Genomic DNA, 56,438 nt, shown 5'->3' with positions numbered 1-56,438 from the left:
TGCTGAAGATTAGGGTTTTCACTAGGTAAAGCCTTGCTGGTGGCGGGAATAAGGGTTGCGCGCATGTGAATCCGCATTGCATGCTTGTAGTTTTTCTACTAGACTGGCTTCGTTCGTTCGACGCACTCGACCGTCCCCACGATTCCAACCGCCGGTGTCGTCCGGCATACAGGAGCGCCCAGCATGACGTCGCTGCACCCCACCATGGCGAAAGTCACCGAACGCGTGATCGCCCGCAGCCAATCGACCCGTTCCGCCTATCTGCAGCGCATCGACGGCGCGCAGGGCAAGTTCCCGGCGCGTGGCGCGCTGTCGTGCGCGAACCTCGCGCACGGCTTCGCGGGTCTCGAAGGCAGCGACAAATTCCAGATCAAGGCGATCCGCGAGCCGAACATCGGCATCGTGTCCTCGTACAACGAGATGCTGTCCGCGCACGCGCCGTACAAGGATTTCCCTGACATCATCAAGGCCGCCGCACGCGAGAACGGCGGCGTCGCGCAGTTCGCGGGCGGCGTGCCCGCGATGTGCGACGGCGTCACGCAGGGCAACCCGGGGATGGAGCTGTCGCTGTTCTCGCGCGAGGCGATCGCGATGGGCACGGCGATCGCGCTCACGCACAACATGTTCGACGCGGCGCTCTGCCTCGGCATCTGCGACAAGATCGTGCCGGGCCTGCTGATCGGCGCGCTCCAGTTCGGCCACCTGCCGACCATCTTCGTGCCGGCCGGCCCAATGACGAGCGGTCTGTCGAACGACGACAAGGCGAAGATCCGCCAGCAGTTCGCGACCGGCCAGGTCGGCCGCGACGCACTGCTCGAAGCCGAATCGGCCGCGTATCACGGCCATGGCACCTGCACGTTCTACGGCACCGCGAACAGCAACCAGATGCTGATGGAACTGATGGGCCTGCACCTGCCGGGTTCGGCGTTCGTTCATCCGCACACGCCGCTGCGTACCGCACTGACGGCCGAAGCCGCGCGCCGCGTGCTCGACCTGACGGCCGAGCGCGGCCAGTACACGCCGATCGGCAATGTGATCGACGAGAAGGCGATCGTCAACGGGATCGTCGCGCTGCTCGCGACGGGCGGCTCGACCAACCACACGCTGCACCTCGTCGCGATCGCGCGCGCGGCCGGCATCCTGATCGACTGGAACGATTTCGACGAACTGTCGGCGGTCGTGCCGCTGCTCGCGAAGATCTACCCGAACGGCAAGGCCGACGTGAACCATTTCCACGCGGCCGGCGGCGTCGCGTTCCTGGTGCGCAACCTGCTCGAAGGCGGGCTGCTGCACGAAGACGTGACGACCGTCGCGGGCAAGGGGCTGTCGCACTACACGAAGGAGCCGAAGCTGATCGACGGCAAGCTGACGTGGGTCGACGGCGCGGCCGAGAGTCACGACACGAAGGTGCTGCGCGGCATTCGCGACCCGTTCCAGCCGGACGGCGGCCTGCGCCTGATGCAGGGCCGGCTGGGCCGCGGCGTGATCAAGATTTCGGCGGTCGCGCCCGAGCACCGCAAGGTGACCGCGCCCGCGATCGTGTTCGATTCGCAGGAAGCCGTGCAGGAAGCTTTCGATCGCGGCGAGCTGAAGCGCGATTTCGTCGCGGTCGTGCGCTTCCAGGGCGCGCGCGCCAACGGGATGCCCGAGCTGCACCGTTTGACGCCGCTGCTCGGCGTGCTGCAGGATCAGGGCTTCCACGTCGCGCTCGTGACCGACGGCCGCATGTCCGGTGCGTCGGGCAAGGTGCCGGCCGTGATCCACGTGTCGCCGGAAGCGCTGCTGGCGGGCCCGCTCGGCAAGGTGAAGACGGGCGACACGCTCGTGATCGACGCGGAGGCCGGCATCCTCGACATCGAGGTCGACGACGCCGAGTGGCAGGCTCGCCCGGTCGCGCAGCCGCTGCATCAGGCGGAGAACGAAGTCGGTTTCGGTCGCGAACTGTTCGGCGTGTTCCGCGCGGCGGCCGCGCCGGCCGAGCAGGGCGCATCGGTTTTCGGGGCGCTGGTCGGCGAAGCGGCCGTCCGCGTCTCTGCATGAATTTCAAGGAGCGAATTTGATGAAGACGATTGCTGAAATCGTGAAGCTGGGCCCGGTGATTCCGGTGCTCGCATTCGACTCGGTCGAGCAGGGCGAACACGTGTCGCGCGCGTTGCACGCGGGCGGCGTCAAGGTGCTCGAGATCACGCTGCGTACGCCGGCGGGCCTCGAGGCGATCCAGCGCGCGAGCCAGCTCGCGGACGACATCGTCGTCGGCGTGGGCACGATCACGAAGCCCGAGCACTGCGAGCAGGCGAAGCGCGCGGGGGCGAAGTTCGGCGTGTCGCCGGGCCTGACGAAGGATCTGCACCTCGCGTCGCTCGACGCCGGCCTGCCGCTGCTGCCGGGCGTGATGACGCCGAGCGACATCATTCAGGCGCTCGAATTCGGCTACGAAATCGTCAAGTTCTTCCCCGCGCAGCAGGCCGGCGGCGTGCCGATGCTGCAGGCGTTCCACGGCCCGTTCCCGGCGCTGAAGTTCTGTCCGACGGGCGGCATCACGGTCGACACCGCGCCGAATTTCCTCAAGCTGCCGAACGTCGTGTGCGTCGGCGGTTCGTGGCTCACGCCGAAGGCCGCGCTCGCCGCGCAGGACTGGGCCGAGGTCACGCGTCTCGCGCAAGCCGCAAGCCAGCTTCACCGTTAATACTTGTACGAAATGAAGGTTTGACCCTCGGCAAGCAAGCGCTTAGTGCTTGTTTTACCGAGGGTTTTTGCTGATGGAACCGGTTCTATCCGCGGACCCTAAAGATAAGTAAAATTCAGCGTCCTCACGGGGTGGGTACCCCCCGTGTTTCGGAGACCTGCATAGCCGGGCATACTCGCAACAGCTCGCCCGGTTTCGAACAATTCAAGGAGGAGTGCCACATGGGGGCTGTCCAAGGCAGCATGCTGCTCGTATTCACGCTGATCGCGATCGCCGCGCTGATCCTGATGATCGCGCGCTACAAGATCTACCCGTTCCTGGTGCTGATCATCGTTTCGCTGGGCCTGGGTCTCGTCGTCGGCATGCCGATGGACAAGATCGTCAAGTCGTTCGAAACGGGCACGGGCGGCACGCTCGGCCACATCGCGATCGTCGTCGGTCTCGGCACGATGCTCGGCAAGATGATGGCCGAATCGGGCGGCGCCGAACGGATCGCGACCACGCTGATCGACTGGTTCGGTGAAAAGAACATCCACTGGGCGATGATGTTCGTCGCGATCATCGTCGGTTTGCCGGTGTTCTTCGAAGTCGGCTTCGTGCTGCTGATCCCGATCGCGTTCAACGTCGCGAAGCGCACCGGCAAGTCGCTGCTCGTCGTCGGTCTGCCGATGGTGGCCGGCCTGTCCGTCGTGCACGGGCTGATCCCGCCGCACCCGGCCGCGCTGCTGGCCGTTCAGCAATACGGCGCCGATATCGGCAAGACGATCGCGTTCGGCCTGATCGTCGGTGTGCCGACCGCGATCATCGCCGGTCCGCTGTTCGCGCTGATGATCTCGAAGTTCGTGAAGCTGCCGGAAAACAACCCGCTCGCGGCGCAGTTCGTCGATACGCACACGGACGGTCGCAAGCGCGAACTGCCGAGTTTCGGCATCACGCTGTTCACGATCCTGCTGCCCGTCGTGCTGATGCTCGTCGGCAGCTGGGCCGACCTGGTGTTCGCACCGAAGTCGCTGCCGAACAACCTGCTGCGCTTTGCCGGCAACTCCGACGTCGCGCTGCTGATCGCCGTGCTCGTGAGCTTCTTCACGTTCGGCAAGCTGCAGGGCTTCAACCGCGACCAGATCCAGAAGTTCTGCGGCGAGTGCCTGGCGCCGATCGCCGGCATCACGCTGATCGTCGGTGCGGGCGGCGGCTTCGGCGGCGTCCTGCGCGACAGCGGGATCTCGCAGCAGATCGTCGAGACCGCGAAGCACGCGCACCTGTCGCCGTTGCTGCTCGGCTGGTTCGTCGCGGCGCTGATGCGTCTGGCGACGGGTTCGGCGACGGTCGCGATGACGACGGCCTGCGGCATCGTCGCGCCGATCGCCGCGGCGTCGGGCGCGGCGGTTCGTCCGGAACTGCTCGTGCTCGCGACCGGCTCGGGCTCGCTGATCTTCTCGCACGTGAACGACGGCGGCTTCTGGCTGATCAAGGAATATTTCGGGATGACGGTCGGCCAGACGTTCAAGACCTGGTCGCTGCTTGAAACCATCATCTCGGTGCTCGGTCTGAGCTTTACGCTGTTGCTGAGCGTGGTTTTGTAACAAGGGGTAGTCAATGATTCTGATCGCAATGGGCGTGTCGGGCGCGGGCAAATCGCGAATCGGCGAAATGCTGGCAGAACGCCTGTCGTGCAGCTATACCGACGGCGACGCGTTTCACAGCGCGGCGAACAAGGAAAAGATGCACAACGGCATTCCGCTGACCGACGACGACCGCTGGCCGTGGCTGCGCACGATCCGCGCGGCCATCGAAGAGAAGCAGCGTGCCGGCGAGACCGCCGTGTTCACCTGCTCGTCGCTGAAGCGGTCGTACCGCGACGTGCTGCGCGGCTCCGACACCGACGTGCGGTTCGTGTATCTGAAGGGTTCGTTCGAGGTGTTACACGAGCGCCTGAAGACCCGCACCGGCCATTTCTTCGATCCGTCGCTGCTGAAGAGCCAGCTCGACACGCTCGAGGAACCGGGCCCGGATGAAGCGATCGTGGTCAGCATCGAGCTGACGCCCGAACAGATCGTCGATCAGGTCATGCTGAAGATCGGTATCGCGCAGCAGCACTGAGCGCGGTTCGCGGCAATCGTCATGCAGCAGTGAAAAAGGCGCCCCTCGGGGCGCCTTTTTTCGTTCGCGGTGCGTCGCGCCGCTCAGGTCGCGCGGGCGTGCTGCGCGATGCCGTCGAGCAGCACGTCCAGCATCATGTTGTGCACGGCGGCCGGATCGAGCTGCGCATAGAGCGGGGCGGCCGATTTGACGAGCGGGTGCGCGGTATCGGACAACGCATGCATTTCCGCGAGCTCGACCTCGTTCGCGGGCCGCGTGAGGCCGCCGGCCTCGGCGGCGGCGAGTCCGATCACGCTCGCATACCAGCCCACGCACACGGACGGCAGCGCGGTGCGTGGGATGCCGGCATCGGCCAGTGCACGATGCACGGTCTCGATGTGCGCGAGATCGGCCGGCCCGGTGCTCATGTGACGCTGCAGCAGCGCGAACGCGGCGGGGTGGCGCAGCGCGAGCGCGCGATACTGGCGTGCGAGATCGCGCAGCCGCTCGCGCCACGGCAGCGAAGGATCGACCGGCACGAGCGAGCGCGACAGCGCGTTCGCGATCGCACGGCTCAGGCCCTCTTTCGACTTGAAGTGATAGAGCACGCTCATCGGGTCGCAGCCGACCGACTGCGCGAGCTTGCGCACGCTGAATGCGGCTTCGCCGACCTCTTCGAGCAGCGCGAGCGCCGCCGCGACGATCGCATCCTTGTCGAGGCCGCGCGGGCCTTGAGCGGGTTTGTCTTTCATGGAAGCAGGATGACAGCGACTGTAATCTTGACGAAAGCGTATTCTACGCTGTAGAATTATTTCTGCGGTGTAGAAATTGGGTGTCCCGGCACCTTTCAATGCGTGCTTTCGCACGGTCCGGGATCCTGGCAGGCACGAGCGTGTCTGCCGTCAACACGGGCCATCGCGCCCTTTATCTCGTTGACACCCAAGTGGAACCGGCTGCCCCACCCGCGAAGCCAGGAACGGCTCTTCGACAGGCGGCCCAAGACCATGCAAGTGCAATCATGACTTCCAATCACAAACCCCTGATCCAGGGCGAATCGCGTTTCGACCAGACGCAACTGAACATCGAAAAGGACAACTGGAACTGGTGCGACCCGTCGCGCTACGACGGCGAGCGTCCGGCCAACTGGTACGAGGCGTCGTTGTCGCGCCATGAAAACGGCGCGCCGCTCGCGCACGACACGGTGTGCGACGTGCTGGTGATCGGCGCGGGGCTGCTCGGCGCATCGGCCGCGCTGCATCTCGCAGAAGCCGGTGTCGACACGATTCTCGTCGACAAGCATCACGTCGGCTCCGCGGCGTCGGGCCGCAACGGCGGCCAGCTCACGCCGGGCCTCGCGCGCTGGGAAGCGGCCGACATGATCGACCATCTGTCGCACGACGACGCGAAGCGGCTGTGGCGCTTCGCGTCGGCCGAATCGATGGACCTGATCGACGCGATCGGCGCGCGTTACGCGCTCGACCTCGACCGCAAGCGCGGCCACATCACGGCGGCGGTGCACCCGGGCCACATGAGCGCGCTGCTCGACGGCGCGGATGCACGCCGCCATCTCGGCGACGCCGGCGTGACGCTCGTCGGCCGCCATCAGCTGCACGACGAATACGTGCGCTCGGGGCTGTATCACGGCGCGGCGATCGACGCGACCGGCGGCCAGCTTCATCCGCTCGCGCTGGTGCGCGGCCTCGTGCACGGCTTCCGGCTGAACGGCGGCGCGTTGTACGAGGGCACCGAGGTGCTGGAGCTCGACGAGACGCCGGCGGGCGTCGTCGCGACGACGCCGGGCGGCACGATTACGGCACGCCGTGGCGTCGTGCTCGCGCTGCACAACACGACGTTCCGGCTGCTGGACGACGGCGTCGCCACCACCGTGCCGTTCTTCACGTACGTGAGCGTGACGGCGCCGCTCGACGTCGACGTCGCGACGCTGATGCCGGCCGGCATGCCGGTGTACGACACGCAGTTCCAGATCGACTATTACCGGCCCGTGCGCGGCAACCGCCTGCTGTTCGGCGGGCAGGGCACCGGCACGTGCTGGGCGCAGCCCGACGTCAACGCGTATCTGCTGACGCGGCTGAACACGGTATTTCCGCAGCACGACGGCCGCTTCGCGCTCGACTACTGCTGGAGCGGCGTCAGCGATTTCACGCTGAACGGCGCGACCGACAGCCGCAAGACCGACGGCCGCGTGCCGATGTACATGGTGCAGGGCTGGAGCGGGCATGGCGTCGCGCAGACGGTGCGGATCGGCAAGGCGATCTGCGACGACTTCGTCGGACGCAACGACGATTTCTCGATGCTGACCGGCATCGACCACCGCGAGATTCCGCTCGGCCGGCAACTGTCGCCGATCGCAATTCCGGCCGCGAAAGCGGCGATGAGCGTCATGAGCGCGCTCAATCCGGGGCGGATGATTTCGTTCTGATCGCCGGCGCTCCCGCGTTCCGACCGCGCGCGAGCCGCCAATGAAAAAGCCCGATGCGATTGCTCGCATCGGGCTTTTTTCCGTCCGGCGACGGCGGTGCTTACGCGATCCGCTTCGCGAGTTCGACGGCCTTGCCGATGTACGACGCAGGCGTCATCGCGAGCAGGCGGTCCTTCGCGTCCTGCGGGATCGCCAGCGTGCCGACGAATTCCTGCAGCGCCTCGCGCGTGATGCCCTTGCCGCGCGTCAGTTCCTTCAGCTGCTCGTACGGGTTCTCGATGCCGTAGCGGCGCATCACCGTCTGCACCGGCTCCGCGAGCACTTCCCAGCAGTTGTCGAGGTCTTCGTTCAGGCGCTGCGGGTTCACTTCGAGCTTGTCGAGGCCGCGGATCAGCGAGTCGTACGCGAGCAGCGAATAACCGAGTGCGACGCCCATGTTGCGCAGCACCGTCGAGTCGGTCAGGTCGCGCTGCCAGCGCGACACCGGCAGCTTGTCGGCGAGGTGGCGCAGCGTCGCGTTCGCGAGGCCGAGGTTGCCTTCCGAGTTCTCGAAGTCGATCGGGTTGACCTTGTGCGGCATCGTCGACGAGCCGATTTCACCCGCCTTCGTCTTCTGCTTGAAGTAGCCGACCGAGATGTAGCCCCACACGTCGCGGTCGAGGTCGAGCAGGATCGTGTTCGCGCGCGCGACCGCATCGAACAGCTCGGCCATGTAGTCGTGCGGCTCGATCTGGATCGTGTACGGGTTGAAGGTGAGCTTCAGGCGGTTCTCGATCACGTCGCGCGAGAACGCTTCCCAGTCGAATTCCGGATACGCGGAAAGATGCGCGTTGAAGTTGCCGACCGCGCCGTTCATCTTGCCGAGGATCTCGACCTTCTCGATGCGCGTGATCGCGCGCGCGAGGCGGGCGGCGACGTTCGCGAGTTCCTTGCCGAGCGTCGTCGGGCTGGCCGGCTGGCCATGCGTGCGCGACAGCATCGGCTGCTCGGCAAGCGCGTGCGACAGCGCGACGAGGCGCTGGTGGACCGTGCGCAGCGCCGGCACGATCACGTGCTCGCGCGCGCCGGCGAGCATCATCCCGTGCGACGTGTTGTTGATGTCCTCGGACGTGCACGCGAAGTGGATGAATTCGCTGGCCTTCTCGAGTTCGGCCTGGCCCTTGACCGATTCCTTCAGCCAGTATTCGACGGCCTTCACGTCGTGGTTCGTCACGCGCTCGATTTCCTTGATGCGCGCGGCGTCGTGCGCGGTGAAGCGCTCGGCGAGCTGCAGCAGGAATTGTTCGGAGGCGTCCGAGAAGCGCGGGACTTCCGCGAAGCCGGCGCGCGACAGCGCGATCAGCCAGTGCACCTCGACGGTGACGCGGTGGCGCATGAAGGCGGCTTCGGAGAGCCAGTCGCGCAGCGCTTCGGTCTTGCTGGCGTAGCGGCCGTCGATGGGCGAGAGCGCGGTGAGGGCGAAAAGCGTATCGGGACGAGTGTCGGACATGATCGGGCGTGGCCTTTGGGGCCGGTGCGAACGAGGGGAGGAGAATCCGGCATTTTACCATTGGCGCGGGGCGATTCCGGCCGAACCGGTCCGGCCGCCGCCGCCGTGGGCGATCGGCACGCATGCGGGCGCCCGGGCGGCGCGCAAGCCGTCCGCCGGCCGGCGCCCGGGCCGGTTCGCCGGGCTGCCCGTCGCGCCGCCGGGCCGGCCCGCCCGCCGGTAGAATGCAGGCTTCCTCCCGACCGCCGCCCGTCGCGCCCGCCTGCATGGAACTGAAATGGCTCGAAGACTTCGTCTCGCTCGCGGAAACGCGCAGCTTTAGCCGGTCCGCCGAACTGCGGCACGTGTCGCAGCCCGCGTTCTCGCGGCGCATCCAGGCGCTCGAGGCGTGGCTCGCGACCGAACTGATCGATCGTTCGGTTTATCCGACGCGGCTCACGCAGGCCGGCCAGATCTTCTACGAGCAGGCGCTGACGATGCTGTCGCAGGCGCACGAGGCGCGCACGCTGCTGCGCGGCCACGTCGGCGCGCCGGTGCCGACCATCGAGTTCGCGGTGCCGCATACGCTGTCGCTCACGTATTTTCCGCGCTGGCTGCAGCGGATCGAAGCGAAGATGGGGCAGGTCCACACGCGGCTGCGCGCGCTGAACGTGCACGACGCCGTGCTGTCGCTGGTCGAGGGCGGCTGCGATCTCGTGATGGGCTACCACCACCCGAGCCACCCCGTCGCGCTCGATCCGGCCCGCTACGACATGCTGGTCCTCGGCAGCGAGCCGATCAGCGCATTTTCGGCGCCGGGCCGCGCGGGCCGGCCGCGCTACACGCTGCCGGGCACGGCCGAGGCGCGCGTGCCGTACTTGTCGTATACGCCGAACGCGTATCTCGGCCGGATGACCGAAGTCATCGTCGCGAACGCACCGACGTCGCTGTTTCTCGATCGCGTGTACGAAACCGACATGGCCGAAGGACTGAAGGCGATGGCGCTCGCGGGCCACGGCGTCGCGTTCCTGCCGCACAGCGCCGTCGAGGATGCGGTGGCCAGCGGCCGCCTGATCCGGCTCGACCGGTCCGCGCGCGGTGGCACGCACCCGTTCACGCTGACGATGGAGATCCGCCTGTACTGCGACAAGCTCGCGCTGCAGGGCGACGACCCGCATCAGAAGCTCGTGCGCGCGCTGTGGGAAGTCGTGCGCGACGAGCTGCGCGAAACCGCCGGTTAACCGTGGGCGGTTAACCGCGCCAGCCGAGCGCGCGCCGCCGCCGACGCGCTTGCCGCACCCGTCCGACGCTTGTCCGGCGGGCGTTCCGCGTATTTCCCCGCCGATTTTTCGCCGACGCGATGCACGACCGATCGCGGGCGTTCTTGCGCAAATCGACCGCGGATTTGCGAAAAATCGCGATCATGCAAGAAACGCATAATCGAATAAGCAAACGGCATTGGATAAAAAAAACGGGTTTTTCGACAATGTGCGCAATCCGTTGAACGTTGGAGCGTCCATGTCTTCGCAACTGCAGTCCATCCCGTCCTACCTTCATGCCGACGATCTCGGCCCGTGGGGCAACTACCTTCAGCAGGTCGATCGCGTCGCACCGTACCTCGGTTCGCTGTCGCGCTGGCTGGAAACGCTGAAGCGTCCGAAGCGCATCCTGATCGTCGACGTGCCCATCGAGCTCGACAACGGTACCGTCGCGCACTTCGAGGGCTATCGCGTGCAGCACAACGTGTCGCGCGGTCCGGGCAAGGGCGGCGTGCGCTACCACCAGGACGTGACGCTGTCGGAAGTGATGGCACTGTCGGCATGGATGTCGGTGAAGAACGCGGCCGTGAACGTGCCGTACGGCGGTGCGAAGGGCGGCATCCGCGTCGACCCGCGCAAGCTGTCGCGCGGTGAGCTCGAACGCGTGACGCGTCGCTACACCAGCGAAATCGGCATCATCATCGGCCCGAACACCGACATTCCGGCACCGGACGTCAACACCAACGAACAGGTGATGGCGTGGATGATGGACACGTTCTCGATGAACCAGGGCCAGACGTCGACCGGCGTCGTGACCGGCAAGCCGATCTCGCTCGGCGGTTCGCTCGGCCGCAAGGAAGCGACGGGCCGCGGCGTGTTCGTCGTCGGTTGCGAGGCGGCGAAGAAGAAGGGCCTCGAGATCGAAGGCGCGCGCATCGCGGTGCAGGGCTTCGGCAACGTCGGCGGCATCGCGGCGAAGCTGTTCCAGGAAGCGGGTTCGAAGGTGATCGCGGTGCAGGATCACACGGGCACGATCTACCAGCCGGCCGGCCTCGATTCGAACAAGCTGCTCGACCACGTCGCACGCACGGGCGGCGTCGCGGGCTTCGAAGGCGCCGAACCGATGCCGAACGACGAGTTCTGGACGGTCGAGACCGACATCCTGATCCCGGCGGCACTGGAAAACCAGATCACCGAGAAGAACGCATCGAAGATCCGCACGAAGATCATCGTCGAAGGCGCGAACGGCCCGACGACGACGGCGGCCGACGACATCCTGAGCGCGAACGGCGTGCTCGTGATCCCCGACGTGATCGCGAACGCGGGCGGCGTGACCGTGTCGTACTTCGAGTGGGTGCAGGACTTCTCGAGCTTCTTCTGGACGGAAGACGAGATCAACCACCGTCTCGAGCGCGTGATGCGCGAAGCGTTCGCCGGCGTGTGGGCGGTCGCGGAAGAGCACAAGGTGTCGGTGCGTACGGCGGCGTTCATCGTTGCGTGCAAGCGCATCCTGATGGCGCGCGAAATGCGCGGCCTGTATCCCTGATCGGTCATTTCCGAGTCGATCGGATGACTATGACAAAAGCATGACGCAATCCACTCGATTGTGTGCATGAACCCTCGCGGGCGGTGCCGAATCCGGCACCGCCCGCGTGTGCATTCAGGCCCTGCAGGAGGCGCGCGAAGCCGGGAGGACGGCTTCGTACAGGACGATTCGTAGTACGGTAAACAACCAGTACTTTCAAAAATATTACTTTGATACACTGGCGCGGGTTTTAGCCAAGGAGATGACCAAAATGAAATACCAGAAGGCAGTCCTGATGGTCGCGGCGCTGTGCGCGTTCGCGAGCGGCGCGCATGCACAGGAGACCGGCACGCTGAAGAAGATCAAGGACACGGGCGTGATCGCGCTGGGCCACCGCGAATCGTCGATTCCGTTCTCCTACTATGACCAGAACCAGCAGGTCGTCGGTTATTCGCGCGACTTCCAGATGAAGGTCGTGGACGCGGTGAAGAAGAAGCTGAACCTGCCGAACCTGCAGGTCAAGAACATCCCGGTGACGTCGCAGAACCGCATTCCGCTCGTGCAGAACGGCACGGTGGACATCGAGTGCGGCTCGACGACCAACAACACGGAGCGTCAGCAGCAGGCCGCATTCTCCGACACGATCTTCGTGATCGGCACGCGCCTGATGACGAAGAAGGATTCCGGCGTGAAGGACTTCGCGGACCTGAAGGGCAAGACGGTCGTGACCACCGCCGGCACGACGTCCGAGCGCCTGCTGCGCAAGATGAACAACGACAAGCAGCTGGGCATGAACATCATCAGCGCGAAGGACCACGGCGACTCGTTCAACACGCTCGAGTCGGGCCGCGCGGTCGCGTTCATGATGGACGACGCGCTGCTCGCGGGCGAACGCGCGAAGGCGAAGCAGCCGGGCGAGTGGGTGATCGTCGGCACGCCGCAGTCGGAAGAGGCGTACGGCTGCATGATGCGCAAGGGCGATGCGGACTTCAAGAAGGTCGTCGACGACGCGATCTCGCAAGTCGAGAAATCGGGCGAAGCCGCGAAGATCTACGCGAAGTGGTTCGAGAACCCGATCCCGCCGAAGGGGCTGAACCTGAACTTCCCGCTGTCCGATTCGATGAAGAAGCTGTACGCGAACCCGAACGACAAGGCGCTCGACTGACCACGCAGCCGTTGACGCAGAAATGACGCTACTGAAACGGAAGAGGCCTCGCTTCTTCCGTTTCTTTTTGCTGGAGTCTTGCCTATGTCTTACCACTGGAACTGGGGCATCTTCCTGAGCCCCGTCTCGACCGGCGAGCCGACGACTTACTTCGGATGGCTGATGTCCGGATTCTGGGTGACGATCGAGGTGTCGCTCGTCGCCTGGGTCGTCGCGCTGATCGTCGGTTCGCTGTTCGGCGTGCTGCGCACGGTGCCGAACAAATGGCTGTCCGCGATCGGCACCGTCTACGTGTCGATCTTCCGGAACATCCCGCTGATCGTGCAGTTCTTCGTCTGGTACCTCGTCGTGCCCGAACTGCTGCCCGCGTCGATCGGCACCTGGATCAAGCAGTTGCCGCCCGGCACGCAGTTCTTCACCGCGTCGATCATCTGTCTCGGCCTGTTCACGGGCGCGCGCGTGTGCGAACAGGTTCGCTCGGGGATCAACGCGCTGCCGAAGGGCCAGCGCGCGGCCGGCCTCGCGATGGGCTTCACGCAATGGCAGACGTACCGTTACGTGCTGCTGCCGGTTGCCTACCGGATCATCGTGCCGCCGCTTACGTCCGAGTTCCTGAACATCTTCAAGAACTCGGCGGTCGCGTCGACGATCGGCCTGCTCGACCTGTCCGCGCAGGCCCGACAGCTCGTCGACTACACCGCGCAGACCTACGAGTCGTTCATCGCGGTGACGCTCGCGTACGTGCTCATCAACCTCGTCGTGATGGCGTTCATGCGCTGGATCGAAGGCCGCACGCGGCTGCCCGGCTACATCGGAGGCAAGTGATGCATCAGTTCGACTGGAGTAGTATTCCCGGCGCGATCCCGACGCTGTGGACGGGGGCGATCGTCACGTTCAAGATCACGCTGATCGCGATCGTCATCGGCATCGTCTGGGGCACGCTGCTGGCGCTGCTGCGGCTGTCCGGCGTGAAGCCGCTCGAATGGTTCGCGAAGGCGTACGTGACGGTGTTCCGCTCCATCCCGCTCGTGATGGTGCTGCTGTGGTTCTTTCTGATCGTGCCGCAGGTGCTGCAGGGCGTGCTCGGGCTGTCGCCGACGATCGACATCCGGCTTGCGTCGGCGATGGTCGCGTTCTCGCTGTTCGAAGCCGCGTATTATTCCGAGATCATCCGCGCCGGTATCCAGGCGGTGCCGCGCGGGCAGGTGAACGCCGCGTTCGCGCTCGGCATGAACTACGCGCAGGCCATGCGCCTCGTGATCCTGCCGCAGGCGTTCCGCGCGATGGTGCCGCTGCTGCTCACGCAGGCGATCGTCCTGTTCCAGGACACGTCGCTCGTGTACGTGATCAGCCTCGCGGACTTCTTCCGCACGGCCGCCAACATCGGCGATCGCGACGGCACGACCGTCGAGATGGTCCTGTTCGCGGGTGCATGCTATTTCGTGATTTGCTCGGTGGCGTCTGCCCTCGTCAAAGGTCTCCAGAAAAAGGTCACAAGATGATTTCCATCAAGAACGTTTCGAAGTGGTACGGCCAGTTTCAGGTCCTCGCCGATTGCACGACCGAGGTGAAGAAAGGCGAAGTGGTCGTGGTGTGCGGCCCGTCGGGCTCGGGCAAGTCGACGCTGATCAAGACCGTGAATGGCCTCGAGCCGTTCCAGCAGGGCGAGATCCTCGTGAACGGCCAGTCGGTCGGCGACAAGAAGACGAACCTGTCGAAGCTGCGCTCGAAGGTCGGGATGGTGTTCCAGCATTTCGAGCTGTTTCCGCATCTGTCGATCACCGAAAACCTGACGCTCGCGCAGATCAAGGTGCTCGGCCGCGGCAAGGACGAAGCGACCGAGAAGGGCATGAAGCTGCTCGATCGCGTCGGCCTGAAGGCGCATGCGCACAAGTTTCCGGGCCAGCTGTCGGGCGGCCAGCAGCAGCGGGTCGCGATCGCGCGCGCGCTGTCGATGGACCCGATCGCGATGCTGTTCGACGAACCGACGTCCGCGCTCGATCCGGAAATGATCAACGAAGTGCTCGACGTGATGGTCGAGCTCGCGCAGGAAGGGATGACGATGATGGTCGTCACGCACGAAATGGGCTTCGCGAAGAAGGTCGCCCATCGCGTGATCTTCATGGACAAGGGCGCGATCGTCGAGGACGACCGCAAGGACGATTTCTTCTCGAATCCGAAGTCGGATCGCGCGAAGGACTTCCTCGCGAAGATCCTGCACTGAGCGCTCGTGCGTCGCGCGCTTCGCGCGCGCGGCATGCGCAAACCGCCCGGCCGAACGCCGGGCGGTTTTTTTTCGCCGGTTGCCCGTCGGCCGCCGCCGGCGACGGACGGATTCCGGCAGCGGGCGTCACCAGCTGTAGCGGTAGCCGACCTGCCCGGTGACGCCGCGCCGGTAATCGCCGCCGATGTTGCGCGCATATTTCACGTTCGCGTACAACTCGCCCGACTTGCCGAAGCCCGCGGTCACGCCAAGGCCGAGCTCGTACCACGTGCGGCCCAGGTGCGTCGCGAACGGCGTGCCGCCGACGACGGTCTGGCCCGGCGACAGGAAGTCGTGCAGCACGTCGGCCGTGAAATACGGCGTCGCGGCGCCGCCGCCCGCGTTCGCATCGAGGTTCGGCCGGAAGATGCGTACGCCGACGCGTCCGCGCAACGCACTGGTCGTCGTGCCCGACACGGCCGACACGTTGTCGTTGAACCCGTTCAGCTTCAGGTACTGGTACATCAGCTGCGCCTGCGGCTCGACCGCGATCGGCGTGCCGCCGATCCCGAACGGCTTGCCGACCTCCTGCGACAGTGCGATGCCGAAGCCGTTCTGCGATGCCTCGTTGCCGTAGCTGTCGCGATAGCGGTTGCCGTAGTGCGTGACCTGGCCGACGCTGTCGAAGTAGGTGCCGTCGGACAGGTAGCGCGTCCAGTAGCCGCCGATGCTCTGCGCATGCATCTCGACCGAGCCCGTCGACGTCGACAGGCCCGCCGTGCCGGCGCGTGCCATGTCGCTGAAGCTCGCGTTCGCGACGCCGATGCTCGCCGTCACGCCCGCATGCGTGCTGCCGCCGGCCGGCGCCTGGTCGAGCGTCCAGTCCTTGCCGAACTGCGCGAAGAACGTACGCTCGTCGGCCGCGAAGCGGCCCGCGTTCGCATCGAGGCTCTGTCCGCCCACGCGGCCCCAGACGCCGTCGCGGTTGCCCGGTGCCTGCTTCTCGAGGTTGTAGATGTCGCCGACGCGCTCGTGCAGCTTGCCGAGCGTCGAGAAGCCGTAATCCGCGTTCAGCAGCGGCGTCATCGCATAGCCTGCAACGCCCGGACGGTACGCGAGATTGCCGCCGCCGTCGATGACGTTCGGGCCGACCGGTTCGCCCGGGTCCGTCGGGTCGAGTTGCGAGCGCAGATACCAGCCGTTCGCATCGCTCTGGCCGCCGCGGTAGAGCCGGTATTCGTATGCGCCTGCCTGCACCGGGCCCGCGAGATGGAACGCCGATGCGGAGGTCGTGCCGCCGTTGGTCGTGACGACCACCGGAATACCGTCGCCCGTCGTCTGCGCGCCGGTGCCGGCCGTGTTCGCGACCTTCAGCCCCGTCGTGCCCGTCGCGGCGCCGCCGTTCACGATCAGCCGGTCGGTCGGCGACGCATCGGCGCCGAGATAGGTGTTCAGCGCGATCGTGCCGCCGTTGCCGACATAACTGCCCGTCGTCAGTGTCCGGTAGCTGCCTGCCGCCGTCGGCACGCCGGACGGCGCGGCGAACGCGACCAGACCCGCGTTGTTCAGGCTGCTCAGCACGGAGCTGCCGGTCATGTGCCACGTGCTCGTGCCGTCGACGGTCAGCGCGACCGGGTCGATCTTTCCGGTGAGGGTCGTGCCGTTCGTCAGGAACACGTTACCGGTGCTCGACGCGTCCGACACGATGTCGCCGGCGAGATTCACGGCCGATGCGTTGAAGGTCGCGGTGCTGCCGTTCGCGAGGTCCAGCAGCGTGCCGTTGCCGGCCGTCACGACGGTGCCGTTGCGCACCGCGATGTCGAGCGTGCCGCCGCGCGCGGCGAACGCCGGCCCGGCCACCGACGCGACGCTGCCGCCGTCGACGAGCACGGCGCTGGTCGCGCCGGTCGCGAGCGTGTCGGTGCTCAGCACGCCGGCCGTCGCGCCCTTGAGCGTCGTGCCGGTCAGCGCGAGCACGCCGCCGCCGTCGACCGTCGCGCCGTTGCCGGCCGCGCTCGCGATCGACGAACCCGTGTCGCCGATGCGGCCGCCGTTCCGTGCGACGAGGCCGTCGGCCGCCGTGCCCGCCGTGGACACCTTCGCGCCCGACAGCAGGGCGGTCGCGCCGCTGCCCGCGACGATCGCATGCGCGCCGGCGCCGGTCGTCGCGACGGTCGTACCGTCGGCCGCGAGCGTCGAATCCGCGCCCGTCACGAAGAGGCCGCGCGCGTCGTCGCCGGCGGTGCGCACGACGGTCGCCGCATCGGTCGCGATGCGCGCGCCGACGCCGGTCGACGACAGTCCGTCGGCGCCGTTGCCGGTCGTGCCGATCTGCGTGCCCGACAGCACGATCGTCGTGTTCGCGCCGAGGTTGTCGATGCCCTTGCCGGCGCCGCCCACCGCGATCGACGTTGCGCCGGCCGCGATCCCGCCGCCCGACACGGTCGAGTCGATCAGCACGCCGTCGGCGCTGCCGTTCGCGACGACGGTGCCCGCGCCCGACAGCGCGACCGACGCGCCGGACCCCGTCAGGTGCACGCCGGCGATGCCGTCGTCCGCCTCGATCGTGCCCGCGTTGGCGAGCGTGGCCGACGCGCCCTGCACGAGCGCGCCGGTGCCGTTCGATACGCGGATCGCCGATGCGTTGTTCACCGTGCCGAGCGTGCCGGCCACGACCCCTGTCGAGCCGGCGCCGGTCAGCAGCACCGTATTGCGGTTCTCGAGCGTGCCGAGGTTTTGCGCGACGAAGCCGGTCACGCCGGCCGTCGACGACGCGACCGCCGCGTTGTTGGTCAGCGTCGTCGCCACCGGCGTACCGGCGTTCGCGCCGCTGAGCGCGTGTGCCTGGCCGTCGACGGTGCCCGCGATCGCGCCGGCCGCATTCAGGTCGATGGTCGCGCCCGAGTCGATCGTGCCCTTCGCACCGCCTTCGACCGCGACCGCGATGCCGTTCGCGCCGTTGACGTTGTAGGTGGCGTGGCCGGTGGACAGCGTCGTGCCGGCGCCCGTCGCGAGCACGCCGCGCGCGCGCTGGCCGTTCACGTCGGTCGTCAGCGTGCCGGCCGCCGACGCGCCCGTGTAGGCCGCGCCGCCCGCGATGCGGAACAGCGTCGAATCGTCGGTATCGACGCTCAGATGCTGCGCGGCGACATTGATCTTCGAGCCGGCGCCGTATGCGTAGAAGCCGGTCTGGTTCGTGCCCGACATGAAGGCCGGCACGGCGTTGGCGTTGACGTTGATCGTCGCGCCCGAGCGTGCATGGACGCCGATCGCGCCGTTGCCGGTCAGGTTGAGCGCGCCGTCGACGGTGGCCTTCGCGCGCGGCCCTTCGGCCCACACGCCGTAGTTGCGCGTGTCCGACGCCGGATCGAGCCCGCCGGCCACGTTGATCGTGCCGGTCGACGTCGCGGCCGTCGCGGTCGCACCGGTGCCGACGACCATGATGCCGATGCCGTTCACGCCATTCAGCGTGATCGTGCCCGTGTTGGTCACGGTCGCGGCCGTATTGGCCGCGAGCATGCCGACGTTGGCGAACGGCGTGCCGGGTGCCGCGCCGTTCACGACGATCGAGCCCGCGTTGCGCAGCGTGCCGGACGTCGAGTCGATGCTCGCCATCCCGGCGCCGTTTTGCGTCTGCGAGCCGATCACGATCGAGCCGAGGTTGCTGGCGGTGCCCGATGCGCCGAGCAGGATCCCGTAGGAATGCGCGGACAGCGCGACGTCGTTCGCCGCTGCCCCGGGCCCGTACTGGGCCGCGCGGCCGAGATAGATCGTGCCGCCGGCCGCGTTCGTGAAGGTGCCGCCGGCCGCGAGGCCGCCGATCACCTGGCTGTCGAGCGTCGTCGCGTTGACGCCGACGTTGATCGTGCCGGCGTTCGACGCGTTTGCACCGCTCGTCACGGCCACCGCGTAGTTCTTCAGGTCGGGGCGGTTGCCGTCGAGCGTCCACGCGCCGACGTTCATTACTCCGTTGTTGACGAACGAGGTGCCCGTGCCGCTTGCGTACACGCCGTTGCCCTCGGTGTACGCGTGGAAGCCGAAGTTGTCGGGCGGCGCGCTGCCGCTCGTGTCGAAATTGTCGCCGGACGCGTAGCCGGACGAGATCGTGCCGTTGTTGACGCCGCTCGCGCCGCTCAGCAGGCGCACCAGCGTGAAGTCGCCCGACAGGCGGCCGTCGTTGACGAAGTGCGCGCCGTTTTCCGCGAGGACGGCCGAACTCGACGCGATCGTGCTGGTGCCGCGGAAGTCGATCTGGCCGTCCTTGCCGATCTGCAGCGTCGCGTTCGCGCCGGTGCCGTGCAGGGCCGACAGGTGATCGATCGGCAGCGTGTTCTTGTCGCCGGCGGACACGTTGTTCGCATACTGGAAGGTTTCCTTCGAGAACGTGACGGCCTGGCCGAACGCCGTGTCGTAGGCGGCCTGCGAGCCGAGCGCGCCGCTCTGGACCGAGCGCACCAGGAAGTCGTTGTACGCGGCGAGCGACGCCGCGTCGGTGACGGTCCATGTGCTGCCGTCGAATGCGGTGAAGGTACCCGCGTAGGCCGGGACGTCGAGCTGGAGATTGCCGACGGCACCGCCGCTCGCGAGATAGTCGCCGGTGCCGAGCCAGATCTGGTTGCGCGAATTCCAGTTGACGACGCTTTTTGCCGAGCCGGTGCCGTCCGCGAAGGTCAGGTCGGTCTGCTTCGGCGCGATCGAGATCGCGTTGCCGGCCGCGTCGGGCGCGTTCGCGGGGTTGCCGATCGACACGTTCAGCGTGCCGCCGGTGTTGTCGACGGTGCCGATCCGCAGGTTCACGTACTGGTTGCCGTTCACGTCATGGTAGACGGGCACGTTGGTCGAGCCGGCCGTCGACGCGGCGAACGCGGACGAGTTGTACGTGGCGATCGACGTATGGGTGCCCGTGATCGTGTCGGGCGTGCTGACGCTCTGCGTCTTGCCGCCGAGCGACAGCAGCGGCTGGTTCGGGTTGCCCGACACGATGGACGTATTGCCGATCGGCGTGAGCGTATAGCCGGGGTCGCCGGCGGCGCCCGTCCATGCACCCGTCACGCCGACCGTGTCGCCGCCCGACACGGTCGTGGCGCCGGCCCGGTTGTCGTTGACGGTCGGGCTGACGCTGCCGAGCGCGCAACTGCCGCCGCTTGCGACCGCCGAACCGTTACCGCAGGTCGATGCGTATGCGGAGCCGGCCGACAGCGCGGCCAGCGCGGCACCGAGCGCGGCGACGCGCAACGGCGAGCGGCGGATGGCCGTGCGGCCGGCACGGCGGCTTGCGGCCGATTGGCTGCCCGAACGCTTGCCGCGCGCCCGGGCCGTTTCCGCAACCGCGACCCAGCAGCCGGCGGCCTCGCTCCATATCGATCGAAATGAGTGATTCACGACAAGCCCCTCTCTCTTTATTTGAACTGGTATTCGCCGTATGCGGCGAATGCGCATTCCACGGTGACGTGTATTTCGAATGGGCGTGCGGCAGCCGGGGCTGCGTCGAGTGCCAATCAGGATGCGTTACACCGAAGATGGAGCGAGTCTACTAATCGACGGGGCGGTCGATTGTCGGAAAATCAAGATATGTAGGGATGGTAACGGTATGGGGTGGTATTTCTGAATTGTGTGGTTAATCGAACTGAAAGCCTTGGTGGGGAGGGGTTTGGCAGGTTTTTCTACAGGCTGGCCGAAATCGTCCGGTCGGTGGGATAACGCACGGTCGGTATTTTGTTTGTGTTTTATTCTATGGTTTCCGGATTATCCTTTTTCGATTCGCTCTTGTTTTGTTTTTTAGCCGATGAATTATTTTTACTCGAAAATTAATAAAATAAAAGCGAATGTTGCATGTCGATGATCGCATGCATCTAATGGCGATCTGAAGGAAACGTGTAACGTCGTCGGGCGCAGACTTTCACTGCCGGCGATCGCCGGGCCGTGACGTTCGCACACACGCGGAAGGCGGGAAAGGCGGGCGCCGGACGGCGCGGCGCACTCAGAAGTCGATCGGGTCGTCGGCGTCGTCCGCGGTGCCGGCCGCCAGCGCCTCGCGCCGCACACCGCCGCACGGCGCGGACGCCGATGCGTCGAGCGCCGGGTTGCGCAGCTTCTCGAGCACGCGTTCGGGTACCGGGATCTGCATCCGCGCGGCGACGTCGCCGCACTGGAACATGATCAACTCGCCCGGTTCGAACGAGGTCCAGATTTCGTTGTCGGTCAACGGCTGCGTGGCGATCACCGCGACGCGATCCTCGGGCGTCGTGTATTTCGCGAAGTCGATCGACAGGTCTTCGTCGACCAGATGCGCGGTCGAGAACGGCCAGCGCCGCACGAGGTAGTGCAGCCGCGTCGAGCAGTGCGCGAAGAGCGCCTGGCCGTTCGACATCAGGAAGTTGAACACGCCGTGATCGGTGATGCCGCGCGTCAGCTCGCCGACGCGCTCGAACAGCTCCGGCAACGGCGGCTGCGCGCCGGGGAACGCTTCGCGCAGCCCCTGCATCAGCACGCAGAACGCCTTTTCGCTGTCGGTCGTGCCGACCGGATGGTAGACACTGCCGTCGAGGTCGGGTTCGTAGTCCTGCAGATCGCCGTTATGCGCGAAGATCCAGTGCCGCCCCCACAGCTCACGCATGAACGGATGGCTGTTCTCGAGCAGGATGTGGCCCTGCGTGGCCTTGCGGATGTGCGCGATCGTGTTCTTGGACTTGATCGGGTAGCGCTTCACCATTTCGGCGATCGGCGACGTGGCCGACGCCTGCTGGTCGATGAACAGGCGACACGCCTTGTCCTCGAAGAACGCGATCCCCCAGCCGTCGGCATGGTGATCGGTGAGGCCGCCCCGGGCCGCGAAACCTGTGAAGGAGAATGTGACGTCCGTCGGCGCGGCGCAGTTCATTCCTAGGAGTTGGCACATTTTACTTGGGGCGGGGGCGGAAGCGGGGTAACCAACCGGGTGAACCCCGGTACAATGTGGCTTCTAGCATATCACCGAGCCTTGAGCGGTAAAAAGCGGATTCCGCCGGCCGAAGGCCTCGTGTTGCGGTTTGCCGTCAGTCGGCCCGCGCACGCGCGTTCCGGCCCCGCAGATGGCCAGCCCGTTCCTCACGACGCCTCCTATGACTGCCTCGAACGCTTCCTCTCCGGCGACGCTCACGCTCGCCCGTCCCGACGACCTGCACCTGCACCTGCGCGACGGCGACATGCTGGCCGCGGTGCTGCCGCATACGGCGCGCCAGTTCGCCCGCGCGATCGTCATGCCGAACCTGAAGCCGCCCGTCACGACCACCGCGCAGGCGCAGGCCTATCGCGAGCGAATCCTGGCCGCGCTGCCGGCGGGCATGGCGTTCGAGCCGCTGATGACGCTGTACCTGACCGACAACACGGCGCCCGACGAAATCCGCCGCGCGCGCGACAGCGGCTTCGTGCACGGCGTGAAGCTGTATCCGGCCGGCGCGACGACGAACTCCGATCACGGCGTCAGCGATCTCGCGAAGTGCGCGAAGACGCTCGAGGTCATGCAGGAAACCGGCATGCCGCTGCTCGTGCACGGCGAGGTGACCGATCCGGCGATCGACATGTTCGATCGCGAGAAGGTGTTCATCGACCGCGTGATGACGCCGCTGCGCCGCGATTTCCCGGGCCTGAAGGTCGTGTTCGAGCACATCACGACGAAGGACGCGGCCGACTACGTGCGCGACGCCGACGCGGCGCCGGGCCTGCTCGGCGCGACGATCACGCCGCAGCACATGCTGTACAGCCGCAACGCGCTGTTCGTCGGCGGGATTCGCCCGCATTACTACTGCCTGCCGGTGCTGAAGCGCGAAACGCACCGCGTCGCGCTCGTCGAAGCGGCGACGTCGGGCAACCCGCGCTTCTTCCTCGGTACCGACAGCGCGCCGCACGCGCGCGGCGCGAAGGAAACCGCGTGCGGGTGCGCGGGCTGCTACACGGCGCTGCACGCGCTCGAGCTGTATGCGGAAGCGTTCGACCAGGCCGGCGCGCTCGACAAGCTGGAGAATTTCGCGAGCCGCTTCGGCGCCGACTTCTACGGGCTGCCGCGCAGCACCGAGACGATCACGCTGCGCCGCGAGACCTGGGAACTGCCGCGCGAGGTCTTCGCGGGCGATACGCCGGTCGTCCCGCTGCGCGCCGGCGAAACGATCGGCTGGAAGTTCGCGTGACCGGCACGCCGCCGCGCGGGGCCGGCCTGACGGCCGGCGGCGGGGCGGCGGTATTCGCGCAGATCGACTGGTCGGCGCCGTGGCTCGCGCCTTACGCGGCCCCCGGTCGTGTGCTGCAGGCGGCGGCGCTCACGGGCGAGACCGCGCTGCTCGATGCGTTGAACGGCGCGCTGCGCGGCGGTACGCGGGCGAGCGGCCGAGGCCGGCCGCTGCGCTTCGTGCCGCAGGCGGAGTTGCCGCCAGGCATCGCATACGAAACGCATATCGCCGACACGGGCGGTATCCCGACCCGCCACAATCTTCACGACTTCTTCAATGCGCTCGTCTGGTTCGCGTATCCGCGCACCAAGGCCGCGCTGAACGCACGCCAGGCCGCGGCGATCGACGCCGCGGGCGGCGTCGGTCCCGTGCGCGGCACGCTGCGCGATGCGCTCACGCTGTTCGACGAGAACGCCGCGCTGTTCGTGACGGTCGACCGCACGCTCGCCGACGCGCTGCGCGGCTTCAACTGGCAGCAACTGCTGGTGGCGGCGCGCGACGCGTGGGGCACGCGCTGCGAGGCGCGGCTCGTCGGCCATGCGCTGCTCGAGAAGCTCGTCGTGCCGTACAAGTCCTGCACCGCGCACACGTGGATCGTCGAAGTGAGTGACGACTATTTCTCGTGGCCCGACGCGCAGCGCGCCGCGCACGTCGATGAGCGGATCGCCGGCGAACTCGCGACCCGTGACCTGACGAGCCGCGATTTCGCGCCGCTCCCGGTGCTCGGCGTGCCGGGCTGGTGTGACGCGAATGCCGTGCCCGCGTTTTACGACGATCCGGCGGTTTTCCGCAGCGGCCGCCGTTCGCGCGCTGCCGGCGGCGGCGCGCAGTGCTAGAATGCGCGTCGCAAAGCAGGCCAGGCAGTCGCGGCCTCGCCGCCTTCGGGCAGGCGAGGGCGAGGAAAGTCCGGACTCCACAGGGCAGGGTGATGGCTAACGGCCATCCGTGGCGACACGCGGAACAGGGCAACAGAAAGCAAACCGCCGATGGCCCGGCGCAAGCCGGGATCAGGTAAGGGTGAAACGGTGCGGTAAGAGCGCACCGCGGCGACGGCGACGTCCGCCGGCACGGTAACCTCCACCCGGAGCAATTCCAAGTAGGCAGGCGCGCATTTTCGGATGCAGGACGGTGCCCCCGTCTCGTCTGCGGGTAGGAAGCTTGAGCGCGTCAGCAATGGCGCGCCTAGAGGAATGGCTGCCACGCGCCGTGCGCTTCGGCGTGCAGCGTGCACAGAATCCGGCTTATCGGCTTGCTTTGCCGCTCGAATGCGAAAGGGCCGGCGTTCCGTCAGGAGCGCCGGCCCTTTTTTTCATGCGTGGCTGCTAGGCGTTCAGGCCGCGACGATGTCGAACGAATGCGTGAGCTCGGCCGTCTTCGCGATCATGATCGACGCGGAGCAGTACTTGTCGTGCGACAGGTTGATCGCGCGCTCGACCGTGGCCGGGTTCAGGTTGCGGCCCGTGACGGTGAAGTGGAAGTGGACCTTCGTGAACACCTTCGGATCTTCGCTCGCGCGTTCGGCCTTCAGCGTGACCGAGCAGCCGGTGACTTCCTGGCGGCTCTTCTTCAGGATCAGCACGACGTCGTACGCGGTGCAGCCGCCGGTGCCGACCAACACCATTTCCATCGGGCGCGGCGCGAGATTATGGCCACCGCCTTCCGGTGCGCCGTCCATCGCGACGAGGTGCCCGCTTCCGGTCTGAGCGGAAAACGCCATGCCGTCCTGACCCATCCAGCTTACTTTGCATTCCATGCTTGCACTCCAGCGTTGCCTGATTCGAATTCGGTCATGCATTGTAGCCCGCAGTGCAACGGTCGGCTGACGCGCTGCACGACGCGCAACGTCGCGCCGCCGCACGCGGCGCCTGGCGGCGCGCCGAACGTCGATTTCCCTGCCCGGTTTAGGGGTTTTGTTCTAGATGCGGCGGACTTCCGGTTGCGTCCTTCTTTTCCAATCGATTGATTTCAAAAGAGAAAACGCGATCTGGAGGCGAAATCCATCATATTCCGCATTATGGTTGTGGATTTCGTAATGCAAATTTTCTTGTGAAGTCGCCGGCGCATTCGTATAATGAGCCTCATTGGTTGTCGCGCTGCGGCAACCTCCGCATGTCTCCTCCACCCTCCTCCTAAGGTGGATTAAGCCCGAACCAGCCGTTCGGGCTTTTTTTCGTCCCATGCAAGCATCGACGCGCAGTTTGCGCGCTTCGATGTCGGTCGTTGACTCCCTTGCTTTGACTCCGTTTACGCGGGCTGTCGTGCGGCCGCGTGCGATGCCGCGCCGGTTGGCGTGTCGGTCGAGCCGGCGGCAGGGGGCGAAACCTGCGCGGCCGATGCGTGGCCATGACCGCGCGCGCAGAAATGGCGTACGCGTTCGCGTACCGCGCGCAGGCGGGCGATGCGATCTTCGGCATGGGCGCCGCGAGCGTCGGCGATGCGAGCGTCGAGTGCGTCGAGCTTGGCCTCGCAGCCGGCCCGGGCGGCGACGGCGGGCGCTGCGGCGGCCAGCAATGCGGCCGCGAGAAGGGGCGTAAGTCCTTGTTTCATCATGCTTGTTTGTTGTTTTTCCGTTGTCGGCCGGTCTGGCGCGGCAAGGTCAGGTGCCGCGCGTCGATGGGTGCCTCCCCGGGCGCTCGGTTCGCCTGGCATATCGGGGCACGACCGGATTTTGGCCCATTTCGGGCGCCGCCGGCACGGGACGTGGATTCTTTTTGACCGCGCTGCCGTATTTCCTTTATAATTCAGGGCTTTTCCGCATTCATGCCCACGGAAAAAGAACAGGGAGAGCCTGCACCGCGCCTCGAAGCGCACACAGACAAGCAGGAAGAACACATCGGGCAAAGCATTTTTTTTGGATCGATCATGAAGACGTTTTCCGCAAAAGCCCATGAGGTGACGCGCGAATGGTACGTGATTGACGCGACGGATAAGGTTCTCGGCCGTGTTGCCAGCGAAGTGGCACGCCGTCTGCGCGGCAAGCACAAGCCTGAGTTCACCCCGCACGTCGACACTGGTGATTTCATCATCATCATCAACGCAAGCAAGTTGAAGGTCACGGGCAACAAGACTCTGGACAAGAAGTACTACCGTCACTCGGGCTACCCGGGCGGTATCTATGAAACGACGTTCGGCAAGATGCAAGAACGCTTCCCGGGCCGTGCGCTCGAGAAGGCGGTCAAGGGCATGCTGCCGAAGGGCCCGCTCGGCTACGCGATGATCAAGAAGCTGAAGGTCTACGCTGAAGCGACGCATCCGCACTCGGCTCAACAGCCGAAAGCGCTCGAGATCTAAGGGGAGCCCACATGATCGGTAACTGGAACTACGGTACGGGCCGCCGCAAGAGCGCAGTCGCACGTGTCTTCATCAAGGCTGGCAAGGGCGACATCATCGTCAACGGCAAGCCCATCGCTGACTACTTCTCGCGCGAAACGTCGCTGATGATCGTGCGTCAACCGCTGGAACTCACGAACCACGGCCAGACGTTCGACATCAAGGTGAACGTGAACGGCGGCGGCGAAACGGGTCAGGCAGGCGCAGTGCGCCACGGCATCACCCGCGCGCTGATCGACTACGATGCGACGCTGAAGCCGTCGCTGTCGAACGCAGGCTTCGTCACGCGCGATGCACGTGAAGTCGAGCGTAAGAAGGTTGGTCTGCGCAAGGCACGTCGCGCAAAGCAGTTCTCGAAGCGTTAATTCCGCTTCATGGCCGCGCCGCTTCCGGGCGGCGTCCGCCGGAAAAACCGCCAGCTTTCACGCTGGCGGTTTTTTTATGCCCGCGCGGCGGGGCTCCGCGGGCCGTTTCCTTTACGGAAATCAACAAGAACCTATTGATTTCATGGACATCAGCACGATCTTCTGATCGGCCCTACAATAGCGGCTAAAGCTTTTTGGAGAGTTCGCATGAACGCTGTTACCGAATCCGCAGCAACGACCACCGAAATGCCGGTACCGTTCGTCTTCACCGACGCCGCGGCCGACAAGGTCAAGCAACTGATCGACGAAGAGGGCAATCCCGACCTGAAGCTGCGCGTATTCGTGCAGGGCGGCGGCTGCTCGGGCTTCCAGTATGGCTTCACGTTCGACGAGGAAGTCAACGAGGACGACACCGTGATGAACAAGAACGGCGTCCAGCTCCTGATCGACTCGATGAGCTACCAGTACCTGGTCGGCGCCGAGATCGACTACAAGGACGACCTCAACGGCGCCCAGTTCGTGATCAAGAACCCGAACGCAACGACCACCTGCGGGTGCGGCTCGTCGTTCTCGGTCTGAGCGCACGACGGAATCTGTCCGGTTCGCCGGAATGAAAAACGGGGCTGCATGCCCCGTTTTTTGTGCCCATGCGCGGCGCGAACCGCTTCCTTCGGCCTTCCGTCAGCGCGGATAAAGCGCGCCTAGGACGCGCGCATCCGCGGCACCCGTCACGCTCGCGAGGTTGCCGGGCTGACGCGCGGTGAAGCGATACGCGAGCCACGCGAACGCGAGCGCTTCGACCTGTTGCGGCGGCACGCCGAGCGCGGCCGTCGTCTCCACCGTCGCCGACACGCCGGCCTCGCGCAGCGCTTCCGCGAGCGCGGCGAGCAGCACCGGATTGCGGGCGCCGCCGCCGCAGACGAACACGGCCTTGCAATCCGTCGCGTGCTGCGCGACTTCGCGGGCGACCGAGACGGCGGTGAGCGCCGTCAGCGTTGCCTGCACGTGTTCCGGCGCGACCTGCGCGAACGCGGCGAGCTTCGCGTCGAGCCACGCGGGATTGAACAGGTCGCGGCCGGTGCTTTTCGGCGGCAGCGCGGCGAAGTAGGGCTCGTCGAGCAGCGCGTCGAGCAGCGGCGCGTGCACCGTGCCGCGCGCGGCGAACTTGCCGCCGTCGTCGTACGGCTTGCCGAGGTGGCGCGTCGCCCATGCGTCGAGCAGCGCGTTCGCGGGCCCGCAGTCGAAGCCGCGCACGTCGCCGCCATCACCGGGCAGGATCGTGATGTTGCTGATACCGCCGAGGTTGCAGACGACCCGTGTCTCGCCCGGCGCGCCGAACATCGTCGCATGGAACGCAGGCGCGAGCGGCGCGCCGTGGCCGCCGGCCGCGACGTCGCGGCTGCGGAAATCGGCGATCACGTCGATATGGGCCAGTTCCGCGAGCAGTGCCGGATTGTTGAGCTGGCGCGTGTAGCCGCGCTCGGGACGGTGCCGGACCGTCTGGCCGTGCACGCCGATCGCGCGGATCTCGTCGCGCGACAGGCCGGCGGTGCGCTGCAACTCGTGACAGCACACCGCGTAGCGCGCGACGAGCGCGTTCGCCGCGAGCGATTCGCGGTCGATCTCGTTGTCGCCGGGCTGCTGCAGCGCGAACAGCGCGTCGCGCAGCGATTGCGCGAAGCCGACGAACGCTTCCGCGAGCACGACCGGCGCGCGGCCGGTCTCGAAACGCACGGCGACGCCGTCGACGCCGTCCATGCTGGTTCCCGACATCAGCCCGAAGTAGATGCCGTCGGCCGGATGGGCGGGTTGCGGATGTCGTTGCGGCACGTTGGGTTCTCCTGGATCGAGCGGCGCGGGCCGGTGCCGCGCGCCTTGCGCCCGATTATCCGCGCAACCTGACGCATCGTTAAGCGATGCACGCGCAAGTTATGGGAAAATCCCTGTCTTTGCGACATTCTTCCTGGCACCGATGAGCACCGAACCCAGTTCCAAGCCTGTTTTCCCGATCACCGACGAAGTCCGCCATGCGCTCGCCGTCACGAAGCGCGGCGTCGACGAACTGCTGATCGAGGAAGAGTTCGCGCAGAAGCTCGCGCGCAGCGCGGCCACCGGCACGCCGCTGCGCATCAAGCTCGGCCTCGATCCGACCGCGCCCGACATCCACATCGGCCATACGGTCGTCTTGAACAAGATGCGTCAGCTGCAGGATCTCGGCCACACCGTGATCTTCCTGATCGGCGATTTCACGTCGCTGATCGGCGACCCGTCGGGCCGCAATGCGACGCGCCCGCCGCTCACGCGCGAACAGATCGAGTCGAACGCGAAGACCTACTTCGAACAGGCCGCGCTCGTGCTCGACCGCGCGAAGACCGAAATTCGCTACAACAGCGAATGGTCGATGCCGCTCGGCGCGGACGGGATGATCAAGCTCGCGTCGCGCTACACGGTCGCGCGGATCCTCGAGCGCGAGGATTTCACGAAGCGCTTCCAGAGCGGCGTGCCGATCTCGATCCACGAATTCCTGTACCCGCTGATGCAGGGTTACGACTCGGTCGCGCTGAACGCCGACCTCGAACTCGGCGGCACCGACCAGAAGTTCAATCTGCTCGTCGGCCGCGAACTGCAGAAGCAATACGGCCAGGAACAGCAGTGCATTCTGACGATGCCGCTGCTCGAAGGCCTCGACGGCGTCGAGAAGATGTCGAAGTCGAAGGGCAACTATGTCGGCATCAGCGAGAAGCCGACCGACATGTTCGGCAAGCTGATGAGCATCTCGGACACGCTGATGTGGCGTTACTTCGAGCTGCTGTCGTTCCGCGGCCTCGATGAAATCGCCGGCTTCAAGCGCGACGCCGAAGGCGGCCGCAATCCGCGCGACTTCAAGGTGCTGCTCGCGCAGGAAATCGTCGCGCGCTTCCACTCGCAGGCCGACGCCGAGCGTGCGCTCGAAGATTTCAATCATCGCGCGAAGGGCGGCGTGCCGGACGACATCCCGTCGGTCACGCTCGCGGGCGCGCCGCTCGCGATCGGCCAGCTGCTGAAGCAGGCGGGCCTCGTGCCGTCGACGAGCGAAGCGCTGCGCAACATCGAGCAGGGCGGCGTGAAGATCGACGGTGCGACGGTGTCCGACAAGGGCCTGAAGGTCGAGGCCGGCGAGTTCGTCGTTCAGGTCGGCAAGCGCCGCTTCGCGCGCGTCACGCTGACCGCATGATCGCGCTGATCCAGCGCGTGAAGCGCGCCGACGTGCGCGTCGGCGACCGCACGACGGGCGAGATCGGCGCAGGGCTGCTCGCGCTCGTCTGCGCGGAGCGCGGCGACACCGAGGCCGCGGCCGACAAGCTGCTCGCGAAGCTGCTCGGCTATCGCGTGTTCAGCGACGCGGCCGGCAAGATGAACCTGCCGGTGTCGAACATCGACGGCGCGGGCGGCGCCGGCGGCCTGCTGCTCGTGTCGCAGTTCACGCTCGCGGCCGATACCAACAGCGGGCTGCGGCCGAGCTTCACGCCGGCCGCGCCGCCCGACGAAGGCGCGCGCCTGTTCGACTATTTCGTCGCGGCCGCGCGCGAGCGTCATCCGGTCGTCGAGACGGGCGAATTCGGCGCCGACATGCAGGTGTCGCTCGTCAACGACGGCCCCGTGACGTTCTGGCTGCAAGTGCGGCCCTGATTCTTTCCCGGAGACGCGCCGCGATGGCCACCACGCAGATTCTCTTCATTCGTCATGGCGAGACGGCCTGGAACCGCATCAAGCGCATCCAGGGCCATATCGACATTCCGCTGGCCGACACGGGGCTCGCGCAGGCGCAGCGGCTGGCCGTCCGGCTCGCGCGGGACGCGCATGAAGGACAGCGGATCGACGCGATCTATTCGAGCGACCTGATGCGCGCGCAGCAGACCGCGCAACCCTTTGCCGATGCGCTCGGGCTGCCGCTGCGGTTGCGCGAAGGGCTGCGCGAGCGTGCGTACGGCGTGTTCCAGGGGCATGACAGCACCGAGATCGAGACGCTGTTTCCGGACGCCTACGCCGCGTGGCAGACGCGCGACCCGGGTTTCGCGCCCGACGGCGGCGAGTCGCAGCGCGAGTTCTATCATCGCGTGCTGCATGCACTCGAGCCGATCGTCGCCGCGCATCCGGGCGGGCGCATCGCCTGCGTCGCGCACGGCGGCGTGCTCGATTGCGTGTATCGCTTTGCCAACGGTCTCGACCTGTCGGCGCCGCGCAGCTATCAGTTGCTCAACACCAGCATCAACGTCGTCGATTACGTCGATGGCCGTGCGCAGGTCGTGCAATGGGCCGACGTGTCGCATCTGGATACCGCGAGCGACGACGACGGGTATCGCAAGGTACTTTGATGCGGTCATGCCGGTGCTGCCGGCGTGATCGGCCGGGGGCGGCCTTCCATTTCAGGTTTGGGTGCGGCAGTGCCTGGCGCGTCCTGTAGCCGAGCGCGTACGCGATCCTGCCGGGCTTGTCGGCCACGATCGACTGGCGCAGCTTGTCGAATTCTCCTTTCGGGTATTTCTTGCCGCCATCGATCGCATCGACGCGGCGGTCACGGGAATATCACGGTCACGGCAAATTGAAATGATCCGGAGAATCGTCAGGCGGGCGGGGTACCGTCGGGCGGCGTCGCCGTCGCGCGTCGGCGTGCGCGTTTCGAGGCGCCGTTGACGAGCGCCCAGCGCAGCACGGGCGCGACCGCCCTGACACCGGGCCGGACCACCGCGCGTCGCAACGGCGCGAACGTCGACACGCCGAGCATGCGCTGCGCCCAGTTCGGCAGCAGGTCTATGCCCGCATGCATGATCAGTGACGCGGCCGGACGCAGCGCGGGCGTAGAGATCGGCACATTCAGCAGGATGTCCATGACGTCGAAGGTGCGTGGCCCTGCTTCGAGTTCGGGCTGCATGCGTGTGAAATAGGCCGCGACTTCCGCACGCGAACGGGGAACATCCCGGGCGCCGAGCAGCTCGGCGATCAATGCCGTCTCGGCGTAGTAGCCGTCCTGCTGTTCGCCCGCCAGCGACGGATTCACATAGCGCAAATGTGCGGCGAGGAAGCTCGATACTTCCGCGACATGCACCCAGGTCAGCAACGCCGGATCGTCGGCTCGGTACGGCCTGCCGTCGGGCGCGGTACCCGATACGCGCGAGTGGATCGCTTTTACGCGCTCGATCAGCGCGAGTGCATCCGCGCGGCTGCCGAACGTCGTGCCCGTGATGAACGTTGCGGTGCGCCGCAAGCGGCCGAGGATGTCGGTGCGAAACGACGAGTGATCCCAGACGCCCGCCAGCGCGAGCGGATGGAGCGCCTGCAGCAGCAGCGCAGCAATGCCGCCCGTCATCATCGACGTGAAATCGGCATGCACGCGCCAGCAGATGGCGTCGGGGCCGAACAGCCCCGGGTCTCCGGGTGGCGACGACAGGTCGATCGACGGGCCGCCGCCGCCCGTCGTCAGGTGCGTGATGCCGGCCACGAGCCGCTTGCGGATCGGTTCGACCCAGCGCGGGCCCGGCGTGGGCGTGGCGGGGTGCGGGCTGGGCGGCGTGGTCATGGCAGGTGTGGCGTGGGCGGCGGGTTACTTCCCGTCGGCGGTATCCCACATTCCGCGTTCGGTACTGCCGGCATCGGGCGCGGAGAGCCCGAAGTGGCGGTATGTGAGCAGTGTCGCGACGCGCCCGCGCGGCGTGCGCTGCAGGAAACCCTGCTGGATCAGGTATGGTTCGAGCACGTCCTCGATCGTGTCGCGCTCCTCGCCGATCGCTGCCGCGAGGTTGTCGATACCGACCGGGCCGCCGTCGAACTTGTGCAGGATCGCCTCGAGCAGCTTGCGGTCCATCAGGTCGAAGCCGACCGGATCGACGTCGAGCATCGCGAGCGCGGCGTCGGCCACGGCCGCGGTGATCTGGCCGTCGGCCTTCACTTCCGCATAGTCGCGCACGCGGCGCAGCAGCCGGTTCGCGATCCGAGGCGTGCCGCGCGAGCGCTTCGCGATTTCCAGCGCGCCGTTCGGATCGATCTGTGCGTTCAGCAGCGACGCCGAGCGCCGCACGATGCGCGACAGCTGGTCGGCATCGTAGAACTCGAGGCGCGCGACGATCCCGAAGCGATCGCGCAGCGGGTTGGTCAGCATCCCCGCACGCGTGGTCGCGCCGACCAGCGTGAACGGCTGCAGGTCGAGCTTCACGCTGCGCGCGGCCGGCCCTTCGCCGATCATGATGTCGATCTGGTAATCCTCGAGCGCCGGATACAGGATTTCCTCGACGACCGGCGACAACCGGTGGATTTCGTCGATGAACAGCACGTCGTTCGCTTCGAGGTTGGTCAGCAGCGCGGCGAGATCGCCCGCGCGCTCGAGCACGGGGCCCGAGGTCTGGCGCAGATTCACGCCCATCTCGCGCGCGATGATGTGCGCGAGAGTGGTCTTGCCGAGGCCCGGCGGCCCGAACAGCAGCACGTGGTCGAGCGGCTCGGAGCGGCGCTTCGCGGCCTCGATGAAGATCTCGAGCTGACCGCGCACCTTTTCCTGGCCGACGTAGTCGTCGAGCTGGCGCGGCCGCAGCGCGCGTTCGAACACCTCCTCGTGCGACGAGGTGGGCGTGGCGGCGATGATCCGCTCGGCGGCGAGTTTGTCGGTTTCAATCATGCGGCCATTGTACCGCGCGCGGTCACGCGGTCGAACTGGCCGAACGGCCGACTGGTGCGCGCCGCACGGCGGCGCGACACTGGCTCCGAAAGCCGGTTCGGGCGGGTGTTACGCCTTCGACAATGCCTTGAGCGCGAGCTTGATGCCCTCGGACACGCCGGTGCCGGCCGGCACGTTCTTGATCGCGGCGAGGCCTTCCTTTTCCGAGTAGCCGAGCGCGAGCAGTGCGTTGAGGATGTCGGTCGCGTGATCGGACTGGGATGCGGCGCCGGCGAGCGCACCGAGGTCCGCGCCGAGCTTGCCCTTCAGCTCGAGCAGCAGGCGCTCGGCGGTCTTCTTGCCGATGCCGGGCAGGCGCGTGAGACGTGCGGCGTCCTGCATCGTCACCGCCTGCGCGAGCTCCTGCACGCTCATGCCGGAGAGCACGGCCAACGCCATGCGCGCGCCGATACCGGTGATCTTCAGCAGTTCGCGGAAGGTCGTGCGCTCCTGCGGCGTCAGGAAGCCGTACAGCAGGTGCGCGTCCTCGCGCACGATCTGCTGCGTGAGCAGCACGACGCGCTCGCCGGTCTGCGGCAGGTTGTAGAAGGTGCTCATCGGCACGTCGATCTCGTAGCCGACGCCGTTGCAGTCGACGAGCAGGTGGGGCGGGTTCTTTTCGAGCAGGATGCCGGCGATGCGACCGATCATGGATGGCGGGAAGCGAGGAAGAAAGCGCGAGTGTAGCGCAGGTGCGGCGCAATGCCGATGGGTAGGCCTTCAGGTCGGGGCGATCGACACGCGTGCGTGATGCAGGGCGATGAGGCGATCGGGCGGGCAGGGCGGTCGCAGGCGCAATGCGCTACGCGCCGTAGACATGCGTGCCGTTTGTGTCAGCCGACGAGCCGTCCACGCCGCACCCGCAGCCCCTTTTTCGCGAGCGCCGGCGCGAGGCCGCTGATCGTGCCGAGCGTATTACCGCTGTGCGCATGGCAGATCGCCATCCCGAGCGCATCGGCCGCGTCGCTGCCGGGCTGGCCCGTGAGATTGAGCAGCCGCGTCACCATCTCCTGCATCTGCGACTTGGTCGCGCGGCCGTAACCGACGACGGCCTGCTTCAGTTGCAACGCGGTGTATTCGGCCACCGGCAAGCCGCCGGCGACGAGCCCGCAGATCGCGGCGCCGCGCGCCTGACCGAGCAGCAGTGTCGACTGCGGGTTCACGTTGACGAACACCTGCTCGATCGCGGCCTGGTCGGGCGCGTGTTCGCGCACGAGCGTCGATACGCCCTGGAAGATCGTGCCGAGTCGGGTGGCCAGGTCGGCCGTTGGCGTGCGGATCACGCCGCTCGCGACATAGGCGAGCCGATGGCCGCTGACGTCGATGATGCCGAAGCCGGTGACGCGCAGGCCGGGGTCGATGCCGAGAATTCGCATGAGTGAGGAGAAAAACCTGATGCAGCGATACTACAACGAATGGTGTGCGGTGCCGGCCGCACGGTCGTGTGCGCCGGCGCCGCGCAATAAAAAACCCGGCGGGTGCGATGCCGCCGGGTTTGCATGCAGCGGCCGCACGGGCCGCGTGCGATCAGTGACGGAAGTGACGCACGCCCGTCAGGACCATCGCGATGCCGTGCTCGTCGGCCGCCGCGATCACTTCGTCGTCGCGCATCGAGCCGCCCGGCTGGATCACGCAGGTCGCGCCAGCCGCCACGACCACGTCGAGACCGTCGCGGAACGGGAAGAACGCATCCGACGCAACGGCCGAGCCGGCCAGCGTAAGGCCCGCGTTCTGTGCCTTGATGCTCGCGATGCGCGCGGAATCGACGCGGCTCATCTGGCCGGCGCCGACGCCGAGCGTCATGCCGTTGCCGCAGAACACGATCGCGTTCGACTTCACGTACTTCGCGACGCGCCATGCGAACAGCAGGTCGTCCATTTCCTTCGCGGTCGGTTGACGCTTCGTGACGACGCGCAGTTCGCTCGGCTGCACGTTCTTCGAATCGAGCGACTGCACGAGCAGGCCGCCGCCCACGCGCTTCAGGTCGAACGCGTTATGACCTTCGCCCAGCGCGATTTCGAGCAGGCGCACGTTCTGCTTCGCGGCGAACACCTGCTTCGCGGCGTCCGAGAACGACGGCGCGATCAGCACTTCGACGAACTGCTTCGCCACCGCCTGCGCGGCCGTCTCGTCGACTTCGCGGTTGAACGCGATGATGCCGCCGAACGCCGACGTCGGGTCGGTCTGGAATGCCTTCGCGTATGCATCGGCCGAGTCGTTGCCGACCGCGACGCCGCACGGGTTCGCATGCTTGATGATCACGCAGGCCGGCGCGTCGAACGTCTTCACGCATTCCCACGCCGCGTCCGAATCCGCGATGTTGTTGTACGACAGCTCCTTGCCCTGCAGCTGGCGGTAGTTCGCCAGCGCGCCGGCCGGTGCCGCGAGGTCGCGGTAGAACGCTGCGCTCTGGTGCGGGTTCTCGCCGTAGCGCAGGTCCTGCACCTTGTCGAACGCCATGTTCAGCGTGGCCGGGTACGCGCTGCGCGATGCGTGCTGCAGCTCGTCGGTCAGGCTCGTCAGGTAGTTCGTGATCGCGCCGTCGTATTGCGCCGTGTGCGCGAACACCTTGGTCGCGAGGCGGAAGTTGGTCGCGTAGCCGATCGCGTTGCCGTTCGCCTTCATTTCGTCGAGCACGACCGCGTAGTCGGCCGGATCGACGACGACCGTCACGTCGCGGTGATTCTTCGCGGCCGAGCGCAGCATCGTCGGGCCACCGATGTCGATGTTCTCGATCGCGTCGGCGAGCGTGCAGTCGTCCTTCGCGATCGTCGCGACGAACGGATACAGGTTCACGACCAGCAGGTCGATCGTCGGGATGCCGTGCTGTTCCAGCGCCTGCATGTGCTCGGGAAGGTCGCGGCGGGCGAGGATGCCGCCGTGCACCTTCGGGTGGAGCGTCTTCACGCGCCCATCGAGCATTTCCGGAAAGCCCGTGTAGTCGGCCACTTCGGTAACGGGCAGGCCCGCGTCGGCGAGGAGTTTCGCGGTGCCGCCGGTCGACAGCAGCTTGACGCCGAGGTCGGACAGCGACTTCGCGAAGTCGACGATGCCGGTCTTGTCGGAAACGGAAATGAGCGCTTGCTTGATCATGATGGAACCACCAATAGCCAGGGAAACGGGGACGGGACGGCTGCCTACAGCAGGCCGTGCTGCTGCAGCTTCTTGCGCAGCGTATTGCGATTGATGCCGAGGTACTCGGCGGCGAGCGACTGGTTGCCGCCGGCCTGTACGAGCACGACCTCGAGCATCGGCTTTTCGACGCAGGACATCACCATTTCATAGACGTCGTGCGGATTGGAGCCGTCTAGATCCCGGAAATACACGTCCAGGCTCTCGCGGACACATTGTTCGATGTTGTGCTTGCTCATGCTGCTAACTGGTTATGGTCGTCCGACTCGCCCTGGCCGTTTTCCTCTTCGTCATCGACGTAGACGAGGTGGTCCGACAGCGCCTTTTGCGCCTCGAAGAATGCATTGACGGCGGCGAGCTGCTCGCGGGTGGAATCGAGCGTGTTCATCCTGTGCCGGAACCCGTTGGCACCGGAAAGGCCGCGAGTGTACCAGCCGATGTGCTTGCGCGCAGTACGGACGCCGGTGAATTCACCATAGAACGCGTAGTGGTCTTCCAGGTGTTCGTTCATCACGTGCTGGATCTCGTCGATCCGCGGCGGGGGCAGCAGCTCGCCGGTTTGCAGGAAATGATCGATTTCACGGAACAGCCATGGCCGGCCTTGCGCGGCACGACCGATCATCAGTGCGTCGGCGCCGGTTGCGTCGAGCACGGCCTTCGCTTTCGCCGGCGACGTGATGTCGCCGTTCGCGACGACCGGGATGTGCACGGCCGCCTTCACGGCCGCGATGGTGTCGTATTCCGCGTCGCCGCGGTAGAGGTCGGCGCGCGTGCGGCCGTGCACGGTCAGCATCGAGATGCCGGCCGCCTCGGCGAGGCGCGCGACCGTGATTGCGTTCTTGTGCTCGCGATCCCAGCCGGTGCGGATCTTCAGCGTGACGGGCACCGCATCCGGCCCCGTGCCGACCGCCGCGACGACGGCCTCGACGATCCGCTGCACGAGCGGCTCGTTCTGCAGCAGCGCGGAGCCGGCCGCGACGTTGCAGACCTTCTTCGCCGGGCAGCCCATGTTGATGTCGATGATCTGCGCGCCGTTGTCGACGTTGTAGCGGGCGGCTTCGGCCATCATCGCCGGATCGGCGCCGGCGATCTGCACCGCGATCGGCTCGACTTCGCCTTCGTGGTTCGCTCGCCGCATCGTCTTCGCGCTCTTCCACAGCTGCGCATTGGACGCGACCATCTCGGACACGGCGTATCCGGCCCCCAGCCGCTTGCACAGCTGGCGGAACGGGCGATCCGTCACCCCGGCCATCGGGGCGACGAACAGATTGTTACGCAATACGTGAGGGCCGATAACGGGCATCGCAATGGCACCGCCCGCGAGCGCCGGGCGTCGCGGGCAAAAAAGGGCGGAGGGAAAACGCGCATTTTACCGTATTCCCATGCTCCGCCGATTTGACCCGGTTTGCACGGCGCCGACGACACGCAACGCGCGCCGCGCCGCGCGTCAGTTGCGCTGGCCGAACATCATCTGGCGCGCGATCGCCTTCTTCAGCGGCGGGACAAATTCGAGCGCGGTGAGCGCCGCGCCGCGCAACAGCGGAAGGGGGCCGGTGTCGACCGTGAACAACCGTGCGAGCGTGTCGGTCGCGCCGATCGTGAAGCGGCGGTCGAGTGCACGCCGCGCGTTGAAGGTTGCGAGCGCGGTCGGTTCGAAGCCTTGGGTGGACAGCGCGTCGACGAGCGTATGCGCATCGCGCAGCCCGAGATTGAGCCCCTGGCCGGCGACCGGATGCAGCGTTTGCGCGGCGTTGCCGACGATCGCAATGCGCCCGTTGACGAGCGTTTGTGCCGCGTTCAGTCCGAGCGGGAACGAGGCGCGCCCCGCGATCGCGACGAACTGCCCCATCCGCTCGCCAAAGGCAGCGCCGAGTTCGCGCAGGAACGCGTCGTCGGGAAGGGCGGCGCGGCGGGCCGCTTCGTCGGGCGTGCAGCACCATACGAGCGAATACTCGGCCTGGCGCGGACCCCCGAGCGGCAGCAGCGCGAGCGGGCCTTCGTGCGTGAAGCGTTCCCATGCGACGTTCGGGCGCGGCGCCGAGACCGTGACCGTGCCGACGATCGCGGTCTGACCGTAGTCGCGGCGATGCTTGCCGGTATCGGCCTGCTGTTCGTGGAACAGCCCGCCTTCGGCGTTGATGACGATGCGCGCGCGCAGCGTACGCTCGCCTTGCGGACCGTCGAGCGTCAGCGTGACGCCGTCGGCGTCCTGTTGCGGCGTGCGCGCGGTGGTCGACGTGAGCCAGTCGACGCGCGTGCCGCGCACGGCCTGCGCGAGCGCCTGCACGATCGAACCGTAGCGCACGACGTAGCCGAGCGCGGCGAGGTCATGCTCGTCGCGGTCGATCAGCGTGCGGCCGAAATGGCCGCGCTGCGACACGTGGATGTGTTCGATCGGCGTCGCGTCGCCCGGCCATCCGAGCGTGTCGAGCAGCACGCGGCTGCCGTGCGATACGGCGATCGCGCGCGGGTCGTTCGCGCTCGCGGCCGGCTCGCGCGCGTCGATCAGCGCGATCGACGCGTGCTGCGTCGCGCTGCGGCGGGCGAGCCAGCCGGCGAGCGCGAGCCCGACGGGGCCGGCGCCGACGATGGCGAGATCGTAGTCCGGCGTGGCCGGGGAGGAAGCGGTCGTCATCAGTGTTCGTGAAACGGGGTAACGGTCAACGGCGGTCAACAGCGAGTCGACGGTGGCTCGACAGCGGGGCGAGGGCAACCTGCGGCACGCTCACGCGCCGTGCGCCGCGCCCGCGCGCATCAGCGCCTCGATCTCGGCGGCCGCCACCGGCACGTCGCGCGTGATCAGCTCGCAACCGTGCTCGCGCACGATCGCGTCGTCCTCGATGCGGATGCCGATGTTCCAGTATTCGGACGGCACGTCGTCAGCGGCCCGCACGTACAGGCCCGGCTCGACGGTAAGCGTCATGCCGGGTTTCAGCGTGCGCCACGGCAACGCGCCGTCGGCGTCGCGCGCGGCGAGCCGTTCGCGATAGTCGCCGCAATCGTGCACGTCCATGCCGATCCAGTGGCCGGTGCGGTGCATGTAGAAGCGTGCGTATGCGCGCTCGGCGATCACGTCGTCGACGTTCGAGAAGCGCGTCTTCGGGATGATGCCCGTATCGAGCAGCCCTTGCGCCAGCACGCGCACGGCCGCGTCGTGCGGCGCCTCGAACGACACGCCCGCGCGCGTCGCGTCGATTGCGGCCTGCTGCGCGGCGAGCACGATGTCGTACAGCGTGCGCTGCGCGGGCGAGAAGCGCCCGTTGGCCGGGAACGTGCGCGTGATGTCCGACGCGTAGCCGTCGAGTTCGCACGCGGCATCGATCAGGATCAGGTCGCCGTCGCGCGCGGCCGCGTTGCCGGCCGGGTAGTGCAGCACGCACGCATTCGCGCCGGCCGCGACGATCGAGCCATACGCGGGCGCCTGCGCGCCATGCTTGCGGAACGTGTACAGCAGCTCGGCCTCGAGTTCGTATTCGCGGATCCCCGGGCGGCACACCTGCATCGCACGACGGTGCGCGAGCGCGGAGATGTGCGCGGCGCGCATCATGATCGCGAGTTCGTGTTCGTCCTTCACGAGCCGCATGTCGTCGACGAGCGGCGTGAGGTCGAGCAGCGCGTCCGGCGCGGCGACACCCGTGCGCGCCTGCGCGCGCACCGCATCGATCCAGCCGGCGAGCTGGCGGTCGAACTCGGCCGAGGCGCCGAACCGATAGTGCACGGTGCCCGCATCGGCGAGCAGGCGCGGCATTTCGGTGTCGATCACGTCGACCGCGTAGGCCGCGTCGAAGCCGAACGCGTCGCGCGCGGCCTCGGGCCCGTAATGGAAACCTTCCCAGATCTCGCGATCGGCATTCTTCGCGCGGCAGAACAGAATCGATTCCGGCGTGCCTTGCGACCCGGCGGCGTTCAGCACGAGCACGGCATCCGGCTCGGTGAAGCCCGTCAGGTAGTGGAAGTAGCTGTCATGCCGGTACGGGAAGGCCGTATCGCGGTTGCGCAGCATTTCCGGCGCGGTGGGAACGATGGCGACGCCGCCGCCCGCGGCGCGCAGTGCGGCAAGCACGCGTTCGCGGCGCTGGCGGTAGACGTCGACGGCGATGGCGGTATCGAGGGGCGCATTCATCGTGCGATTGTAGCGCCGCCGGACGCGGTGTGTGAAAGGCGCGGCTGCAAGCCGCGCCGGGCGGGGCTCGGCGACGGCTGTTGCAAACCATCCACAGGCCGGACGGGCAGATTTTCTGCCCGGCCACGCCGGCCGGTTATGATCGGCGACAACGTATACTCTCGGCGGTTCCCTTAAAAAGGCAGATGATGAAATTAATCGGTTCGCTCAGCAGCCCGTACGTCCGAAAGGCGCGGATCGTGCTTGCTGAAAAGAAGATCGACTACAAGCTGGAGCTCGAGAACGTGTGGGCGCCGGATACGAACATTCATGCATCGAATCCGCTCGGCAAGGTCCCGTGTCTCGTGATGGAGGATGGTGCCGCGGTGTTCGATTCCCGCGTGATCTGCGAATACGTCGATACGCTGTCGCCGGTCGGCAAGCTGATTCCGCCGTCGGGGCGCGAACGTGTCGAAGTGCGGTGCTGGGAAGCGCTGGGTGACGGCGTGCTCGACGCGGCCGTGGCGATTCGTCTCGAACACACGCTGCGCGACGAAGCGCAGCGCAGCGCGAGCTGGATCGCGCGTCAGCAGCGCAAGATCGACGACGCGCTCGTCGCGATGTCGCAGGGCATCGGCGGCAAGACGTGGTGCGTCGGCAATCATTACACGCTCGCCGACATCGCACTCGGCTGCGCGCTCGGCTACCTCGACTTCCGGATGCCCGAACTCGACTGGCGCGATCGCCATCCGAACCTCGACAAGCATTTCGTGAAGCTGTCGCAGCGGCAGACGTTCGTCGACACGCTGCCGCAGGGCTGACCGACCGCCGGCGGCGGATCGGGCAGACAAAAGAAAAGCGCCCCGCGGGGCGCTTTTCTTATGGCGAGCCGCCCGGCGGCTGGCGATCGCGTCACTCGATCGACGCGTAAACGGTTTCGCCGAGCACGAACGAATCGCTGCGTGCGATCGGCCACCACTTGTCGTACAGCGTATAGCCGCAGGTCTGGCCGTCGAGCAGCGCGCCGGGCTTCAGGTACTTCAGCAACTGCGACATCAGCCGCACCTCGTGCGGCGCGACCCGCTGCACGATGTGATGCGCGCGCAGCTCGGACGGATGGCCGAGGCCGGCCGCCTGCACGAGTTCCTGCAGCGCATGCAGCGTATTGCGGTGGAAGTTGTACACGCGCTCGGCCTTGTCGGGCACGACGATGGCGCGCTGGCGCACCGGGTCCTGCGTGGCGACGCCGGTCGGGCAGCGGTCGGTGTGGCAGTGCTGCGCCTGGATGCAGCCGACCGCGAACATGAAGCCGCGCGCCGAATTCACCCAGTCCGCGCCGATCGCGAGCGTGCGCGCGATGTCGAACGCGGTGATGATCTTGCCGCTCGCGCCGATCTTCACGCGGTCGCGCACGCCGATGCCGACGAGCGTGTTGTGCACCAGCAGCAGCCCTTCCTGCAGCGGCACGCCGACGTGGTCGGTGAATTCGAGCGGCGCCGCGCCGGTGCCGCCTTCCGCGCCGTCGACGACGATGAAGTCCGGCACGATGCCCGTCTCGACCATCGCCTTCGCGATCCCGAAGAATTCCCACGGATGGCCGATGCACAGCTTGAAGCCGGTCGGCTTGCCGCCGGACAGCGTGCGCAGCCGCTCGACGAATTCGAGCAGCCCGCGCGGCGTCGAGAATTCCGAGTGCGTCGCGGGCGAGATGCAGTCCTTGCCCATCGGCACGCCGCGTGTCTCGGCGATCTCGGGCGTGATCTTCGCGGCCGGCAGCACGCCGCCGTGGCCCGGCTTCGCGCCTTGCGACAGCTTGATCTCGATCATCTTGACCTGCGGATCGGCGGCCTGCTTCGCGAACTTGTCCGGATTGAACGTGCCGTCGTCGTTGCGGCAGCCGAAGTAGCCGGATGCGATTTCCCAGATGATGTCGCCGCCGTTCTCGCGGTGGTACTTCGACAGCGAGCCTTCGCCGGTGTCGTGCGCGAATCCGCCTTTCTTCGCGCCGAGGTTCAGCGAGCGGATCGCGTTCGCGGACAGCGAGCCGAAGCTCATCGCCGAGATGTTGAAGATCGAGATGTCGTACGGCTGCGCGCGGTTCGCGCCGACCCGGATGCGGAAGTCATGGTTCGGCAGCTTCGTCGGCGCGAGCGAGTGGCTGATCCATTCGTGCGCGACGGCCTTCACGTTCAGCTCGGTACCGTACGGGCGATTGTCGGCGACGTTCTTCGCGCGCTGGTAGACGAGGCTGCGCTGCGCGCGCGAGAACGGCTTCTCGTCGGTGTCGTCCTCGACGAAATACTGGCGGATCTCGGGGCGGATGAACTCGAACAGGAAGCGGAAATGGCCCCAGAGCGGGTAATTGCGCAGGATCGCGTGGCGGTCCTGGTTCAGGTCGTACAGGCCGAGGGCGACGAGGGCGACGGGGAGGATGATCCACAGCCAGGAAAGCACGTGGATCGACGCGAGTGCGGCCGCGGCAACGAGCAGCAGGACGGCACACCACATCGCGAGGTAGCGTCGTGAAAGCATGGGGACTCCGTAAGCATCTTGAAATGCCGCCATGCGTACGCTGCGCGGCGGCGCACCGGCCGCGGCGGAATCGTGTTCCGCCGGGCGCGGCGTGCCGCAAGTCTAAACCGAATGGATGTCAGCGTGCTTCCGCGAGCGCGCCCGCGTGCGTTGCCGACGGCGCCGTCTGGCCGGGCTGGCCGGTGGCCGCGAACTCGATGATGCCGCCGCCGAGGCAGATCTCGCCGTCGTACAGCACGGCCGACTGGCCGGGCGTGACCGCCCATTGCGCGTCGTCGAACGCGAGCGAGAAGCGCTCGCCGTCGGCCTGATCGAGCGCGGCCCGGCCGAGCGCGGCCCGGCCGAACGTGCAGGCCGCGTCGGCCTGCCGGTAGCGCGTCTTCGCCCCGCACGAGAAACCGTCGGCCGGCGGCTCGCCCGCGACCCAGCTCACGTTGCCGGCGACGAGCTCGCGCGACAGCAGCCACGGGTGATCGTGGCCCTGCACGACGTACAGCGTGTTCGACGCGATGTCCTTCGCCGCGACGAACCACGGTTCGCCGCTGCCGTCCTTGCTGCCGCCGAGGCCGATGCCCTTGCGCTGGCCGAACGTGTAGAACGCGAGGCCGATGTGCTCGCCGACCACCTTGCCGTCGGGCGTCTTCATCGGGCCGGGTTTCGTCGGAAGATAGCGGTTCAGGAAGTCGCGGAACGGCCGTTCGCCGATGAAGCAGATGCCGGTCGAGTCCTTCTTCTTCGCGTTCGGCAGGCCGATCTGCGCGGCGATCTCGCGCACCTTCGTCTTCGGGATCTCGCCGAGCGGGAACATCGTCTTCGACAGTTGCGCCTGGTTCAGCCGGTGCAGGAAGTACGACTGGTCCTTCGTATGATCGAATGCCTTCAGCAGTTCGAAGCGACCGTCGCGCTCGCGCACGCGCGCGTAGTGGCCGGTTGCGATCATTTCCGCATCGAGCGACATCGCGTGGTCGAGGAACGCCTTGAACTTGATCTCGGCGTTGCACAGCACGTCCGGGTTCGGCGTGCGGCCGGCCGAATATTCGCGCAGGAATTCGGCGAACACGCGGTCCTTGTATTCGGCCGCGAAGTTCACGGCTTCCACGTCGATGCCGATCAGGTCGGCCACCGACACCACGTCGATCCAGTCCTGGCGCGTCGAGCAGTATTCGCCGTCGTCGTCGTCTTCCCAGTTCTTCATGAACAGGCCGACCACGTCGTACCCCTGTTCCTTCAGCAGCCACGCGGTCACCGACGAATCGACGCCGCCCGACATGCCCACTACTACACGGCGCTTGCTCATTTGTTTACCGCCTGACGGTCGAATGCTTCCGGGCGCGGCGCGACCGAATGCGTGTGCACGAAATCGAGCGGAATGCGCCGCCCGGCGAGATAGTCGTCGACGCAGCGCATCACCGCCGGCGAGCGGTGGCGCTCGCTGCACGCGCGCAGTTCGTCGGCGCTCATCCACAGCGTGCGGACGATGCCGTCGTCGAGCATGTGGCCCGGCAGCGGCTCGCCGGCCGTGCCGCAGAACGTGAAGCGCAGGTAGGTCGCACCGGCGCTGTCGGGGCGGTCGTAGTGCGCGAGATAGACGCCGACGAGCGCGTCGGGTACGAACGGATGCGCGGTTTCCTCGAGCGTCTCGCGGATCACGGCGTCGGCGAGCGTCTCGCCGGCTTCGAGATGGCCGGCCGGCTGGTTGATGCGCAGGCCCGTCGAGGTTTCTTCCTCGATCACGAGAAAGCGACCGGCACGCTCGACGAGCGCCGCGACGGTCACATGCGGGGTCCAGATTTCGGGTTTCATGGTTCGGCATTTTACCGGTTGCGCCCGGACGCTGCCGGCCGTCAGGTTAGACGAATCCGACCCCGGTCGTTCTTGTGGCGGCAACGGGTCTGCCCGATCGCCGCGACGCGTTCCGGCAGCGCCGCCTGCCCAGGCTGGCGGCCAGCCAGGGCGGTCCGACCGTCACGCGCCGAATCGCGCCCCGTTTTTCACGGTGCGACGATGGTCGCGACGCAGGCGGCGATCGTATCCCGCACGCGCACGATCGCCGGATCGCGCTGCGTGCTTGTGCGCCAGCCGATTTCCACCGGGTAGCGCGGCAGCTCGACCGGGCACGCGAGCGCGCGCAGCGACGTCGCCTGCGCGATCGCGCGAGCCGCGTGCGCCGGAATCGTCGCCACCGCGTCGGAGCCGGCGAGCAGGTACGGCAGCGCCGCGAAATGCGTGGTCGACGCCGCGACGCGCCGTTTGTGGCCGAGCGCGGCCAGCGCTTCGTCGACGATCCCGATCACGCCGCCCGACGACACGAGCAGATGGTCGCGCTGCACGAAATCGGCGAGCGCGAGCGTGCTCGGCGCGTGCGCGCGGCCGGCCGGATCGATCAGGCACGCGTAGCCGCCCGTCGCGACCGCGCGCCGGCTCAGCCCGTTCGCCGAGAATCCGCCCGACGCGATCGCGAGATCGACGGCGTGCCGCAGCAGCGCGTCGCCCGCGATGCCGCTGTGCGTCTGCCGGAAGATCAGCCGGATGCCCGCGGCTTCGCGGGCGACCGCGTCGATCAGCGCGCGGCCGAGCGCGATCTCGAAGTCGTCCGACAGCCCGATCGAGATCGTACGGCCGACCCGCTCGCCGCCGTCGGCCGCGATCGCGAGGCTTGCGCGGCAGCGGTCGAGCGCGTCGGAGAGGATCGGCTTCAGTTCGTCCGCGCGCGGCGTCGGCGCGAGCCCGCGGCCGGTGCGCACGAACAGCGGATCGGCGTAGATCACGCGCAGCCGCGCGAGCGCCGCGCTCGCCGCCGATTGCGTGAGGCCGAGCCGCAGCGCCGCGCGGCTCGCGCCGCCTTCCTCGTACAGCGCCTCGAACACCTTCAGCAGATTCAGGTCGAGTGCGGCGATATCATCCATATTCATGTCAGTTATCGTTTTATCGATTTGATCGATGAAATGATATCGATAAAGATGGCGTCACCCACTCACCGGAGACGCCTTCATGTCCACCTCAGTCATCGCCGCGCTGCAGATCGGCGCATCGCCCGCCGGCACGCGCGCCACGCTCGACACGATCCTCGGCTACGAAGCCGCGATCCGCGACAGCGGCGCGTCGCTCGTCGTGCTGCCCGAGGCCGTGCTCGGCGGCTATCCGAAGGGCGAGATCTTCGGCACGCGGCTCGGCTACCGGCTGCCCGAGGGCCGCGACGCGTATGCGCGCTACGCCGCGCAGGCGATCGACGTGCCGGGGCCCGAAACGGACGAACTGGCCGCGCTGTCGCAGCGCACGGGCGCGAGCCTCGTGATCGGCGTGATCGAGCGGGGCGGCAGCACGCTTTACTGCTCGGCGCTGTTCTTCGATCCGCGCGACGGGCTCGTCGCGAAGCACCGCAAGCTGATGCCGACCGGCACCGAGCGGCTGATCTGGGGGCAGGGCGATGGCTCGACACTGCCGGTGATCGACACGGCCGCGGGCCGTGCGGGCGCCGCGATCTGCTGGGAGAACCACATGCCGCTGCTGCGCTGCGCGATGTATGCGAAAGGCGTGCAGATCTGGTGCGCGCCGACCGTCGACGAGCGCGACCTGTGGCAAAGCTCGATGCGGCACATCGCGCACGAAGGGCGCTGCTTCGTCGTGAGCGCGTGCCAGGTGCAGCCGTCGCCGCGCGTGCTCGGCATCGACGTGCCGGGCTGGGATCCCGAGCGGCCGCTGATCCGCGGCGGCAGCGTGATCGTCGGGCCGCTCGGCGACCTGCTGACGGAGCCGCTGATCGGCGAGGCCGGGCTGGTGACCGCGCGCATCGATACGGACGAGCTCGTGCGTGCGCGTTACGACTTCGACGTGGTCGGGCACTATGCGCGCCCCGACGTGTTTTCGCTGCACGTCGACGAGCGGCCGAAGCGGTCGGTCGTGTTCGGGGAATGACGGGCGTTGCCGGGGCGCGGACGCCCCGGCATGCGAATGGCGGCGGCGCGCGTCAGCGCATCGGCGCTTCCGCGATCCGCATGTAGTCGGCGATGCGCCGGCCTTCCATGTCCGGAAACTGCTCGTGCACGGTGATGTCGCCCATCCGCGCGATGTCGAAGGTGCGGAAGTCGTCGCGCAGCTCGCACCACGCGCCGATCGTCCAGCGTCCACCCCAATAGACGAGCCCGAGCGGCCACACGCGGCGCTTCGTGTGCGCGCCGAGCCGGTCGCGGTAGTCGAAGCTGACGATGTGGTGCGTGTCGACCGCCTGGTGGATCGCGTCGACTTTCGCGCAGAACGTCTCGTCGATGTGGAACGACGGCGCGAACACCGGCAGCCGATCGAGCGCGGTGCGCTTGTCGGCCGGCATCGCCGACGCGATCTTCGCGAGCGCCGAACGCGCGCCGCCCGCGAAGCGCGCGCCGCCCCAGGTTTCGAGCATCCGCGCGCCGGCCGCGAGCGCCGCGAGCTCCTCGGCCGTGAACGTGAGCGGCGGCAGGCTCGCGTTGCGGTTCAGCCGGTAGCCGATGCCGGCTTCGCCTTCGATCGGCACCCCTGACAGTTGCAGGTCGCGCACGTCGCGATAGACCGTGCGCGGCGATACCGACAGCCAGTCGGCGAGCTGCTGCGCGGTCGTGAGACGACGCCCGCGCAGCAGCTCGGCGATCTGGAACAGGCGGTCTGCACGGCGCGTCATGGCTGAACCTCGACTCCAACGGCTACGGGGACTTCGCGATGATAGCGCCGTGCCGGCCGGATCGTGGATGCGCTCAGTGGCATTTCGGTGCGTGCAGGCCGACGCGGTTGCCTTCGGTATCGATCAGGTAGCCGATGTAGCCGTAGTTGTTCGGCAGCTCGACGACCGAGCCCTGCACGACGCCGCCCGCGCGCTTCGCGCGTTCGAGCGCCGCGACGACCGATTCCCCGGCGTTCAGGTACACGAGCACGCCGTTCGCGCTCGGCTTCATCTGTTGCGGATCGAACACGATGCTGCCGCCCGTGCTCGACGCTTCGTGATCGAACACGGCCATCGGCACGCCGCCGATGACTTCGCGCTGCAGCGTCGTCTGCAGCACGGTTTCGTAGAAACGGATCGCCCGGTCGAAATCGAGGGACGGGATGTCGAACCACGCGATCGCGCGTTCCAGGGTTGCGGTTTCGGTTGCAGTTGCAGTTGCGGACGTCATGACGAGCTCCTTGTTGTTCGGGTTCTTGATGGAAACCAGCCTTGCATTGCGCCGGGATTGCAGTGTGATCGGGGGCTGCTGACAGCGTGCTGTCAGTAGTCGTGGCGGTGCTGACAAAAGGACGAACCTGACGGCCTGGGCGGGTAAGGGCGGTGCGGGAAGCGCATCGGCGCGCGGGTGGCGGGGCGGCACGCGGGGCGTCCGCCCGCGTGGGTGCGGCGGAAAGAAAAACGCCCGGCACAGGCCGGGCGTCGTGGGGTGTCAGCAGGCGGCCGCGGCGGCCGTCTCGCGTGTCAGGCGTCGCCTTCCGGCGCGGCCGGGCGTGCCTTCACGCTGCCGGCGATCAGGTCGAAGCGGAACAGCCGGCATTCGAGCGCGCCGTTGAACAGCGGCGTCTTCGCCGATTCGCGCAGGCGCAACTGGCCCGGCAGCGACCGGTCCGACGTCAGCAGGAACGCCTGCCAGCCCGTGAAGCGCTGCTTGAGCGCATCGCCCAGCGCGTTGAAGAATTCGCTGTCCGGCGCGTCGGTGTGCGTGCGGCGGAAGGCGTCGTCGTTGCCGCGGTTGCGGCCGGTCTCGCGCACCTCGCCGCGCGCGCTGCGGCCGCGTACCTCGATCCGCTCGCCGTACGGCGGGTTCGCGAGGATGATGCCCGGGCCGTCGCACGGCGGCGTCATCCCGCGCGCGTCGACCTGCTTGAGCCACACCGACGGCACGCCCGCGCGCTCGAGGTTCGCGCGCGCCTTCTCGAGCATGTCGCCCGAGATGTCGCTGCCGTACACGCCGAGCGAATCGCGCTTGCCGCGCGCCGCGCGCTTCGCGTCGAGCGCCGCGACCTTCAGGCCCTGCCATGCGGTGATGTCGTACTGCTTGAGCTTTTCGAAGCCGAACCGGCGCTCGACGCCCGGTGCGACGCCGAGCGCGATCTGCGCGGCTTCCGCGAGGAAGGTGCCGCTGCCGCACATCGGGTCGTACAGCGGCGTGCCGGGCGTCCAGCCCGTCAGGCGCAGGATGCCGGCCGCGAGGTTCTCGCGCAACGGCGCCGCGCCCTTGTCGAGGCGCCAGCCGCGCTTGAACAGCGGCTCGCCCGACGTATCGAGGTACAGCGTGCACTCGGTGGCCGTCAGGAACGCGAATACGCGCACGTCCGGCGCGCCGGTGTCGATGCTCGGGCGTGCGCCGGTCTTGTTGCGCATCCGGTCGCAGATCGCATCCTTCACGCGCAGCGTCGCGAATTCGAGGCTCTTCAGCGGCGACTTGATCGCGGTGATGTCGACGCGCAGCGTCTGCGTCGATGCGAACCAGCGTTCCCATGGCTGCTCGAGCGCGAGCGCATAGACGTCCTGCTCGGTGCGGTACGGGCGGTGCGCGATCTTCAGCAGGATCCGGCTCGCGATCCGCGAATGGAGGTTCGCGGCCATGCCGGCGGCCCAGCCGCCGCGGAAATGAACGCCGCCCGGCACCTGCGCGCCCGCGGTGAACGGCGCGCCGTCCAGATGTCGGCCGGCGATTTCGGCCAGCTCGGCGGCAAGCGCCGCTTCGAGGCCGCGCGGGCAGGGAGCGAAGAATTCGTACAGGGTGGGCGAGGACATAAGGCGGGTGAGGACGTGCAAAAGTCCACTATTGTACGCGGCGCGAGCGGCCGGAGCCGGCGTTGCATCCGATTCGGGGCGCCGGCGCCGGCGCGCCGGCGCGCCGGCCGTGACGGCGAGCCGGCGGGCCCGTGCGGTGGCGCCCGCCCGGATGGCCCGCCGCCGTCGAAGGATCAGTGCGAGCCCGGCTGGCCGGCACGCGCGGCCGGGGTGCCGGCCGGCCAGAACAGCGCGGACGGCTTCGACAGCACCGTGCGGACGATCGCGCCGACCAGCGCGCGCACCTTGGTGCGGCGCAGGCTGCGCGAGCGCACGGCCATCGTGAACGCGAGCGCGAAGCTCACGAGCACGTTGAGGATCGCCATGCTCAGGACGCCGGCGCAGGCCCACCACAGCTCGGGCGTGCCGAGCGCGCCCTTGCCGAGCACGCCGAGCGCGATCCCGATCGACCCGGCCGACAGCGTCACGTGGCGCACCTCGAACGGGAACAGGAACACGGTGACGATCGCCGGAACCAGGCCGAGCATCAGGCCGAGACCCACGTTGGCGACCACGCCCGCGACGTTCGAGCGACAGAAGTGCGCGAGTTTCGCGGCACCCGACGCACCGAGCGTGAGCCGCAGCCGTCGGTTGTACGTCAGCGCGTCGCCGACCCGATGCAGCACGAACCAGTTGTCGGCCCAGCCCGCGAGCAGGCTCGACGCCCACAGCAGCACGCCGGTCAGCGCCGCGTAGAGCGGCGTCGGGCCGAGCAGCGAGAACGAGTGCAGCGTCGCGTGCGCCTTCTCCGGCGAGATCAGGTTCGCGTGCATCAGGTTGCTCGAGAACAGCTGCACCAGCAGGCACACGGGCAGCACGACGAGCACGTTGCCGGAAATCGCCGCGGCCTGCGTGCGGATCAGCGCGATCACCGATGCCACGAACGCCTTCACGCCTGCCTCGTGACCGGTGTCGTCGAGCTCGCGCGCGAGCGTCGGCGCGGTCATCGCGGGTTGCTTGGTCGCGAGCGTGAAGTGCAGGAAGTGCATCAGCATGAAGCTCGCCGCGTAGTTGACGCCCGCGAGCAGCCCTTCGAGCATCGACTGCAGGTGCGCGCCGGTGATCGCGAACTTCACGCACACGGTCACGACGGTGACGAGCCCGCCGCCCGCGGCCATCCGCAGCATCTTCAGGTACTCGGCGCGGCCGCGCGAGATGTAGTGCTCGCCGGTGTCCGCGTTGGTCTCGACGAGCTTGCGCGCGAACAGCGAGAAGTTGCTGCGCACGAGGTGCGACACGCTCTGGCTGTTCTGGTTCGCGTCGACGAGCTCGGCCGTCAGGCGCGCCATCCCGCGCAGGTCGTCGCGTGCCATCCACGCGTTGAGCAGCATTTCCGCGCGCAGGATGCGCATGCGCATGCGTTCGACCTGGAACACGATGTCGACCGACACGCCGTTGCGGTACAGGTGCGCGAACACGTCGTCGACGGCGATCCGGCATTCGTCGAGCAGCACGCGCAGGTAGTTCACCTCGTGCAGCAGCTTGCTCGGGTCGCCGCCGTCCTCGACGGCCGCGTGCGCGGTCTCGACCGCGAGCATCGCGCGCGTGAGCCGATAGAACGGCTGCGTTTCGAGCGGCTTGCGTGCGTCGTCGTCGGACAGGCGGTTGCGCACCGTCTGCGACAGGCCGGTCGAGCTGATCTGGCAGGTCAGGTTGTGCAGCGCGGCGAGCAGGTCGCGCGAGAACGAGCCGGGCTCGTGGCGCTCTTCGTCGGTGACGTCGAACGAGATCAGCTCGGCGAGGCGCGCGAGCAGGTCGTCGGGCAGCGCTTCGATCCATTGCACGTCTTCGGGCGTCGGGAACATCAGCGTGAACAGCGCCGTCAGTTCGCGGCGGTTCGGCGCGGGCGGGATCAGCGACGTGTCGATGCGCTCGAACAGCGCGCCGAAGAAACCGGAATGCACGGGCATCCCCGCGTCGCACAGCAGCGAGATGCCGTCGCATTCGCGCAGGATCCCGCGCAAGATGCGTGCGGCGTGCGATTTCCATGCCGGATTGCGGTCGAGCACGTGGAACAGGTAGCGCAGCCGCGCGTGCGCCGGATACGCGCGGGCGTCGGCGTCGCGTTCGGCCGGCGCGTCGTGCGCGACCTGCATCGCGCCGTTGCGGCGCAGCCAGTGCGCGAGCTCGATCAGCCATTCGCTGCGCTCGGCGTACGGCGCGTCCGCGTCGGCATGCGCGAGCAGCGCGTCGAGCTGGTGGCCCGCATTGCGCGACGCGCGCCACTTCTTGATCAGGGTCGTCAGGGAACGAAACATAAACGGAATAGCGAAAGCCCTGGACGGGCGGGTTCGGGATGCCGGCCGGAACACGGCGCGGCGCCGGGGAGAACGGTGAGGCTGGCCGGGTGGCCGGACGACGCGCGGCGACCCGCGATGCGGCTGCCCCGGTGCGGTGCACGCGGACACGCATGCGCGCCCCGGGAGACGCGGCGATCGGACCGGACACGACGGGCGGATCGCCGCCGGCGGGCGCGCACGACGAGCGGCGCGAGCCGGAAAGTGCGTAGGATCGTCAATCGGGCGCGAAAACGCAAGCCGACCGTGTTGCGTGGTGCCGGTTCCGGCGGATTTTGACAAACAGTGCAAACCCGCCGTCCGGCCGATGGATGCCGGGCAGCGTCGGCCGAAGCGGCAAGGGCGGCGAGGGCGGCAGGTTCGCGTGCGCGGTTGCGTGCGCACGCGGATCGATGCCGGCGACGTCTATCGGGCGGCGCGTGCCGAGCGCAGGCGCACCGCGCGCATGCGTCGGACGCCGGCCCGCGCGTCGCGCTTACGCGCCGGACTTGCCGGTCGCGCCCGCGTCGTCGCCGGGTGTCGGACCGGCCGGGCAGGGTACGGCGGGCACCGCGGGCGCGGCGGCCGTTGCCTTGCCGGATGCGGTCGTCGAGGTGACCGACGCAGCCGCGGCGCCGCGCCGCGCGGCCATCGCGCGCACGCCGGACGCGGCCTGCGATGCGATCACGTCGAGCGCGCGCCGGTGGCCCGCGACGAGCGCGTCGTAGCCGTCGGCGACCGGCTCCGCGACGCTCGTGCGACACGTCATCACGGCCTGCGTGCCGAGCGCGCGCACGCTCCACACCGCATCGATCGCCGCGCGTTTGCCGGGCCACGACTCGAAGCGCTGCACGTTCACGCTGATCCGATAGACGGGCACGCCGGCCGGATACGCGGAATTCGCGACGTCGATCGTGCCGAGCTGCGCGGCGAGGTCGTCGGACAATGCGCGGCGGATTTCGTCGGCGGGCGGCGCGGCCCAGCGCTCCTGCTCGAGCACGTCGACCTGCGCGGCGTTCTTCTGCACGACGAGCTGGTTCTTCGCGACCTGCTCGGGCACGCCGACGGACGGCACCTCGATCAGGAACGACGGGTTGGCGGGCGCGGTGCGTACGGGCGCGGCGGCGTCGGCCGGGCTCAGCGTATAGAACCGCGCGGGCGGCGAGCTGCACGCGGCGAGCGCGAGCGCGGCGAAGACTGCCGCCGCGCCGCTCGCGAGGATGTTCACGCGTGTCGTCGTCATTATTGATCTCCTGGCTTGCCCTTGAGCAGCGATTCGGGATGGCGCTCCAGATAGTCGGCGAGCGCGTTCAGCGATTGCAGCGTGCGCGTGAGTTCCTTCAGCGCGCCGCGCACGTCGGACTGCAGCGGCGAATCCTGCTGCAGCGTCGCCTCGGCGGTCGAGAAGGTCTGCTTCGCGGCCGACAGCGTGTCGCGCGCTTCCGGCGCGACCTGCGTGTCGAGCTGCTTGAACAGCTTGTCGGCGTTCGACAGCGCGCTGTTCAGGTTCGCGCCGATCTGGTCGAACGGCACCTTGTCGAGCTTCTTCGCGATATCGGCGACCTGCAGTTGCAGTTCGTCGAGCGTGTTCGGCACGGTCGGCAGCTCGAGCGGCTGACGTGCCGCGTCGATCTTCACGACCGGCGCCTTCGGGAAGAAGTCGAGCGCGACGTACAGCTGGCTCGTCAGCAGGTTGCCGGTGCGCAGCTGGCCGCGCAGCCCGTGCCTGACGAGGCGCTCGACGATCTCGCGGCGGCCCGCTTCGCCCTTGCTCTCGATCGTTTCGCGGAAGCGCGGGCCGAGCCGCTCCGGATACACGTTCATCGTCACCGGCATCAGGAAGTTCTTGGTCTTCGGATCGAAGTCGATGCCGATGTTCGTCACTTCGCCGAGCACGATGCCGCGGAAGTCGACCGGCGCGCCGACCGCGAGCCCGCGCAGCGACTGGTTGAAGTTCATCACGACCTGCAGCGGCTGGCCGTCCGGATCGCGCATCGCGTCCGTCTCGTCGGAGCCGAGGCGGAAGGTCGTGTTGTTCGGCGCCGTCGCGCCGCTGTCCTGGTTCGGCGGCGTCTGGAACGCGATGCCGCCGAGGATCACCGTCGCGAGCGACTGCGTGTTCAGCTTCAGGCCGCTCGAATCGAGCCGCAGATCGACGCCGCTCGCCTGCCACCAGCGCGAGTTCACGCCGACGTACTGGTCGTACGGCGCATTGACGAACACGTTGAACGTGACGCCCGTGCCGTCCTTGTCGAGCGAGAAGCCGACCACCTGGCCGACCGGCACGCGGCGGTAGTAGACCGGCGAGCCGATGTCGACCGAGCCGAGCGAATCGCCGCGCAGCACGTACTGCGTGCCCTTCTGGTCGCCGGTCACGGCCGGCGGTGTCTCGAGGCCGGTGAAGTCGGTCTGCGTGTCCTGCCCGTGGCCGGCATCGACGCCGATGTACGCACCCGACAGCAGCGTGCCGAGGCCCGACACGCCGGTCGCGCCGACGCGCGGACGCACGATCCAGAAGCGCGAGCCCTTGACCGCGAAGTCCTCGGCCTCCTTCTTCAGCTGCACCTGGACGAGCACGCGCGACAGGTCCTTCGACAGCTTGATCGTCTTGACCATGCCGATCTCGACGTCCTTGTACTTGACCTGCGTCTTGCCCGGCTCGAGCCCTTCCGCGCTGTGGAAGCTGATCGAGACTTCCGGGCCGCGCTCGCGCACGGACTTGATCACGAGGCCGATACCGATCAGCGCGGCGATCAGCGGCACGAGCCAGACGAGCGACGGCAGCCAGCCGCTTTTCGTCGAGATCGCCGGATCGGGCGGCCGGGACGCGTCTTGCTGCGGGCCTTGCGGACTATTCATGGTGTTTCCCTGAGGTTTCGACTGGATCCCAGATCAGGCGGGGATCGAACTGCATCGACGCGAGCATCGTCAGGATCACGACCGAGCCGAACGCGAGCGCGCCGGGTCCGGCCGTGATGACGGCGAGCGAACGGAAATGGACGAGCGCGACGGTGAGCGTCACGACGAAGATGTCGAGCATCGACCAGCGGCCGATCCGCTCGACGATCCGGTACAGGCGCGTGCGCTGCAGCGGCCGCCACACGGTGCGCCGCTGCGCGGTGCCGACGAGGAGCGTCAGCACGCCGAGCTTGAGCATCGGCACGAGGATGCTGGCGACGAACACGACGACCGCGAGCGGCCAGTCGCCGGACGTCCAGAAATAGATGACGCCGCTCATGATCGTGTCCTCCTGCGAGCCGACGATCGACGACGTGCGCATGATCGGCAGCAGGTTCGCCGGAATATAGAGGATCGCGGCCGCGATCAGCAGTGCCCACGTGCGCATGATGCTGTTCGGCGTGCGGAAATGAAGCGTGCTGCCGCAGCGCGCGCAATGCGCGTGCGGACGGTCGATCGTCTGCACGAGCCCGCATGCGTGGCAGCTGGCGTAGCCCTCGCGGGCGGCGGTCGGCATCGTCATTGGCGGGGCGCTTGCGGCGGCGGAGCGGTGCCGTCGGACGAGGCGGGCGAGCGCCCGGCGCGCAGGTCGTCGGCGATGTCCCACAGCGTGCGTGGGTCGAACATCAGCACGACGGCGGTCATCAGCGTGAGCGCGCCGAACGCGAACAGCGCGGCGTCGGGCACGACGCGCGCGAGGCTCACCATCTTCACGATCGTCACGACGATCCCGAGCATGAACACCTCGATCATCCCCCACGGCCGCACGAGCTGGATCGTGCGCAGCACGAAGTTGAGGCCCGGCGGCACGACGCCACGCCGGATCGGCAGCAGCACGTAAAGCAGCGCGGCCATCTCGACGAGCGGGAACAGCACGGTCGAGCAGAACACCATCACGCCGACGGCCTCCATGCCCTGATGCCACAGCGCGTCGATCGCGCCGATCAGCGTCGTCTGCACGCGGGTGCCGTTGAGGTCCATTTCGAGGATCGGGAACGCCTGCGCGATGACGAACGTGACGAGCGCCGCGACCGCAAGCGCGCTGATGCGCTCGATCTGCGTGGTGCTGTTGCGATAGAGCAGCGCGTCGCAGCGCGGGCAGCGCGCGATTTCGCGACCGCTCAGGCGCGGTTTATGCAACAGTGCGTCGCATTCGTGGCAGGCAATCAGGTCGTGTCGTTGCATGGAAAAGGCGGTGGTGCGACGGGCGGGGGAACGCGTCGACGGGGCCGGAACCCGCGCCAATCTTAC

The 56,438-nt window shown here is 67.5% G+C and carries 49 protein-coding genes, 1 other RNA gene and 1 pseudogene; 22 read left to right on the top strand and 29 right to left on the bottom strand.

Translation table 11 applies throughout. The features are described 5' to 3' along the window. Positions 1-183: 183 nt before the first annotated feature. The 4 genes from edd to WS46_RS01250 all read left to right on the top strand — a co-directional run bounded on the left by edd (position 184) and on the right by WS46_RS01250 (position 4,786). Complete coding sequence (edd, locus tag WS46_RS01265) at positions 184-2,040, top strand: phosphogluconate dehydratase (RefSeq protein ID WP_059689075.1); 1,857 nt, start codon at positions 184-186, stop codon at positions 2,038-2,040. Positions 2,041-2,059: 19 nt separating this feature from the next. Next, the gene (gene eda, locus WS46_RS01260; RefSeq protein ID WP_059465387.1) at positions 2,060-2,686 is read left to right on the top strand and encodes a bifunctional 4-hydroxy-2-oxoglutarate aldolase/2-dehydro-3-deoxy-phosphogluconate aldolase; all 627 of its coding nucleotides are present in this window, start codon (positions 2,060-2,062) and stop codon (positions 2,684-2,686) included. 221 nt (positions 2,687-2,907) lie between these two features. Continuing rightward, a complete protein-coding gene (locus WS46_RS01255; protein ID WP_059535304.1) occupies positions 2,908-4,269 on the top strand; it encodes a GntP family permease in 1,362 nt (453 codons plus the stop codon). A gap of 13 nt (positions 4,270-4,282) precedes the next feature. Beyond that, positions 4,283-4,786, top strand: a complete 504-nt coding sequence (locus tag WS46_RS01250; protein WP_059535306.1) for a gluconokinase — start codon at positions 4,283-4,285, stop codon at positions 4,784-4,786. 83 nt (positions 4,787-4,869) lie between these two features. Here the strand turns inward: WS46_RS01250 and WS46_RS01245 are convergent, their stop codons facing one another. Beyond that, positions 4,870-5,517, bottom strand: coding sequence for a TetR/AcrR family transcriptional regulator (locus WS46_RS01245; RefSeq protein ID WP_059689074.1), 648 nt, complete (start codon positions 5,515-5,517; stop codon positions 4,870-4,872). Positions 5,518-5,783: 266 nt separating this feature from the next. On the opposite strand from WS46_RS01245, the gene WS46_RS01240 reads away from it, so the two are divergent. After that, positions 5,784-7,205, top strand: coding sequence for an FAD-binding oxidoreductase (locus WS46_RS01240; protein ID WP_059689073.1), 1,422 nt, complete (start codon positions 5,784-5,786; stop codon positions 7,203-7,205). A gap of 100 nt (positions 7,206-7,305) precedes the next feature. Here the strand turns inward: WS46_RS01240 and purB are convergent, their stop codons facing one another. Beyond that, entirely contained in the window at positions 7,306-8,694 is a 1,389-nt protein-coding gene (gene purB / locus WS46_RS01235; protein WP_059535312.1) for an adenylosuccinate lyase, read from the bottom strand. A gap of 266 nt (positions 8,695-8,960) precedes the next feature. Here purB and WS46_RS01230 point away from each other — a divergent pair, with 266 nt between their 5' ends. The 6 genes from WS46_RS01230 (at position 8,961) to WS46_RS01205 (ending at position 14,846) form a co-directional block, all read left to right on the top strand. After that, entirely contained in the window at positions 8,961-9,914 is a 954-nt protein-coding gene (locus WS46_RS01230) for a LysR substrate-binding domain-containing protein (RefSeq protein WP_059535314.1), read from the top strand. Between the two features lie 277 nt (positions 9,915-10,191). Beyond that, positions 10,192-11,478 (top strand): Glu/Leu/Phe/Val dehydrogenase, encoded by a 1,287-nt coding sequence (locus tag WS46_RS01225; protein ID WP_059465395.1) that lies wholly within the window; start codon positions 10,192-10,194, stop codon positions 11,476-11,478. A 250-nt stretch (positions 11,479-11,728) separates the two neighbouring features. Then, positions 11,729-12,622, top strand: coding sequence for a glutamate/aspartate ABC transporter substrate-binding protein (locus tag WS46_RS01220; protein WP_059689134.1), 894 nt, complete (start codon positions 11,729-11,731; stop codon positions 12,620-12,622). Positions 12,623-12,706: 84 nt separating this feature from the next. After that, a complete protein-coding gene (locus tag WS46_RS01215; RefSeq protein ID WP_059535316.1) occupies positions 12,707-13,447 on the top strand; it encodes an amino acid ABC transporter permease in 741 nt (246 codons plus the stop codon). After that, positions 13,447-14,124, top strand: a complete 678-nt coding sequence (gene gltK / locus WS46_RS01210) for a glutamate/aspartate ABC transporter permease GltK (protein ID WP_059535318.1) — start codon at positions 13,447-13,449, stop codon at positions 14,122-14,124. Before WS46_RS01215 ends, gltK begins: the two co-directional genes overlap by 1 nt. Beyond that, positions 14,121-14,846 carry an amino acid ABC transporter ATP-binding protein gene (locus WS46_RS01205; RefSeq protein WP_059465398.1) on the top strand — a complete coding sequence of 242 codons (726 nt, stop codon included), beginning with the start codon at positions 14,121-14,123 and terminating at the stop codon, positions 14,844-14,846. Before gltK ends, WS46_RS01205 begins: the two co-directional genes overlap by 4 nt. Before the next feature lie 126 nt (positions 14,847-14,972). Here WS46_RS01205 and WS46_RS01200 read toward each other — a convergent pair whose 3' ends face one another. Together WS46_RS01200 and WS46_RS01195 are read right to left on the bottom strand one after the other, a co-directional pair. Next, complete coding sequence (locus WS46_RS01200; RefSeq protein ID WP_059689072.1) at positions 14,973-20,207, bottom strand: autotransporter outer membrane beta-barrel domain-containing protein; 5,235 nt, start codon at positions 20,205-20,207, stop codon at positions 14,973-14,975. Positions 20,208-20,805: 598 nt separating this feature from the next. Further along, positions 20,806-21,723, bottom strand: coding sequence for a class II glutamine amidotransferase (locus WS46_RS01195; RefSeq protein ID WP_059535322.1), 918 nt, complete (start codon positions 21,721-21,723; stop codon positions 20,806-20,808). A 202-nt stretch (positions 21,724-21,925) separates the two neighbouring features. Here WS46_RS01195 and pyrC point away from each other — a divergent pair, with 202 nt between their 5' ends. The 3 genes from pyrC (at position 21,926) to rnpB (ending at position 24,289) form a co-directional block, all read left to right on the top strand. After that, positions 21,926-22,990 (top strand): dihydroorotase, encoded by a 1,065-nt coding sequence (gene pyrC, locus WS46_RS01190; RefSeq protein WP_059689071.1) that lies wholly within the window; start codon positions 21,926-21,928, stop codon positions 22,988-22,990. After that, positions 22,987-23,865, top strand: coding sequence for a DUF3025 domain-containing protein (locus tag WS46_RS01185; RefSeq protein ID WP_059689070.1), 879 nt, complete (start codon positions 22,987-22,989; stop codon positions 23,863-23,865). The genes pyrC and WS46_RS01185 overlap by 4 nt, the downstream gene beginning before the upstream one ends. Positions 23,866-23,877: 12 nt before the next feature. Then, an RNA gene (gene rnpB, locus WS46_RS01180) (RNase P RNA component class A) lies at positions 23,878-24,289 on the top strand. Between the two features lie 70 nt (positions 24,290-24,359). On the opposite strand, the gene WS46_RS01175 is transcribed toward rnpB, so the two are convergent. Both WS46_RS01175 and WS46_RS36275 read right to left on the bottom strand, forming a co-directional pair. After that, entirely contained in the window at positions 24,360-24,824 is a 465-nt protein-coding gene (locus WS46_RS01175; RefSeq protein ID WP_082721941.1) for an OsmC family protein, read from the bottom strand. A 449-nt stretch (positions 24,825-25,273) separates the two neighbouring features. Then, entirely contained in the window at positions 25,274-25,579 is a 306-nt protein-coding gene (locus WS46_RS36275; RefSeq protein WP_059535328.1) for a DUF1090 family protein, read from the bottom strand. Between the two features lie 312 nt (positions 25,580-25,891). Between WS46_RS36275 and rplM the strand changes: the two genes are divergently transcribed. The 3 genes from rplM (at position 25,892) to erpA (ending at position 27,303) form a co-directional block, all read left to right on the top strand. After that, entirely contained in the window at positions 25,892-26,320 is a 429-nt protein-coding gene (gene rplM / locus WS46_RS01165) for a 50S ribosomal protein L13 (RefSeq protein WP_009687896.1), read from the top strand. An 11-nt stretch (positions 26,321-26,331) separates the two neighbouring features. Then, positions 26,332-26,724, top strand: a complete 393-nt coding sequence (gene rpsI, locus WS46_RS01160) for a 30S ribosomal protein S9 (RefSeq protein ID WP_011883283.1) — start codon at positions 26,332-26,334, stop codon at positions 26,722-26,724. Positions 26,725-26,931: 207 nt separating this feature from the next. Then, complete coding sequence (gene erpA, locus WS46_RS01155) at positions 26,932-27,303, top strand: iron-sulfur cluster insertion protein ErpA (protein ID WP_059451991.1); 372 nt, start codon at positions 26,932-26,934, stop codon at positions 27,301-27,303. 102 nt (positions 27,304-27,405) lie between these two features. Here the strand turns inward: erpA and WS46_RS01150 are convergent, their stop codons facing one another. After that, on the bottom strand, positions 27,406-28,554 hold the full coding sequence (locus tag WS46_RS01150) for an anhydro-N-acetylmuramic acid kinase (RefSeq protein WP_059689069.1): 1,149 nt from the start codon (positions 28,552-28,554) through the stop codon (positions 27,406-27,408). Between the two features lie 142 nt (positions 28,555-28,696). Here WS46_RS01150 and tyrS point away from each other — a divergent pair, with 142 nt between their 5' ends. From tyrS to WS46_RS01135, 3 genes are read left to right on the top strand one after another with little or no spacing between them, the layout of a single operon-like run. Further along, positions 28,697-29,938, top strand: a complete 1,242-nt coding sequence (gene tyrS, locus WS46_RS01145; RefSeq protein ID WP_059535332.1) for a tyrosine--tRNA ligase — start codon at positions 28,697-28,699, stop codon at positions 29,936-29,938. Then, positions 29,935-30,393 carry a D-aminoacyl-tRNA deacylase gene (gene dtd / locus WS46_RS01140; RefSeq protein WP_006751891.1) on the top strand — a complete coding sequence of 153 codons (459 nt, stop codon included), beginning with the start codon at positions 29,935-29,937 and terminating at the stop codon, positions 30,391-30,393. Before tyrS ends, dtd begins: the two co-directional genes overlap by 4 nt. A 23-nt stretch (positions 30,394-30,416) precedes the next feature. Next, a complete protein-coding gene (locus WS46_RS01135; RefSeq protein ID WP_059535333.1) occupies positions 30,417-31,079 on the top strand; it encodes a histidine phosphatase family protein in 663 nt (220 codons plus the stop codon). A 67-nt stretch (positions 31,080-31,146) separates the two neighbouring features. On the opposite strand, the pseudogene WS46_RS36270 reads toward WS46_RS01135, so the two are convergent. The 10 genes and pseudogenes from WS46_RS36270 to WS46_RS01090 all read right to left on the bottom strand — a co-directional run. After that, positions 31,147-31,275: pseudogene (locus WS46_RS36270) on the bottom strand (chromosome partitioning protein ParB); the annotation flags it as partial. Between the two features lie 52 nt (positions 31,276-31,327). Continuing rightward, entirely contained in the window at positions 31,328-32,281 is a 954-nt protein-coding gene (locus WS46_RS01130) for an oxygenase MpaB family protein (RefSeq protein WP_059689068.1), read from the bottom strand. A 24-nt stretch (positions 32,282-32,305) separates the two neighbouring features. After that, positions 32,306-33,373: a Holliday junction branch migration DNA helicase RuvB gene (gene ruvB, locus WS46_RS01125; RefSeq protein WP_059689067.1), complete on the bottom strand. Its 1,068-nt coding sequence runs from the start codon at positions 33,371-33,373 to the stop codon at positions 32,306-32,308. Between the two features lie 108 nt (positions 33,374-33,481). Then, positions 33,482-34,063: a Holliday junction branch migration protein RuvA gene (gene ruvA / locus WS46_RS01120; RefSeq protein ID WP_059451998.1), complete on the bottom strand. Its 582-nt coding sequence runs from the start codon at positions 34,061-34,063 to the stop codon at positions 33,482-33,484. Positions 34,064-34,245: 182 nt separating this feature from the next. Next, on the bottom strand, positions 34,246-34,788 hold the full coding sequence (gene ruvC / locus WS46_RS01115) for a crossover junction endodeoxyribonuclease RuvC (RefSeq protein WP_059465409.1): 543 nt from the start codon (positions 34,786-34,788) through the stop codon (positions 34,246-34,248). 151 nt (positions 34,789-34,939) lie between these two features. Next, positions 34,940-36,505 (bottom strand): bifunctional phosphoribosylaminoimidazolecarboxamide formyltransferase/IMP cyclohydrolase, encoded by a 1,566-nt coding sequence (gene purH / locus WS46_RS01110; RefSeq protein WP_059689066.1) that lies wholly within the window; start codon positions 36,503-36,505, stop codon positions 34,940-34,942. 44 nt (positions 36,506-36,549) lie between these two features. After that, on the bottom strand, positions 36,550-36,783 hold the full coding sequence (locus WS46_RS01105; protein ID WP_006476892.1) for a Fis family transcriptional regulator: 234 nt from the start codon (positions 36,781-36,783) through the stop codon (positions 36,550-36,552). Further along, positions 36,780-37,847, bottom strand: coding sequence for a tRNA dihydrouridine synthase DusB (dusB, locus tag WS46_RS01100; protein ID WP_059689065.1), 1,068 nt, complete (start codon positions 37,845-37,847; stop codon positions 36,780-36,782). The genes WS46_RS01105 and dusB overlap by 4 nt, the downstream gene beginning before the upstream one ends. 144 nt (positions 37,848-37,991) lie before the next feature. Continuing rightward, positions 37,992-39,179 (bottom strand): UbiH/UbiF/VisC/COQ6 family ubiquinone biosynthesis hydroxylase, encoded by a 1,188-nt coding sequence (locus WS46_RS01095; protein ID WP_059535343.1) that lies wholly within the window; start codon positions 39,177-39,179, stop codon positions 37,992-37,994. Positions 39,180-39,269: 90 nt separating this feature from the next. Next, on the bottom strand, positions 39,270-40,667 hold the full coding sequence (locus WS46_RS01090) for an aminopeptidase P N-terminal domain-containing protein (protein WP_059535345.1): 1,398 nt from the start codon (positions 40,665-40,667) through the stop codon (positions 39,270-39,272). Between the two features lie 188 nt (positions 40,668-40,855). On the opposite strand from WS46_RS01090, the gene WS46_RS01085 reads away from it, so the two are divergent. After that, positions 40,856-41,467, top strand: a complete 612-nt coding sequence (locus WS46_RS01085; protein WP_059535515.1) for a glutathione S-transferase family protein — start codon at positions 40,856-40,858, stop codon at positions 41,465-41,467. Between the two features lie 91 nt (positions 41,468-41,558). Here the strand turns inward: WS46_RS01085 and WS46_RS01080 are convergent, their stop codons facing one another. The 4 genes from WS46_RS01080 to WS46_RS01065 all read right to left on the bottom strand — a co-directional run bounded on the left by WS46_RS01080 (position 41,559) and on the right by WS46_RS01065 (position 46,090). Further along, the gene (locus tag WS46_RS01080) at positions 41,559-43,178 is read right to left on the bottom strand and encodes an FMN-binding glutamate synthase family protein (RefSeq protein WP_059689064.1); all 1,620 of its coding nucleotides are present in this window, start codon (positions 43,176-43,178) and stop codon (positions 41,559-41,561) included. A gap of 118 nt (positions 43,179-43,296) precedes the next feature. After that, positions 43,297-44,475 (bottom strand): tRNA 2-thiouridine(34) synthase MnmA, encoded by a 1,179-nt coding sequence (mnmA, locus tag WS46_RS01075; RefSeq protein ID WP_059689063.1) that lies wholly within the window; start codon positions 44,473-44,475, stop codon positions 43,297-43,299. After that, positions 44,472-44,981, bottom strand: coding sequence for an NUDIX hydrolase (locus tag WS46_RS01070; RefSeq protein ID WP_059535350.1), 510 nt, complete (start codon positions 44,979-44,981; stop codon positions 44,472-44,474). Before WS46_RS01070 ends, mnmA begins: the two co-directional genes overlap by 4 nt. A gap of 188 nt (positions 44,982-45,169) precedes the next feature. Then, entirely contained in the window at positions 45,170-46,090 is a 921-nt protein-coding gene (locus tag WS46_RS01065) for a LysR family transcriptional regulator (RefSeq protein WP_059689062.1), read from the bottom strand. A gap of 79 nt (positions 46,091-46,169) precedes the next feature. Between WS46_RS01065 and WS46_RS01060 the strand changes: the two genes are divergently transcribed. Next, positions 46,170-47,093 (top strand): carbon-nitrogen hydrolase family protein, encoded by a 924-nt coding sequence (locus tag WS46_RS01060; RefSeq protein ID WP_059689061.1) that lies wholly within the window; start codon positions 46,170-46,172, stop codon positions 47,091-47,093. A 52-nt stretch (positions 47,094-47,145) separates the two neighbouring features. On the opposite strand, the gene WS46_RS01055 is transcribed toward WS46_RS01060, so the two are convergent. The 8 genes from WS46_RS01055 to WS46_RS01020 all read right to left on the bottom strand — a co-directional run bounded on the left by WS46_RS01055 (position 47,146) and on the right by WS46_RS01020 (position 56,372). Next, the gene (locus WS46_RS01055; RefSeq protein WP_059535356.1) at positions 47,146-47,832 is read right to left on the bottom strand and encodes a YafY family protein; all 687 of its coding nucleotides are present in this window, start codon (positions 47,830-47,832) and stop codon (positions 47,146-47,148) included. A 73-nt stretch (positions 47,833-47,905) separates the two neighbouring features. Beyond that, a complete protein-coding gene (locus tag WS46_RS01050) occupies positions 47,906-48,322 on the bottom strand; it encodes a VOC family protein (RefSeq protein WP_059535358.1) in 417 nt (138 codons plus the stop codon). Between the two features lie 293 nt (positions 48,323-48,615). Next, positions 48,616-49,914 carry a class I SAM-dependent RNA methyltransferase gene (locus WS46_RS01045; RefSeq protein ID WP_059689060.1) on the bottom strand — a complete coding sequence of 433 codons (1,299 nt, stop codon included), beginning with the start codon at positions 49,912-49,914 and terminating at the stop codon, positions 48,616-48,618. 173 nt (positions 49,915-50,087) lie between these two features. Then, on the bottom strand, positions 50,088-52,211 hold the full coding sequence (locus tag WS46_RS01040; protein ID WP_059689059.1) for a site-specific recombinase: 2,124 nt from the start codon (positions 52,209-52,211) through the stop codon (positions 50,088-50,090). Between the two features lie 514 nt (positions 52,212-52,725). Continuing rightward, the gene (locus WS46_RS01035; RefSeq protein ID WP_059689058.1) at positions 52,726-53,472 is read right to left on the bottom strand and encodes a membrane integrity-associated transporter subunit PqiC; all 747 of its coding nucleotides are present in this window, start codon (positions 53,470-53,472) and stop codon (positions 52,726-52,728) included. Next, complete coding sequence (locus WS46_RS01030) at positions 53,472-55,088, bottom strand: intermembrane transport protein PqiB (protein ID WP_059535365.1); 1,617 nt, start codon at positions 55,086-55,088, stop codon at positions 53,472-53,474. Before WS46_RS01030 ends, WS46_RS01035 begins: the two co-directional genes overlap by 1 nt. After that, positions 55,081-55,710: a paraquat-inducible protein A gene (locus WS46_RS01025; RefSeq protein ID WP_059535367.1), complete on the bottom strand. Its 630-nt coding sequence runs from the start codon at positions 55,708-55,710 to the stop codon at positions 55,081-55,083. The genes WS46_RS01030 and WS46_RS01025 overlap by 8 nt, the downstream gene beginning before the upstream one ends. Continuing rightward, positions 55,707-56,372 carry a paraquat-inducible protein A gene (locus WS46_RS01020; RefSeq protein WP_059689057.1) on the bottom strand — a complete coding sequence of 222 codons (666 nt, stop codon included), beginning with the start codon at positions 56,370-56,372 and terminating at the stop codon, positions 55,707-55,709. The genes WS46_RS01025 and WS46_RS01020 overlap by 4 nt, the downstream gene beginning before the upstream one ends. Between the last annotated feature and the right edge of the window lie 66 nt (positions 56,373-56,438).

Origin of the sequence: Burkholderia sp. RF4-BP95, assembly GCF_001521985.1 — a bacterium.
Taxonomy (GTDB): domain Bacteria; phylum Pseudomonadota; class Gammaproteobacteria; order Burkholderiales; family Burkholderiaceae; genus Burkholderia; species Burkholderia diffusa.
The sequence above is the reverse complement of the archived record's forward strand: the minus strand, read 5'-3'. Positions and strand labels throughout refer to the sequence as shown.

Coding starts and splice junctions, on each gene's coding strand:
- edd (WP_059689075.1), top strand. CDS start 184: ATGACGTCGCTGCACCCCACCATGGCGAAAGTCACCGAACGCGTGATC.
- eda (WP_059465387.1), top strand. CDS start 2,060: ATGAAGACGATTGCTGAAATCGTGAAGCTGGGCCCGGTGATTCCGGTG.
- WS46_RS01255 (WP_059535304.1), top strand. CDS start 2,908: ATGGGGGCTGTCCAAGGCAGCATGCTGCTCGTATTCACGCTGATCGCG.
- WS46_RS01250 (WP_059535306.1), top strand. CDS start 4,283: ATGATTCTGATCGCAATGGGCGTGTCGGGCGCGGGCAAATCGCGAATC.
- WS46_RS01245 (WP_059689074.1), bottom strand. CDS start 5,517: ATGAAAGACAAACCCGCTCAAGGCCCGCGCGGCCTCGACAAGGATGCG.
- WS46_RS01240 (WP_059689073.1), top strand. CDS start 5,784: ATGACTTCCAATCACAAACCCCTGATCCAGGGCGAATCGCGTTTCGAC.
- purB (WP_059535312.1), bottom strand. CDS start 8,694: ATGTCCGACACTCGTCCCGATACGCTTTTCGCCCTCACCGCGCTCTCG.
- WS46_RS01230 (WP_059535314.1), top strand. CDS start 8,961: ATGGAACTGAAATGGCTCGAAGACTTCGTCTCGCTCGCGGAAACGCGC.
- WS46_RS01225 (WP_059465395.1), top strand. CDS start 10,192: ATGTCTTCGCAACTGCAGTCCATCCCGTCCTACCTTCATGCCGACGAT.
- WS46_RS01220 (WP_059689134.1), top strand. CDS start 11,729: ATGAAATACCAGAAGGCAGTCCTGATGGTCGCGGCGCTGTGCGCGTTC.
- WS46_RS01215 (WP_059535316.1), top strand. CDS start 12,707: ATGTCTTACCACTGGAACTGGGGCATCTTCCTGAGCCCCGTCTCGACC.
- gltK (WP_059535318.1), top strand. CDS start 13,447: ATGCATCAGTTCGACTGGAGTAGTATTCCCGGCGCGATCCCGACGCTG.
- WS46_RS01205 (WP_059465398.1), top strand. CDS start 14,121: ATGATTTCCATCAAGAACGTTTCGAAGTGGTACGGCCAGTTTCAGGTC.
- WS46_RS01195 (WP_059535322.1), bottom strand. CDS start 21,723: ATGTGCCAACTCCTAGGAATGAACTGCGCCGCGCCGACGGACGTCACA.
- pyrC (WP_059689071.1), top strand. CDS start 21,926: ATGACTGCCTCGAACGCTTCCTCTCCGGCGACGCTCACGCTCGCCCGT.
- WS46_RS01175 (WP_082721941.1), bottom strand. CDS start 24,824: ATGCATGACCGAATTCGAATCAGGCAACGCTGGAGTGCAAGCATGGAA.
- WS46_RS36275 (WP_059535328.1), bottom strand. CDS start 25,579: ATGATGAAACAAGGACTTACGCCCCTTCTCGCGGCCGCATTGCTGGCC.
- rplM (WP_009687896.1), top strand. CDS start 25,892: ATGAAGACGTTTTCCGCAAAAGCCCATGAGGTGACGCGCGAATGGTAC.
- rpsI (WP_011883283.1), top strand. CDS start 26,332: ATGATCGGTAACTGGAACTACGGTACGGGCCGCCGCAAGAGCGCAGTC.
- erpA (WP_059451991.1), top strand. CDS start 26,932: ATGAACGCTGTTACCGAATCCGCAGCAACGACCACCGAAATGCCGGTA.
- tyrS (WP_059535332.1), top strand. CDS start 28,697: ATGAGCACCGAACCCAGTTCCAAGCCTGTTTTCCCGATCACCGACGAA.
- dtd (WP_006751891.1), top strand. CDS start 29,935: ATGATCGCGCTGATCCAGCGCGTGAAGCGCGCCGACGTGCGCGTCGGC.
- WS46_RS01135 (WP_059535333.1), top strand. CDS start 30,417: ATGGCCACCACGCAGATTCTCTTCATTCGTCATGGCGAGACGGCCTGG.
- WS46_RS01130 (WP_059689068.1), bottom strand. CDS start 32,281: ATGACCACGCCGCCCAGCCCGCACCCCGCCACGCCCACGCCGGGCCCG.
- ruvB (WP_059689067.1), bottom strand. CDS start 33,373: ATGATTGAAACCGACAAACTCGCCGCCGAGCGGATCATCGCCGCCACG.
- ruvA (WP_059451998.1), bottom strand. CDS start 34,063: ATGATCGGTCGCATCGCCGGCATCCTGCTCGAAAAGAACCCGCCCCAC.
- ruvC (WP_059465409.1), bottom strand. CDS start 34,788: ATGCGAATTCTCGGCATCGACCCCGGCCTGCGCGTCACCGGCTTCGGC.
- purH (WP_059689066.1), bottom strand. CDS start 36,505: ATGATCAAGCAAGCGCTCATTTCCGTTTCCGACAAGACCGGCATCGTC.
- WS46_RS01105 (WP_006476892.1), bottom strand. CDS start 36,783: ATGAGCAAGCACAACATCGAACAATGTGTCCGCGAGAGCCTGGACGTG.
- dusB (WP_059689065.1), bottom strand. CDS start 37,847: ATGCCCGTTATCGGCCCTCACGTATTGCGTAACAATCTGTTCGTCGCC.
- WS46_RS01095 (WP_059535343.1), bottom strand. CDS start 39,179: ATGACGACCGCTTCCTCCCCGGCCACGCCGGACTACGATCTCGCCATC.
- WS46_RS01090 (WP_059535345.1), bottom strand. CDS start 40,667: ATGAATGCGCCCCTCGATACCGCCATCGCCGTCGACGTCTACCGCCAG.
- WS46_RS01085 (WP_059535515.1), top strand. CDS start 40,856: ATGAAATTAATCGGTTCGCTCAGCAGCCCGTACGTCCGAAAGGCGCGG.
- WS46_RS01080 (WP_059689064.1), bottom strand. CDS start 43,178: ATGCTTTCACGACGCTACCTCGCGATGTGGTGTGCCGTCCTGCTGCTC.
- mnmA (WP_059689063.1), bottom strand. CDS start 44,475: ATGAGCAAGCGCCGTGTAGTAGTGGGCATGTCGGGCGGCGTCGATTCG.
- WS46_RS01070 (WP_059535350.1), bottom strand. CDS start 44,981: ATGAAACCCGAAATCTGGACCCCGCATGTGACCGTCGCGGCGCTCGTC.
- WS46_RS01065 (WP_059689062.1), bottom strand. CDS start 46,090: ATGAATATGGATGATATCGCCGCACTCGACCTGAATCTGCTGAAGGTG.
- WS46_RS01060 (WP_059689061.1), top strand. CDS start 46,170: ATGTCCACCTCAGTCATCGCCGCGCTGCAGATCGGCGCATCGCCCGCC.
- WS46_RS01055 (WP_059535356.1), bottom strand. CDS start 47,832: ATGACGCGCCGTGCAGACCGCCTGTTCCAGATCGCCGAGCTGCTGCGC.
- WS46_RS01050 (WP_059535358.1), bottom strand. CDS start 48,322: ATGACGTCCGCAACTGCAACTGCAACCGAAACCGCAACCCTGGAACGC.
- WS46_RS01045 (WP_059689060.1), bottom strand. CDS start 49,914: ATGTCCTCGCCCACCCTGTACGAATTCTTCGCTCCCTGCCCGCGCGGC.
- WS46_RS01040 (WP_059689059.1), bottom strand. CDS start 52,211: ATGTTTCGTTCCCTGACGACCCTGATCAAGAAGTGGCGCGCGTCGCGC.
- WS46_RS01035 (WP_059689058.1), bottom strand. CDS start 53,472: ATGACGACGACACGCGTGAACATCCTCGCGAGCGGCGCGGCGGCAGTC.
- WS46_RS01030 (WP_059535365.1), bottom strand. CDS start 55,088: ATGAATAGTCCGCAAGGCCCGCAGCAAGACGCGTCCCGGCCGCCCGAT.
- WS46_RS01025 (WP_059535367.1), bottom strand. CDS start 55,710: ATGACGATGCCGACCGCCGCCCGCGAGGGCTACGCCAGCTGCCACGCA.
- WS46_RS01020 (WP_059689057.1), bottom strand. CDS start 56,372: ATGCAACGACACGACCTGATTGCCTGCCACGAATGCGACGCACTGTTG.